The sequence below is a fragment of the Aeromonas sp. QDB54 genome, from assembly GCF_027707385.1.
GTDB lineage: Bacteria > Pseudomonadota > Gammaproteobacteria > Enterobacterales > Aeromonadaceae > Aeromonas > Aeromonas hydrophila.
The window spans coordinates 13869-70138 of the sequence record NZ_JAPCIT010000014.1 but is presented as its reverse complement, the minus strand read 5'-3'; the positions used below and the strand labels follow the sequence as shown (position 1 = coordinate 70138).

Sequence of the window (56270 nt, the reverse complement as noted above, 5' to 3'; positions counted from 1 at the left end):
CAATACGAACTGCTCTGGAAGCAACCGAGCGTCGATGGTTACCTGCAGCTGGTCGGTATCATGCAGAAGTTTGTGGATCAGGCGATCTCCGCCAACACCAACTACGATCCCGCCCGTTTCGAAGGCAACAAGGTACCGATGAAGCAGCTGCTGAAGGACTTGCTGACCGCCTACAAATACGGCCTCAAGACCCTCTACTATCACAACACCCGTGATGGTGCGGACGATGCCCAGACCGATCTGCAAGATGACGGTTGTGCCGGCGGCGCCTGCAAGATCTGATGAACCGGGCGGGAGCATGAAGCTCCCGCCCTCCTGTTTCCCCTTATTCAAGACATTCAAATCACCATGGCCTATTCAACGTTCTGCCAGACCCAAAACGACCAGCTCAAGGAGCCGATGTTTTTCGGCCAATCGGTCAACGTGGCCCGTTATGACCAGCAAAAACACGAAGTGTTCGAACGGCTGATCGAAAAGCAGCTCTCCTTCTTCTGGCGCCCGGAAGAGGTGGACGTCTCCCACGACCGCATCGACTTCCAGGCCCTGCCGCCCCACGAGCAGCACATCTTCATCTCCAACCTGAAGTACCAGACCCTGCTGGACTCCATCCAGGGTCGCAGCCCCAACGTGGCGCTGCTGCCGCTGGTCTCCATCCCGGAGCTGGAAACCTGGATCGAGACCTGGGCCTTCTCGGAGACCATCCACTCTCGCTCCTACACCCACATCATCCGCAACATCGTCAACACCCCCGCCCAGGTGTTCGACGACATCGTCACCAACGAGCAGATCCTGAAGCGCGCCGGCTCCATCAGCCACTTCTACGATGATCTGATCGAGGCGACCGCGCTCTACAACCTGCACGGTGAAGGCACCCACCGGGTGGCCGGTCGTGACGTGACCATCACCCTGCGCGAGCTGAAAAAGAAACTCTACCTGTGCCTGATGAGCGTCAACGCGCTGGAAGCGATCCGCTTCTACGTCAGCTTCGCCTGCTCCTTCGCCTTCGCCGAGCGCGAGCTGATGGAGGGCAACGCCAAGATCATCAAGATGATCGCCCGCGACGAAGCGCTGCACCTGACCGGGACCCAGCACATGCTGAACCTGATGCGCAGCGGTCAGGACGACCCCGAAATGGCCGAGATTGCCGCCGAGTGCGAGCAGGCCTGCTTCGAGCTGTTCAAGGAAGCCGCCATCCAGGAGAAAGAGTGGGCCGAGTACCTGTTCCAGGACGGCTCCATGATCGGCCTGAACAAGGACATCCTCTGCCAGTACGTGGAGTACATCACCAACCTGCGCATGAATGCGGTGGGTCTGCAGCCAGCCTTTGCCGGTGCCAAGCAAAACCCGATCCCCTGGATCAACACCTGGCTGTCGTCCGACAACGTGCAGGTCGCCCCACAGGAAGTGGAAGTGAGCTCCTATCTGGTGGGTCAGATCGACAGCGAAGTGAATGCCGAAGACCTGGGTGATTTCGAGCTGTGAGTGACGCCACCGGCACGCTGACTCCTGCCCCGCACGCGGCTCCCGCCCAGAGCGACGCAGGCTCGCCACGGGTGCATACCCAGGATGGCGTGCTGCACGCCCATCCCGGCGAGAGCGTACTGGAAACCCTGGAGCGCCACGGTCATCACGTGGAGTTCCAGTGCCGCAGCGGCTATTGCGGCGCCTGCCGCACCCCGCTGCTGGCAGGCAAGGTGCACTATGCCGCCGTGCCGCTCGCCTTTGTATCGCAGGGAGAGTGCCTGCCCTGCTGCTGCAAACCGGTGGGCGCCATCCGGCTGGACATCAAGAAGCGCTGAGACCCCCTCAGGTTCGCGTCAGCAAACAAAAAGCCGCCGGATTACTCCGGCGGCTTTTTTACATCCCTCTCTATGCCTGGTGGGCGGGCGATGCCTGGTGGGCGGGCGGCTGATACACCACCCGCCCCTACAGGGCCTTACAGCCAGGGCGCGGCGGTCGGCCCATGGTGCAGACCCAGCTTCCAGACCCGGCCGAAGTGCTTGTAGTGACCGGCCGCGACACCGGCCTTCTCGCCCATGCCGTGGTAGAGGTCGAGGTGGCCCTTCTTCACCGCACCGCCCACATCCAGCGAGATCAACAGCCGCAGCTGGTGCTTGCCGGTCCAGTTGCCCTCTTTGTCCAGCAGCGGCACTTCCGCCAGGATTGGCGTGCCCATCGGCAGCAGAGTCTTGTCGGCGGCCACCGCCGCCATCGGCAGCAGCGGAATGCCGGCGGCCCCGATCACGTCGTTGGTGGGGCGACGCTCGAAGAAGACATAGGAGGGGTTCTGCTCCACCAGCTCCTTGACGCTCTCCTCCGGCTGACGGTTGGCCCACTCCTTGATGGCCTTCATGGACATCTGCTCCTTGGGCACTTCGCCACGATCGATCAGCACCCGGCCGATGCTGACATAACCGTGACCGTTCTTGCCGCTGTAACCCAGATATTGCAGCCGATCGTCGTCACCATAGTGAACGAAGCCCGAGCCCTGCACGTCCATCAGGAAATTGTCGATGAGGGATTTGCTGTAGCCCAGCTCCAGCCCACGGTTGGCCAGGGCCCCCTGGTGGATCTGGGCCCGGCTCGGGCAGCGCCCGCCGCATTTGGGCATGGCATAGATGGGGTACTTGTACTTGGCATCCGGGCGGTGACGCACCTCCAACACCGGCGAGTAGTAACCGGTGAACAGCACGTTGCCCATCCGATCCGAGCCACCCAGCTGGGCCAGGCTGATGCCGTAACGGGTGATCTGAGCGGGATCGCCGCCATTGGCCACCCAGCGGGAGAGTTGATGGTAAAGCTCGCCATAGCGGCGGGTCATCTTGCCGGAGCGCTCCAGCACCAGCCGGCTCTGGGGGCCGAACTTGCTGTAGTCGGCGCGCTGTCGGCTGTTGACCCGCTCCACTCGCACCAGATCATCAGGCAGGGGACCGTCCAGATACTGCTTGCCCAGATTTTCCGGCACCTCGCAGTTGAGAAAACATCTGGCATCGGGTTTGTTTTTGGGCACCTGGGCTTGCTCAGAGTTGCCTGCACAACCGGCCAACCCCAGCACTGCGGCGGTCAGCCAGTAAGCGTGTTTATTCATATGTCCTCATATAACACCAAGGGTTATGTTCGGCGGGGAAGATGCCAAATTTGCAGAGGGAAAGCAAACGCCTTCAGGCCTGGGACGGCGGATTTCTCCAAAGGGGATCTTCTGGGTTATAACAAGGTAACAGGGTGTGAGAGGCCATGGATGGAACAGCTCGAAATCTTCCCGCTGCAGAGCCCCTGCATCGGGGTCTGCGAAGTGAACAACAAGGGCTACTGCAAAGGGTGCCTGCGCAGCCGCGAGGAGCGTTTCAACTGGCTCACCATGAGCCATGCCCAGCAGCAAGAGGTGATGCGCCTGTGCCGTGGCCGCAAGGCGCGGGTGGAAGCCGCTCGCCGCAAGGCGCAGGAGGGGGCCCAACCCGAGCAGCCGGAGCAAGCTGGCTGGGATTTTTAAACCCAGCCCCTCTCTTATCCCTCTTTACCCCTCCCTTTGCGCCACCCGCACCAGCTCACTGAACGCCACGAACAGGTGATAGAAGGTGCTGGCCGGTGCATGGCCGGCCAACGGCGCCCCCGTCACATCCACCTGATCTAGCCACTGGCCCGGCAGCGCCGGCATCAGGTAATAGTCAAAGATCCGCCTCACCACTTCACCAATCCGGCGGACAATCTCAGCCTCCCCTCGCCGCTCGTAGGCTGCCAGCAGCGCCTTGAGCTGCTCGGTCTGACACCAGAGCCGGCTGGTCGCCCGATGGGGCCGCCCGTCATCGGTGAGTTCATCCAGCACCAGTCCGGTCGGCCCGTGGCCGTGAGTGGTGGCAAAGCGGGTCAGGATGGCGATCCCCTCGTCTATCTCGCGCTCACTCGGCCCACACTCCCACCCTTGCGCCAATGTCCGGTAACGGGCCAACAGCCAGCACCACTCGTAGTGATGGCCCGGGTCGATCAGGTGCGAATCGGGATGGGTCGGAAGCAGCCGCTCATCAAAGAACTCCCGCAGCAAGGCGGGCTCCAGCAAGCGCTGGCGAAACAGCTGATAGAGCCGATGGGCGCGCCCCTGCCAGTGCGGCTCATCAAAGCACTCCGCCGCCACCAGCAGCGCTTCGAACAGATGCATATGGGGATTTTGACTGCGCAGCGCGCTTGGCGGAAAGCGGGAGTGAAACCCACCGTACAGGGGATCGGCAAAGAGCAGTTCGATGGCCTGATAGCGCGACTCGGCCTGCTGCTGCCAGCGCGGCTCGCCGCTCAAGCGGTAGAGCCAGCACTCGGCGAGCAGGGCAAAGGCGTATTCGTAGCAGCACATCGAAGTGTCAGCAGGTGAGCCATCGGCATTGAGGGAAAACAGCTGGTTGCCGGCACCATCAGCAAAGTGCCTCATGCCGAACGTGGCGTAGCGCTCTGCCAGCTCGCCCCCTTCATACCAGCCGAGCAGGGCGGCGTGGCTGAACACATAGATCTGGCGACTCTGCACCCGAAAGCGAATGGGCTGCCAGAGCGGCGCGCCTGCGCCATCCAGCCCTTCGGCAAACAGCCCCCGCTCCCAATCAAAGCCGTTTGCCCCCCAGTGAGGCAGCGCCTCCTCCACCAGCCAGCGTCGACAGCGCTGCTCGGCCTCTCTTATCTCGTCATGCATCTCATCACCTCTCCAGCCAACCCATCATCCAGCCCATAAAAAGGGAGAGCCCTGCTCTCCCCTGTCTGTGCTCACCTCAACCCTTGAGCGGCCTAGAACAGTCCGACGGCGACCCCGACAAAGGCCACGACCAGCAACCCCAGCATGGCCTTGACCGGCGAGACGTTGCGTCTGGCCATCAGATACCAGGTGCCCAGCACCACCAGCAGCGGCATCAGTTTGGGAAAAATGCCGTCCAGCATGGCCTGCAGCTGGATGTTGACCCCGTCGGAGGTGACGAAATCGAGCCCGGTGGAGAGATTGACGTAACTGGCCGCCACCCCGCCCATCACGAAGACCCCGAGCAGGGAGAGCGCCTCGCGCAGCTTGACCGACTCCGAGCTCACCAGCGCCTCCACCGAGCCGGTCCCCATCCGGTAGCCCTTCATGAACAGCATGTAGGAGCCGGTGATGACGATGGCATTGAAGCTGATGATGTAAAAGAGCGGCCCCAGCACGCTGCCGCCGGCGGCCAGCGCCATGCCGATGCTGAGCAGAATGGGCACCAGCATGCCCGGGATCATGGAATCCCCGATCCCGGCGATGGGCCCCATCAACCCCACTTTCAGGGTGTTGATGGTCTCACCATCGATCCGCTCGCCGTTGGCCCGCTTCTCCTCCAGCCCCACCGCCAACCCGTTGATGATGGAGCCAAGCTGAGGCTCGGTGTTGTAGAAGGAGGCGTGACGCTTCATCGCCTCCGTCCGCTCCGCCTTGCCGGGATAGAGTTTTTTCAGCGCCGGCATCATGCCAAGGCAGAAGCCGAACGACTCGAGCCGCTCGAAGCTCATGGAGGAGAGGTTGTACATCATCCAGGCGCGCCAGCAGGCACGCAGATCCTTGGGAGTGAGGGCCACCGGCACCTTGTTCACCGGCTGGCCCGCTTGCAGCTTTGCGTCCATCAGAATTCATCCTCATCGTCGGTTTGGGTGGCAGCACGGGCAGCCGGTGCAGGGCGCGGCTCCGGCTTGTAGTTGTAGTGGATGAGCGCAAGCAAGGCGCCGATCATCACCAGCCCCACCATGTTGAGCTTGAGAAAGACGATGCCGACAAAGCCCACCAGGAAGTAGATCAGCATGCTGCTCTGCTTGATGATCTGCTTGAGCAGGATGGCGATGCCGACCGCCGGCAGGATACCGCCCACCACCGTCATGGTGCGGATCACCAGCTCCGGCAGGCTGTTCATGAAGCCTTCGATGTACTGGTTGCCAAAATAGACGGCGATGAAGGTGGGCACGAAGCGCAGCACGAAGTTGCTGGCCTGCGGGAAGATGGCGCTGTTGAGGTAGACCCCCTGCTCGTCCCCCTGCTCCAGCGCCACGTCGGCCCTGTGGTTCCAGTAGGAGTTGAGCACCATCATGAAGTTGAAGAGGATGGTGCCGGCGATGCCGATGGTGGCGGCAATAGCCACCGCCACTGACGGCTCCTTGCCCGACAGGATACCCAGCGCAATGGCCGGAAAGGCGACGAAGTTGAGATCCGCCGGCATGGAGCCACCCGGCGTCACCATGGCGATATAGACCGCCTGCACCGCCACCCCGATGAGGATCCCGGTCTGGATATCACCGAGGATGGCCCCCACCAGCATACCCGAGACCAGCGGACGGGTGATGGTGTACCAGCCCCCGGTCAATCCCAGCAACCAGGGGGTGCTGAGGGCGCCGAGATAACAGAGTATCCCGATGAGTGTTGCTTCCAGAAACATGATGTCTGCTCCCTATTTCAGCTTTTTCTGGGCATCCGCCCAGCTGTAGTGGCTGGCATCCGGCACCAGCCGAAAGTCAATGTCGTGGCCAAGGCCGGCCAGGTAGTCAAAGGCGGCGATCTCCTGCGCCGTGACCGACTGGTTGGGGCCTATGGTGGTGGTCTGTTCGCGGGCACTCATGGGCCCGACGTTGATCTTGCCGTTGTGGTTCTCAAGGGAGATGCCGCCGGCGCAGAGCCGCTGCAGGGTGACCGGCGACTTGCCGATCACGAAGTAGCGCTTGTCGCTGGCGATCACCTTGGGCAGCTTGGCAATCGCCGTCGCCACGTCGAACAGCCATACCCGGGTGTCCGGTACGGCACCGATCATCACCTGGGAGAGCAGCGGATCGGCCGCCACCTCGTCATCGATCGCGACGATGCCGTCGCAAGGCAGCTCCCTGGCCCAGCGCGTCACCAGCTGACCGTGGATCACCCGATCGTCAATGCGTACAAATGAAATGGCCATCTCGCTCTCCTAGAAGTTGTCGTCTTGCTGGTGCGCAGCCGCCGGGGCCGCGATCACCATGGATTCCAGCGCCTGAACCAGCAACTGGCGGGCCGCCTCGTGCACATCCACGGCATCCAGCAGCTCGGCGCTCATCAGCAGCATGGGGAAGTTGACCCCGGTCACCACCGCCAGTGGCTGTGGCCATTCGGGGTCAAACGCGAAGCGGCACGCCACGTTGTAGGGGGTGCCGCACTCCATGTCGCACAGCACCAGCACCCCGTCAGCCCCCGCGCCATGGCGGCGCAGGGTCTGTTCAAACTCGGTGCGAAAGGCCTCGATCCCCCCCTCTTCGGTGAGGGAGACGGTCGCCACAGCGGGCAGTTCGCCGTAAACCATGCTGGCGCTGGCCAGCAGGGCCGGCGCCAGTGAACCATGGGTTGCGATAAGGATCCTCAGCATCTTGGTTACCCCCTCACATAGGCCTTGATGGTGGCGATGGTCGCCCCTTCACTCTCGCCGCTCGGGCGGATGCGATAACGCCCTACCGAGGCCGGTACGATGAAGGTCTCGGCGTAGTGCACCACAAACGGTGCGAACGCATGGTCGGGACTCTCCACCGTCGCCTCCCGCCCCTCGATCAGATTGAGTACCTGCACGGTACCGCCGGTGTCGTGCTCCACCGGCACGCTGAACCAGTGGCGACGAGTCTCGATGAATTCCCGCTCGTGCAGCCCGGTGCGCTCCTCGCGCCAGCCCGGCCCCTCGGCAATGGGTTCGATGCGATTGACCAGGTGCTCACGGGTCCAGTCGCTGTCGCGCTCCCACTGGATCACCTTGCTGCCATGCTCCAGATGGATGGGGCGCGGGATGCCGTCGAGCCCGACCCGACCCCAGTCCCATAGCTTGAAGGTGAAGATGTAGGGGGTGGCGCTGATCTCGAGCACCATGGCTCCCTCCCCCGAGCAGTGGACAGTTCCGGCCGGGATCAGAAAGTGATCGTGTTTACGGGCCGGAAAACGGTTGATGAAGCGCTCGTCGTCGAAGGGCTTCTCGCCGCGCTGGGCGGCGGCCAGCTCCGCCAGCATCGCCTGCGGGTCGATACCGGTGCGGGTGCCGAGATAGACGCAGGCGTCCGGCTTGGTATCGAGCAGGTAGTAGCTCTCGTCCTGGGTGTAGTGCATGCCGAACTCCTGCTGGATGTATTCGGTCAGCGGATGCACCTGCAGGCTGAGCGGCTGCCCCCCCACCGTATCGAGAAAATCGAACCGGATCGGGAACTCGGCACCAAAGCGGGCATGTACCCGCTCCCCAAGCAGGGCGCTGGGCTCGCACAGCACCAGGTTTTGCGACGGGATCTCCACCCGCACCTCGCCAATGCGCAGGTAGAGGCTGTTCTCTTCCGGTACGCAATCAAAGCACCAGGCATAGTTGGGCTGAGCCGGGTCCAGATCGCACACCTGCTTCATCCACTGCCCGCCCCAGACCCCGGGGTCGAAGAAGGGCACCACCCGAAACGGCTGGCGCGCCGCCTGATGCAACCCCGCCAGTAGAGCCTGCCCCGTCACCAGGGTCGGCTTGCCTCGGGTGTTGGTGTCGAGCAGGAAATCGATGGTGGGCAGCTGGGCCAGTTTATGGCGGTCAAACACCCGCCACTCGATGAAGAAGGCGCGCTTGTAGCGGCGCAGTATGTCCTCCTCCTCGTTGCCGGCCCCCCAGTTGCCCAGCTCCCTGCGCCGCAGTCGCTGCTGGATCTCCCAGCGGGCGAGATCGGCATAGACCCGCACATCTCCTCTCGCCACCAGCGAAGCGCCACTGCCCATCACCACCACCAGGCCACCGGTTATCTCTGCGACCTGCTGCTGCAGGCGCGCCAGCGCGGCCGGGTCAAAAAACTCCACCATCTTGTGGGGGGCCAACACACCAAACACCCGGTCCTCGGTGATGAAGCGCTCCAGCATCGCCAGCACTTTTGATTCGGGCAGACGGGCCTGCTCCACATCTATAAGCGTGTGGGGCCCAAGCCTCGCCAGCAGCTGGCTACGCAGCTCGTCCTGATCCACGCCGTGATAGCAGTCGATCACCAGCACCACCCTTGCCCCACCTTGCCCGTCTGCCGCAGCCTGCAGTCGCCGGGCTATCTCATGCCAGCCGGCGCAGGCGGCGCCCTCATGGCCGGCGACCACCACTTCCGGGAATTTGTCGTAGTTGGAGACGTAACTCGAATGAATCATTGGCTTGCTCTCTCGTTGACACCTGGGAGAGAGATAAATCGATTAACCTGTTAACCACAACCTGATAAACAAGATTAACCTCATAAAATGGTGTATTTGATCGCCAACATGGGTGAAATATGTGATCGTGACAGCAATTTCATCATGGTACGTTAACAACGAAAGGTTAATCGATATACCTTTGAGGCCTACTCCCTGACAGGATCCATCCCATGAGCAATGTGACCATTGCCGACATCGCCCGCCATCTGGGGGTGTCGACTGCCACCGTCTCCATGACCCTGCGCAACAAGGGGCGCATCTCCGAGCACACCCGCCAGCGGGTACTCAGGGCCATCGACGAGCTCGGCTATGTCTACAACCAGACCGCCGCCAACCTGCGCAACAAGAGCAGCAACCAGGTCGGTCTGTTGCTGCACGACATCACCAACCCCTTCTATGCGGAGATGACGGCGGGCCTGAGCCGGGAGATGGAGCATCACGATCTGATGCTGTTTCTGGCCAACAGCGAGGAGTCGGCCACCCGGCAGCAGCAGTTCACCGACTCGCTGCAGCGCAACAACGCCGCCGGCATGGTGATCTGCGCCACCCAGACCACTCCCCGCAGCTTCTTCGAGAGCCTGCAGCGCCGCCGCATGCCCACCATTCTGATCGTGCGACCGGTGCCAGACGTGGCGATCGACTTCGTCGGCACCGACAACTTCCTGGGCTGCCAGCTGGCGACCGAACACCTGCTGAAGCTGGGTCACCGCCACATCGCCTTTGTCGGGGGCAATCCTGCCTCCATCAGTCGCTCCCAGCGCCTCGGCGGCTACATGAGCAAGTTGCTCGAACACGGCATCTCCCCAAGACCGGAGTGGATCATCGGCTGCGGCGCCAGCCGGGTGGAAGGCACTCGCGCCATCACGGCGCTGCTGGAACAGCATCCCGAGGTGACGGCGGCGGTCTGCTATCAGGACGTGGTGGCGCTCGGCGCCATTCTGGCGCTGCGCAAGCTGGGGAGGGTCATCGGTCAGGACGTTGCACTGGTGGGCTTTGACGATCTGCCGGAGACGGCGCTGGTGGACCCGCCCCTCACCACCGTCTCGGTGGCGTCGCGGGAGATCGGCCGAAAAGCTGGCGAGCTGCTGCTCGAGCGGATGGCCGGCAACGACGAACCGGCCAAGAGCATCATTCTGCCCCCCACCCTGGTGGTGCGCCAATCCTGCGGCAGCCCCTAGCAGGCCGCCGTAAGCCCTGCTTCAAGTGGCTTGCCCGGCAGAAGTGACAATGCGGGGCGTGCCATCCTCCCCGGCCAGCACCCGCAGGCCAAAGCCGCGCGCTCCCAGCGCTTCGTAATCGTGACCGGCGACGGCGGGCCACACCGCCAGCGCCGAGAGCTGCGTCGCGCCGGTGTTGATGAGTCGATGGGCCACATGGCCAGGGATATGGTGAACGCTGCCGGCAAAGACCCGCTCCAGCCGGCAGACACCGGCCATATCCTGCAGCAGCAACCCCCCCTGCCCGCACAACCCGAAGTAATATTCCGCCTGCTCGGCCCGCGCATGGAGATGACCGCGGGTCATGAAGAACTCCTGGCCAACCCGGCCCGCCTCCAGATAGGTGACCCCCATGTTGAGATCCCCCTCGCCGCCATGACCTGGCAACATGGCAACCCGGTAGAGCAGTGTCTCGGACGGGAGCGCCGCCGCGGCATGCGGGTCGGCAAACAGCCCCTGCAGGTCGGCCAGGGTGGTGCTCTTTTCCACCAGCTCGGCGCCAGCGAGTCTACCGGTCGCAAAGTCGAGAATCGGGGGGATCATGGGGGTCATTATCAGCTCCTGGGGATCGGGTTATCGGCAGGCGCAGCGGCGCCCTTCGGGGTTCCACGCTAGAGGGTTAATCCATTAACCACAAGCCAGGTTGCCCTACCCTCGTCACTTTTTTGGACAATAAATTTGGGCAATAAAAAAGCGGCCCAAAGGCCGCTCTCTTGTATGGCGTGTTGCTGACTAGCGGATTATGCCGTGGCCAGCTTGGCCTGCTCTTCACCGCGCTTGAGCATGGCGTAGGAGACACCGGTCAGCAGCGAGCCTGCCGCAATCGCCACGATATACATCATGACGTTGCTGATGGCGTGCGGGATGAACAGCACAAACAGACCGCCGTGGGGCGCCATCAGCTCGCAACCAAACAGCATGGAGAGCGCACCGGTCAGGGCGCCACCCACCATGCAGGCCGGGATGACCCGCATCGGATCCTTGGCGGCAAACGGAATGGCCCCCTCGGAGATGAAGCACAGACCCAGCACGAAGGAGGCCTTGCCCGCTTCCTGCTCCGCCTTGATGAACTTGGTGCGGGCCAGGAAGGTGGCGATCCCCATCCCCAGCGCTGGCACCATACCGGCGGCCATCACGGCAGCCATCGGGGCGTAAGTTTTGGAGGCCAACAGGCCGACCCCGAAGGCGTAAGCCGCCTTGTTGACCGGGCCACCCATGTCGAAGCACATCATGGCGCCGATGATGACACCCAGCAGCACGGCGTTGGCAGAGCCCATGTTGTTGAGGAAGGTGGTCATGGCATTCATGATGCCGGCCACCGGGCCACCCACCACATAGATCATCACCAGGCCGGTAAACAGGCTGGCAAACAGCGGAATGATCAGGATCGGCTTGAGCGCTTCCAGGGTCACCGGCAGGCGCACCTTGTCGCTCAGGTACTTGGCACTGTAACCGGCCAGGAAACCGGCCACGATGCCGCCAAGGAAACCGGCGCCCAGCGAGCTTGCCAGCATGCCGCCGATCATGCCGGGAGCGAGGCCCGGGCGATCAGCGATGGAGTAGGCAATGTAACCCGCCAGCACCGGGATCATCAGGGCGAAGGCGGAGCCGCCACCGATCTTCATCAGAGCCGCGGCCAGAGTGCCTTCCACCTTGAACGCCTCGATACCGAACACAAACGAGAGCGCGATGATGAGGCCGCCCGCCACCACCATCGGCAGCATGAAGGAGACACCGGTCAACAGGTGCTTGTAGGGGCCTGCTTTTTCCTCTTTCTTGGGCTGGCTGGCACCGCTGTGGCGATAGGTTTTCGCCTCACTCCACGCCTTGTCCAGCTCGGCGCGGGTTTTCTTGAGCGCCGCCCCCGTGCTGGTGCGATAGACCGGCTTGCCGTCGAAACGGGCCATGTCCACCTCGATATCGGTGGCGAGGAACACCAGATCGGCGGCTGCAATCTCCTCGGCAGTCAGGGCATTCTGGGCACCGACCGAGCCTTGAGTCTCGACGCGGATCTGATAACCCAGCTGTTTGGCCATGGTCTCCAGCGCTTCTGCCGACATAAAGGTGTGGGCCACCCCGGTCGGGCACGCTGTCACCGCCACGATGCGCTTGCCAGCGGCGGCCGGTTTGGCGGCAGCAACGGCGGAGGCGGCTTGGTGGCGATAGAGGCTGGCGCCGCTGGCGGCTGCCTCCAGCAAGGCGGCCGGATCCTGCAGGGCGAGATCCATGCTGCCCTGATAGACCCGCTTGCCGTCATAGGCGGCGAGATCCACCGGGGCGCTGGCGACAACCAGCACCAGGTCGGCCGCGGCAATCTGCTCCTTGCCCGGCACCTGGCGAGGCTGCACGCTGGAGCCGACGTCGAGGGTGAGCTCCCAGCCAGCCAGTTTGGCCTGCTGTTCTATCCGTTTTGCAGCGAGAAAGCTGGTGGCAATGCCCGCCGGGCAAGCCGTAACCAAGATTGCTTTCATTGGGCATCTCCTGAGTTTTCCATTGAGGGGGTATGGCATTGAACCGGAGCCAGCGCATCCAGACGCTGTACGCGCACCTGTTCAAGCAAGGGGTTGAGCACACTGATATCGCTAAAGCCGACCGCCACCTGGCTGACCGCCAGCGCCGAGACGGCGGTGGCCAGCCGCAGGGTCTGCTCCGGTGTCCAGCCAAGGCTGAGACCATGGGCGAGACCAGCCACCAGGGAATCGCCGGCACCGACCGTGCTGACCACCTGCATGCGCGGCGGAATCGCCTGCCAGACGGCATCCGGTGCAAACCAGATGAGGCCATCGGCGCCGTTGGAGATCACCACGTTGGGGATCCCGCTTGCCTGCAGCGCGCGGGCACACTCGGCCTGCTCGCTCAGGGTCTTGATGGGGCGGCCCGCCCACTGGCTCAGCTCTTCCAGATTGGGTTTGACCAGGGTCGGCGCCGCCTTGATCCCTTCGCTTAACGCCGCGCCGCTGCAATCGAAGATCACCTGCTTGCCTTTGGCCTTGAGCAGGCGGATCAGATGGGCGCAGTAATCGGGGGCCACCCCTTTGGGCAGGCTGCCCGCCAGCACGAACCAGTCGGCGCGCGCTGCCAGTTCGTCGATGGCCTGCTCCAGCGCGCCCACCTCCCCTTGCTGGATGGTGAGCCCCGGCAGATTGAGATCGGTGACCCGACCGGATTGCTCGGAGATCTTGACGTTGATGCGGGTGCTGCCCGCGACACGGACAAAGTGATCATCCAGCGCTCGCTCGGCAAACAGGGAGACAAAGCTCTGCTCATTGTCTGCGCCAAGCCAGCCAGTGACGCCCACTTCACGGCCCAAGTCCTTGAGCACCATGGCGACGTTGATCCCCTTGCCCGCCGCACGCAGGTTGGCCTCGCTCACCAGATTCACCTCGCCCAGACTCATCGCCTCGAGGCGGGTGGTGAGATCGAGCGCAGGGTTGAGGGTGATGGTCACTATGTCCATCAGTGCGCCCCCTCGCCCAGCCCGGCCGCAATGGCGGCGCCGATGCCCTTGAGCGCCGCTTCGGCATCCGGGCCTTCGACGCGAAACGCCAGACGGTGCCCGCACTTGACGCCCAGGCCGATGACCTTCATCAGGCTCTTGGCGGAGACCGCCTCGCCGCTGCCATCCAGATTCGCTACCCGGATATCGGATTCATACTCCTTGGCCACCTTGACCAGCATGGCGCCCGGACGAGCGTGCAACCCATGGGGGTTGATGATGGTGAAGGTGTCACTGAGACCGCTGGCCGGCCCCGCTTGCAGCATGGCCAACCCCTCGCCACCTGCCAGCGTAGCCAGCTGACCGGCAGCGGCCAGTTTGGCCAGGTTGTCGAGTTGCGCCAGATGGCCGCTGTCGGCGGCGCACAGCAGCAGCAGGGCGCTGACCGGCAGCTCCCCTGCGCTCAGTGCAGTGCTCGGCGTCGCCAGCACCCAGCCAGTCTGAGCCGCTTGTGCCCGCGCCAGCCAGATGCCCTCGCCCAGGTAGGCGGGTTCACTTGCCAGCAGGGCGCTCACCATGGCGGCATCGCCCCAGCCGGCGGATTTGGCGCGGGCGGCTGCGCCCAGCAGCAGCTGGTCGCGATCGTCCGCCGGGAAGTCGGCCAAAGCCAGGAACTGCACCTCTTTGGGCGCCGTCGCACCGGTCAGGATATTGATGATGGTGTCGGCATCGGTGGCCTCTTTCAATTGCGCCGCCGCCTGCTCATCACCCAGCACGTGGGTGAGCTGGCGCAAAATGCCCAGATGCTCGTCGGACTTGGCGGCGATGCCGATGGCGACGTAGGCGATCTGCCCCTCATCCCACTCGATCCCCTGCGGGAACTGGGCCACCATGACGCCGGTGTTCTTCACCAGATGCCGGGTGTCGGTGGTGCCGTGGGGAATGGCGATGCCGCTGCCAAGATAGGTGGCGTGCTGCGCTTCACGCGCCAGCATGCCATCTACATACCCCGCTTCCACCAGACCGGCTTCGGTCAGTTTGCCTGCCAACAGGGCAATGGCTTCGGCCTTGGTCGCCACCGACTGCCCCAGCAGGATCTGCTGTCGCGCCAACTTCAACATAGAGATTCTCCATCAGGTGCCGGGCGGCCTGACCGTACCGGCTCATCAAACATAACCATTCGTGCCACTCGCCTGCTGACAATAGACCGGATTGCATCCCTTCGCGGGTCATACCCGATTTTTATGCCCGGCCATCGATTGTCTACTGACAAGCTGAATCGTTTCACTTACACTCAGACTGAATCGTTTCAGCGAATTGATCAAGTACCCACAAAGAGTGCTTTTCAATGATATGATCCCGCGCACACTTTTCGGTGCCCTCACCAGGCAGTGCCCGTGGGCCTTGCAACTCAAACAGAGCCAACATGATGAAACTGGATGAAATCGCCGCCCTCGCCGGTGTCTCGCGCACCACGGCCAGCTATGTGATCAATGGCAAGGCCGACCAATACCGCATCAGCCAGGCCACCCGCGACAAGGTGATGGCGGTGGTCACCGCCCACAACTACCAGCCGGACAGCCGCGCCGCCTCCCTGCGCGGTGGCCAGACCAAGACCCTGGGCTTCATCCTGCCCGACCTGGAGAACGCCAGTTACGCCAAGCTCGCCAAACGGCTGGAGCAAGGGGCGCGGGTACAGGGCTATCAGCTGCTGATCGTCTGCTCGGAAGATGACCCCGCCACCGAGAAGGAGCTGGCCGAGATGCTGGCCAGCCGCCACGTGGATGCGCTGCTGGTGGCCAGTTGCCTGCCACCCGAAGATCCCTTCTACCTCGGCCTGCAGACGCGCGGCATCCAGGTGCTCGCCATCGACCGGGCCATGGCGGCCGACAAGTTCGTCACCGTGGCCAGCGAAAACCAGAAGGCGAGCTGCGATCTCACCGCCTCCCTGCTCTCGCCGGCAATCAAGCACATCGCCCTGATCACCGCGCTGCCGGCGCTCACGATCAGCCGTGAACGCAAGGCAGGCTTCGAGCAGGCCGTCGCCAGCCACAGTACGGCTTGCCATCTGTGTGAAGGGGCCCACTTCTCCCGCGCCGAAGGCTACCGCCTGATCAAGACGCTGCATCAGCAGCTCGGCCAGCTGCCCCAGGCACTGGTGGCCACCTCCTACATCCTGATGGAGGGGGTGCTCGACTATCTGCTGGAACAAGAGACCGACATGAGCCGACTGGCCATGGCCACCTTCGGCGACGATCGCCTGCTCGATTTTCTCCCCTTCGGCATCAACTCCCTGCCCCAGCAACACGATGCCCTCGCCAGCCAAGCGCTGGAGCTGGCCCTCAAGGCGATTGGCGGTGAATATCAGTGCGGGCTGCACTATGTGAGCCGGACCCTCAAGCGCCGCCGTTAATCCTCTCTGCATCGCGCGCTGCTGCGACCCGGTTCGCAGCGGCGCGTTTTTTCACCAGTCGAAGCGCACTCCTGTCATCTTTTATTTCCACTTATTCTGTCCACCCAGTACAAAATCCGCCTTTACACGCTTGTATCCAACATTTTAATTCGCTAAGTTGGCAACCATCTTTTACAACCAGCGGATTTTTCGTAACGATGGGTTCACTCCGATATTGCTAGCCTCCGGTCTCGACCCCGGAGGCGCCTTGCCAACACCTCATATGCCTGCTGCGCACGGCGCAGTTTCTCGATTCGGATGGACACCATGAATACCAAAACCCTGGGATGTACCCTGTTGATTGCCGGCACCACCATAGGCGCCGGCATGCTGGCCCTGCCGCTGGCTTCCTCCTCCCTTGGCGGACCCGCCACCCTGCTGCTGATGATCGGCCTGTGGGGCCTGATGGCCTTTACCGCCATGCTGCAGGTGGAAGCCAGCCTCAACACCGGCAAGTGGTACCTGCACCAGCTGGCGGATCACCTGCTCGGCCCCTGGGGCAAGCGCATTGCCTCCTTCTGCATCCTGATGTTGTTCTACTCACTGGCCTCCGCCTACATCAGCGGCGGCAGCAGCCTGCTGGCCCAGGCGCTGGCCGATGCCGGCCTGCCCCTCAGCCAGGAGCAGGCGGCCTGGGCCTTTACCCTGCTGTTTGGCGGCATGGTCTGCGTCGGCACCAAGCAAGTGGATTACCTCAACCGACTGATGTTCACCGTCAAGCTGGTGATCATGGTGGCCGTCCTAGGTCTGCTGCTGCCGCGCGCCGAGGGGCAGCACCTGCTCTCCATGCCGCTCGGTCAGGGCTTGTTGCTGGCAGGCCTGCCGGTCATCTTCACCTCGTTCGGTTTTCACGGCTCCATCCCGAGCGTGATGCTCTACCTGGGGGACTGCCCCAAGCAGCTGCGCCGGGTCTTCGTGTGGGGCTCCGCCCTGCCGCTCATCCTCTATGTGCTGTGGCAAGTGGCCATCCTGGGGCTGCTCGGTCAACAATCCCTGATCCAGACCGGCGGGGCGCTGGACAGCCTGTTGGCCAACGTCGGCAATCTGGTAAGCTGGCCCGCCTTCAACCAGGCGATGCACCTGTTCGCCGATCTGGCGCTGGCCACCTCCTTCCTCGGGGTGACGCTGGGACTGTTCGACTTCATGGCCAAGGTGACCCGTCGCAAGGACAACTGGCAGGGCCGCACCCAAACCGGCCTCATCACCTTTGTGCCGCCCCTGCTGTTTGCCCTCTACTTCCCGCAGGGCTTCATCATGGCGCTCGGCTACGCCGCCATCGCGCTGGCGGTGCTGGCGGTACTGCTGCCGGTGGCCCTGGTGTGGCAGAGCCGCAAGCAGGCCGAGGCGCATCACTACCGCGCCCCGGGCGGCGTGCTGGCCCTGGGCCTTGCCGGCGCCATGGGTGTGCTGATCGTCGGGGTGCAGATAAGCGTCAGCATGGGATTGCTGCCCGCGCTCTAAGCCAGAGCCGGTGCATGCCCTAAACAAAAGCGCAAAAGCCCCACCAACCCAGTTGGCGGGGCTTTTTCTATGCCATCGGTATATGCCATCGATATAAAGGGGTCCGCCTGCGCGGTGCTCATCTCCTTGATGCATCAAACGTTCATATATGCACCATGTATCGACGCCCTGTATATATGTGAATAGTTCTTGTACACTGATAACAGATCGCCTTTTTGGCAACAGAATACACGCTCAATCCCGCAAGGAGCCTGACATGGTCGCAACCGCACACGTTCAACGGCAAGATGGCGCCGTTGATCCCAGCAAGGCGCTGCCGGTGGTGTTTCGCATCCTCGACAAATGGCAGTGCAACACAGATGAACAGTTGCGACTACTCGGTATCTCTTCGCGTTCAACTTTGAACAAGTACAAGGAGTCCCACGGCGGGATCAGACTGAGTGCGGATCTGCAGGAGCGAATGAGCTACCTGCTCAACATTCACAAGAGCCTGCGGATACTGTTCAGCGCGGACGAGAGCATCTATGGCTGGGTGCGCAAGTCCAACAGCCACCCCTTCTTTGCCGGCCGCAGCGCCATGGAGGTGATGCAGGGTGGCCGCGTGGCCGATCTCTATGAGGTCGCTACCCGCCTGCACGCCTGGCGCGGAGGCATGGCCTGATGCAGACTCCCCCGCAGCGCGCTTTCAAGGACGAGTCAGCCTACCGGATCATCCCGAGCCGCTACCCCACCATCTGCCTCTATGAGGATGTGGCCAACGCCGACGAACTGGAGGCGGTCTGGGCCATCGAGGCGCTGACCAACGACAGGCTGAGGGAAGAGGCCGGCGAGCTGACGCGGGTGCCGAAAGCAGACTGGCTGGTGGGCTTGGCTGGCGGCAGCCATGTGATGGCCGCCTTCACCCACCTCAATCCGGAGGGGGCCCGCTTCACCACCGGTGATTTTGGCGGTTATTACTGCGCCCCCAGCCTCGACACCGCCATCAAGGAGACGGTCTACCACCAGGAGCGCGTCTTCGGCTATACCCGTGAACCCGCCCAGAAAGTGCAGATGCGGGTGATCCATGCCGAGTTCAGCGCCAGCCTGATCGACATTACCGGCGAAGCATTTCTCGCCACACCGCTCTACCATGCTACCGACTACGGGTATTCCCAGGCCTTCGCCCGCGAGCAGAAAGACCTGGATGTCGACGGCATCTGTTATCGCTCGGTGCGCCACAGCGGCCACGACTGCTACCTGCTCTATCGCCCGCGCCTGGTCAATCGCGTCCATCAGCCCCGCCATCTGGAGTACCACTGGAACGGCAGCGCCATCGCCAACGTGCTGCAGATCACCCTCTATGGCGAGTGATGGGCACTGCCGCCTCACTCGACCGACTCCCGGATATAGAAAAGCCCCGCCAGAGTGGCGGGGCTTTTTGCATCAACCGAGCGGGGAGCAGGCTCCCTGGCCGCTTACTGGTTGTGGGTAGCGCGACGGGGACGACGAGCCTGAGCCGGTTTGCCGGCGCCGCCTTCCGGGCGCTGGCCACCCTGGGGCTTGGGCTTGCCACCGTTGCCGGAGCGGTTACCGCCGCCATTGCCACCGTTGGCAGAGCGACCGGCGCCCTGACGCTGGCCTTGACCTTGCGGGCGCGGTGCACGGCGCTGCTCGCTCGGATCGCGCGGCTCTTTGCGCAGCGGCGCGCCGATGCCACGGGCGATGTTGTCCAAGGTCTCGCGGGAGGCTTCAAAACCGGCCACCTGCTCGCACGGAATGTTCTGCTTGGTCAGCCGCTCGATGGCCTTGATGAGCTTGCCCTCATCGGCCGCGACCAGGGAGATGGCGTGACCGGCGGCGCCGGCACGGCCGGTACGGCCGATACGGTGCACGTAATCTTCCGCCACGTTCGGCAGCTCGAAGTTCACTACCTGCGGCAGTTTGTCGATGTCCAGGCCACGGGCGGCGATGTCGGTCGCCACCAGCACCTTGACGCTGCCATCCTTGAAACCGGCCAGGGCGCGGGTACGGGCACCCTGGCTCTTGTTGCCGTGGATGGCGGCGGCGCTGACGCCGTTCTTGTCGAGGGTCTCGGCAACACGGTTGGCCATGTGCTTGGTACGGGTGAACACCAGTACCTGCTGCCAGTTGTTGCTGGTGACCAGGTGGCTCAGCAGGGCAATCTTGTTGGCCTTGTCACAGGGGTGCACCAGCTGCTCGATACGCTCGGCGGTGCTGTTGCGTGGGGCGACTTCGATCACCGCCGGGTTGTCCAGCAAACCGGTGGCCAGCTCGCGGATCTCGTCGGCGAAGGTGGCGGAGAACAGCAGGTTCTGGCGCTTCTTCGGCAGCAGGGCCAGGATGCGGCGGATGTCGCGGATAAAGCCCATGTCGAGCATGCGATCCGCTTCGTCCAGCACCAGGATTTCCACTTCGTCGAACTTGACGGCGTTCTGGTTGTACAGATCCATCAGGCGGCCCGGGCAGGCCACCAGCACGTCCAGACCACGGCGGGTCGCCATCATCTGCGGGTTGATGCTCACGCCGCCAAATACCACGTGGCTGCGGATCGGCAGGTGTTTGCCGTAGTTGCGCACGCTCTCGCCCACCTGGGCGGCCAGCTCGCGGGTCGGGGTCAGCACCAGGGCACGGATGCGATTCGGGGAGACCTTGCGCTTGCTTTCAGTCAGACGCTGCAGCATCGGCAGGGTAAAACCTGCGGTCTTGCCGGTCCCGGTCTGAGCGGCGGCCATCAGATCACGGCCAGCCAGTACCGCCGGGATCGCTTGTTGCTGAATGGGAGACGGGGTGTCGTAGCCTTGCTCGGCAACGGCACGCAACAAGGGTTCGGCCAGACCGAGGGAAGTAAAACTCATAGTTACCTGCTAGGGATAGGGGCGCCGACAATCCGGGATGGGGCTCCTCTGCTGAGCCGATGCCATCTCGCCAGACTCGGGCCTGTTGAGAACACAACGATTTCCCCGGGGAGCAGAGCAAAGGGGAAAGAATAGGGGCGCAGTCTAACGGAGTTATTGAGGAGAAACGAGAAAAATGTGACGTTCCTCCCAGCATGTTTGCCAAAAGCAGGTCACCGTCCCGCCCGGAAAAGCCGCTCAAGAACTCATTCGAATCAGGCTATGCTTGATGCCAGATAACGGCGATACCGCCGCATCCATCATGTACAAGGAGGTTCAGGTTCATGCGTGTTCATCTTCTGTCGGCCGCCCCTGGCTGGCTCTTGCTCTCCCTGCTGGCAGTTGGGCTCTCTCTGCCGCTGCAGGCCAAGCCCAGGCTGTCGGTGGCCTGGAGCCACTGGCCTCCGTTCAGTTACATCAATCCCCAGGGAACGCTGGATGGGCTGGACGTCACCCTGACCCGCCAGATCCTGAGCCAGGCGGGCCTGGAATCCCACTTTCGCAACCTGCCCTGGGCCAGGGCCATCCATCTGCTCGAGCAGCAGCAGCTGGACGTGGCCATGGGGGCGCTCGATACGCCGGAGCGGCGCGCCTTTGCCCGCTTCTCGGTACCCTATCGGCGCAGTACCTTCGTGCTGCTGAGCAACAACCCCATCCCGGGCCAGCGAGATCCCTGGCTGGCGGTGTCAGACCTGTCGCAGCTTTGCCAGCAAAGCCAGCTGCGCCTTGGCAAGCTGCGCGGCACCCGCCCCATCCAGCTGATGGAAGCGTGTCCCGCCCTCAAGCAGGCGAGCGAATACAACGCGGATGACCGGCTGGTCGATCTGCTGCTGGCGCGTCGCCTCGACGGCGTCATCATGGAGTGGCAATACGCCCGCTACCGGCTGCAACAGCTGGGGGCCGACGGCTTTATCCGCTGCCAGCTGCTGCTCCATCACCAACCGGTCAGCCTGATGTTTGCCAGCTCAGCCGTCACCGATGCGCAGCTCACCCGGGTCAATGAGGTGATTGCCGGCCTGCCTCCACCCGGCCGTGATGTAGCGCCGCCCCCCTGCCGGCTCGACAACCCGGCGGCTGAGCAGGTGGCGCCCGGCCAGTAATCAAGCGCGATGAAGGTCCATGAAAAAGGCGACCCTGAGGTCGCCTTTTGACTGTGACTGTGTCTGCACCACTCGATCAACCGAGCGGTGGGCAGGCCGATCAGCGCAGTTGCGGGGTATGCGTCTGCACGCCCTGGTTCTGGGCACGGTGGCGCAGCAGGTGATCCATCAGCACCAGTGCCAGCATCGCCTCGGCAATGGGCACGGCGCGGATACCGACGCAAGGATCGTGGCGACCCTTGGTAATCATCTCGATCGCTTCGCCTTCGGTATTGATCGTTTTGCCCGGCACCGTGATGCTGGAGGTGGGCTTTAAGCCTAAGCTCACCACGATATCCTGACCCGACGAGATACCGCCCAGAATACCGCCCGCATGGTTGCTGGCAAAGCCGGCCGGGGTCATCTCGTCGCGGTGCTCGGAGCCTTTTTGCTCCACCACCGCGAACCCGTCACCGATCTCCACCCCTTTCACCGCATTGATGCCCATCATGGCGTGGGCGATGTCGGCGTCGAGCCGGTCGAACACCGGCTCACCGAGGCCCACCGGCACATTGCTGGCGATGACCTGCACCTTGGCACCGATGCTGTTGCCCTCTTTTTTCAGGTCGCGCATGTATTGATCGAGCGCTTCCAGCTTGCCCGTATCGGGGAAGAAGAAGGGATTCTGCTCAATCTGCGCCGCGTCGAAGGCTTCTGCCTTGATGGGGCCGAGCTGGGAGAGGAAACCGGTGATCTCGATGCCGTGCACCTGTTTCAGGTACTTCTTGGCAATGGCCCCCGCCGCCACCCGCATCGCGGTTTCACGGGCGGAGGAACGACCGCCGCCGCGATAGTCGCGCTGGCCGTACTTCTGGTGATAGGTGTAATCGGCGTGGCCCGGACGGAACAAGTCCTTGATGTCGGAGTAGTCCTTGGAGCGCTGATCGGTGTTCTCGATCAAGAGCCCGATGGAGGTGCCGGTGGTCTTGCCCTCGAACACCCCGGAGAGGATCTTCACCTCGTCCGGCTCGCGGCGCGGCGTGGTGTAGCGGGAGGTGCCGGGCTTGCGCCGGTCCAGATCCCCCTGCAGATCCGCTTCGCTGATCTCCAGTCCCGGCGGGCAGCCGTCGACCACGGCGCCCAGCGCCAGGCCGTGGCTCTCGCCGAAGGTCGTCACACGAAAGAGTTGGCCGAAACTGTTCCCTGCCATGAGTGCTCCTGCTTAGCTCTTGTAAATCGCGAAATAGTCCTGGTACTGCACCAGATCGGCACGGCTCATCACGAACACGCCGTGACCGCCATTCTCGAACTCGACCCAGGTAAAGGGCACGTCCGGGAACTGGGCTTCCAGATGGATCATGCTGTTGCCCACCTCGACCACCAGCACGCCGTCCTCTTTGAGGAAGTCGGCGGCATTGGCCAGCAGGCGCTTGGTGAGCTTGAGGCCGTCAGAGCCGGAGGCCAGCGCCAGCTCGGGTTCGTGACGAAACTCGTCCGGCAGATCCGACATGTCTTCGGAATCCACGTAGGGCGGGTTGGAGACGATGAGATCGTACTTGTCGCCGACCGGCAGATCGCGGAACAGATCGGAGCGGATCGGAATGACCTGCTGCTCCAACCCGTGATCGTTGATGTTGCGCTCGGCCACGTTGAGGGCATCGACGCTGATGTCGATGGCATCCACTTCGGCTTCCGGGAACTCGTGGGCCATGATGATGGCAATGCAGCCGGAGCCGGTGCACAAGTCCATGATCCGGGTCGGTTCATGCTTGAGGAAGGGAGCGAAGCGGTTGACCACCATCTCGGCGATGGGGGAACGGGGGATGAGCACCCGCTCGTCCACGTAGAACTCCCAACCGGCATACCAGGCCTTGTTGGTCAGGTAGGCGGCCGGTACCCGCTCCTGCACGCGGCGGATGATGAGCTCGGCGATGCGGTGCCGTTCGCTGGTGGTCAGACGGGAGTGGCGCATGCCCGGATCCACGTCCGGCGGCAGATGTAGCGCGGGCAGTACCAGCTGCACGGCTTCATCCCAGGCGTTGTCGGTACCATGTCCGTAGAAGATCCCGGCGTCGTTGAAACGACTCATGGCCCAGCGCAACATGTCCTGGATGGTGTGCATCTCGGCAACCACCTCATCGATAAATATCTTGTCCAAATCCACCTCCAAGTCGAGTAATATCCGGCCCGAGAATTCTATACAGCGAGCAAGACGAGTACCTGATGAAAAAAACGCCCTCACCGACAGACGAGGAAACCCAGCTGTTCCGCGATGCGATAAAAGGTACCCGGAAAATCAAGCAAGATACCATAAGGGCCGACCTGCGCCCGGTCAAGCAGAAACGCGAACTGCGTGAGAGCCGCGAAAAGCTTGGGGTTGACCACTATTTCAGCGATGAGTACCAGCCCCATCTCGAGGCCGATGGACCGACCCGTTACGTGCGTGAAGATGTGTCAAAATTCGAGCTGAAAAAGCTCAAGCGCGGCAGCTATCCGCCGGAGATCTACCTGGACCTGCACGGCATGAACCAGCAGCAGGCCAAACAGGAGCTGGCAGCCCTGCTGACCCTCTGCCAAAAAGAGAACATCCACGTTGCCTCCGTGATGCACGGCATCGGCAAACACATCCTCAAGCAGCGCATTCCAAGCTGGCTGGCCCAGCACCCCAATGTACAGGCGTTCCATCAGGCCCCCCGCGAGTGGGGCGGCGACAGCGCCATCCTGGTGCTGCTGGATATCGAGGAGTAGCCTTCGTCCTCTGGCATGCTCTGGCGTACGTGCAAAGCAGCATAAAAAACCACCGCGACCTAGCGGTGGTTTTTTATGGGCACAGGCGCCTCCCCTAGCCTGCAGCTTCCACATAACGCTTGAAGTTGTCGAGGATCCCCTGCCAGCCCGCCTGCTGCTGGGCCGGGGTGTGGCTCGTCTCGGCATCGAAGGTTTCCTGCACCCAGGTGCCGCCCGGCTCGCTCGCAAACTGCACATCCACCTCGCGCCCGTCATCCATCACGAACGAGAGACGGGTCGGCGCCTCCACCCGGGTAAAGGTGCCGGTGAAATCAAAACCGGCGCTGCCATCCTTGGCGGCCATGTGATGGCAGAAACGCCCGCCCACCACCAAGTCGACCCGACTGCCGGTGGTGTGCCAGTCGCTGGAGGCCGCATTCCATCAGGCGATGCAGTCCGGATCGTTCCAGGCCCACCAGATGGCCTCTATCTCCTGCTCAATATGTGCCTCGATGCTGATCTTCATGACGCGCTCCGTGCCAGTTTGCTGTGATATGACTGGCCATGCCGGCCAGCTCGCTTGCGGATGCCAGCAAGTAAAGTCCAGCCGATGGCGCCGAGCCAGTCCATCTGACGGGGCTCATCACCGCCAACCCAGTGGCAAGGCGTTCCTTCTGCCTGCGGGACAAGGATCAAAAACGGCCGCACTATACTGAATATCAATACGTTATCCGCCATGGAGGTTGCATGTTCACACAGGGTTCCCATGCCGACATCAAGTCGTCTCTCGATGCCATCGGCGCCGCCGTTGCGGTGTTTTCCCTCGACGACGATGATCGCTTTACCCTGGTATCCGCCAACGACACCTTTGCCCAGGCCTTCGAGCTGGACGTGCTCGGCAGCATCGGCAAGCGCCTGAACGAAATGTTTCCCCGCTACATCACCGGCAGCATAGAGCAGCCGATGCACGAGTGCGTGAGCCAGCAGACGGGGCTCGAGAGCGAGCTGCCCATCGACACCCTGTCGCGCACCAGCTGGTGGCGCTTTGTCATCTCCCCCATCATTCCCGAGCAATCCCGCATCACCCGCATCATGGTCACCGCCATCGACATCACCGCCAAAAAGCAGCTGGAGGAGGCAGCCGCAAGCGCTTCGAGGCGGTGGTCAACTCCGCCTACGACGGCATCATCAGCGTCAACAGCGAGCCGCGCATCGAACTTATCAACACCGCTGCCTGCGAGATGTTCGGGGTGGACGAAAGCTACCTCGGCAAACGGCTGGAGACCCTGCTGCCCCAGCGCTTTCGGGCCAACCACGACGGCTACTTCAAGGCCTTCAGCAACTCCCCCATCAACTCGCGCCCCATGCATGCCCGCGCCTCCGTGATGGGGCTGCGTCGCGACGGCAGCGAGTTTCCGCTGGAGGTGACCATCGCCAAGATCAACCTGGGGCAGACCACCGAGATGACCGCCATCCTGCGGGATATCTCGGAGCGGGCCCGGCTGGTGGAGGAGCTCAAGGTGGCGGCCACCACGGATCCCCTCACCGGGATCGCCAACCGGCGCCGCTTCGACGAGTTGGTCAAGCTGGAGATGCAGCGCTGTCAGCGCTTCGGTCACACTATGAGCCTGCTGCTGATCGACATCGATCACTTCAAGCAGATCAACGACACCTATGGCCACCAGCAAGGGGATCAGGCCATTCTCAGCCTGGTAAGACGGGTCGCCAAACAACTGCGGGAGGTGGACATGCTGGGCCGCTGGGGCGGCGAGGAGTTCATCTTGCTGCTGCCGGAAACCTCGCTGGAGCTGGCCTGGGCCAGTGCGGAGCGGATCCGCCTCGCCGTCGAGTCGCAGCTGCATCAGCTGGGCGCAGGCACCGAGGTGCCGCTCACCATCAGCATCGGCATCAGTGCCAGCCTGGGCCCGCAGGATACGGTGGAACGCATGGTGCGCCGGGCCGATACCGCCCTCTATCTGGCCAAGAAACAGGGGCGCAACTGCTCAAGGAAGGCACTGCCAGACTCCCCCTGAGAGGCAATACGCGTCAGGCCTGAGAAACACTTATCAGGCCTGGCGCCTTAGGCTCAATTCATGGCCGCGACGCCATGTTCACTGCCCGGCCGGGCAAAGAAACCCAGCGGCCCGCCAGCGTCGCCACATGCCAGCGACACCTCCAGCACGGCCCCGTTGGCCAGCTGCCACTCGAAGAAGTCGTCAAATCCCGCCACGGTCAGCGCCCGGATCACCTTGGCCACCACGCCGTGCGCCACCAGCAACACCCGTTCCTGACGGCCGCTCTGCGCCAGTTCCGCCAGTCCCTGCCCGACCCGGGCAGTGACTTCGTCCAGCGATTCTCCGCCAGGTGGCGCCTCGGCCCAGCGCCGGGTGATGTTGCGTGCCCACAGCGCAGGGTAACGCTCCCTCGCCTCTTGCTTAGTCAGCCCCTCGAACACCCCCGACATGGCGCTCGCGAAAAGCGGGGGCTAGCGTCACCGGCAGCGCCAGCTCGTCCGCTACCAAGGCCGCGCTTTGCCGCGCCCGCAGCAAGGGGGAACTCAGCAGCCGCTGAAACGGGGCCTGCGCCAAGGCCAGTGCCCTTGCCTGGGCGCTGATCTGGGCCACCCCGGTGTCGCTCAGACCAATATCCAGCGCCCCCTGATAGCGCCCCTCGGCATTGGCCGGGGTTTGCCCGTGGCGCATCACCACCAGTTGCATTGTCTGTTCCTTTGATTGCGGCCGATGATCGCGCTGCCCGTTCTCACGGCTTGGGCGCAAACTGCTCGAAAACCTGCTGACCGGTCAGGGTCGGTGTCTCGTTTTTCAGCTCGTAGAAATCCGGCTTTTCGTCGATGAAGATCTGGCTCGCCAGCTGGAAGGATTCACTCTGAAACAGGCCAGCCGGCACTATGTACTCATCCGTCGGCAACAGGTGATAGAAAAGGTGGGTACCGCAGGTGGGGCAAAACCCCCGCTCCGCCCACTCCGAGGAGCGATAGGCCACCGGGGTGAGCCCGCGAAAGCGCACCTCCTTGCCACAGTGCACCGCAAACAGGGGGCCGCCGGACCAGCGCCGACAGGTGCTGCAGTGGCACAACCCCACCTCCTTATGATCGCCGGCCGAGACCTCAATCCCGCCGCACAAACAATGTCCCTTCATCACGCCCCCTTGCCTCTTGTTGTCGCTTGCCGTCGCTGACGTGACCGCGCCATCGCAGCCACTACCGGATCAGATGAGTACCATGTTGCGCCCTCGTCGGCCACCCCCCATCACAAAACCAGCTGCGGGATGGCTCATGAGGCCAACAGCCTGCGCTCCTGCAATGCAATCCGGTTGCCTTCCAGGTCCTGAAACTCGGCCACCTTGATGCCCTTCCCAACCTGTGTCACCGGGTAGAGCAGCCGGGCCCCGGCCGCCTGGGCCGTCGCCATCACCCGCTCAATCTCGCTGACCGCGAGATAGATCCGCGTGCCGTCGATACTGGGCACATAGCTCTCCCCTTTGGACAAGGCGCCGGAGCAACCCTCCACACCGTCCATCAGCGGGAACAGCGCCATCTCGTTGCCATCAATCTGGGTCAATTCGAACTCGATGCCAAACACACGGTGGTAAAACGCCGTGGCACGCGCCATATCCGTCACCGGGATTTCAAAATGCATGGCAATATTAAACATGAAGTCTCCTCTGATTTTCACTCATCGGCACAGTGATACCCCATTACGGGGTGACGGCCAATGTTTTTTAACTGCTGGGTATGCCTGCTTCGATAAAGATGAATATCTGGGTGATAGGTGACTGAGGAAAAAAAGGAGGCCGCGAAATAACTCCTGGCAGTCACCAATGTCGGCTCTCACAAATACTGTCTGATGGCACACAACCCAGATTTAAAAAGGGCCAGCGCGATATTTCCGACTGACCATACCCACCCTCACTCATTGTTTTCTGATATTTTTATCACCGAACACGCTTATACGCTGATAGAGATCCAGCACCGCACTCTATCCTTCAAAATTAGACACTGGTTTTATTTCACAAGGCAGGATATCGAAAAGGGGGACAATATGTCCCCCGACTTGGCAAGAGAGGTGTTATCCATTGCCGAGTTGATTGATTAAGCCGCTTCACGCTATTTCGCCGGCACCAGTACCCAGGGATCACCCTTGCCCGGTTCATTGCCCTGGGTCCACCACTTGGCCTGATAGATGGCTCCCTTGTAGCTCACCTTGTTGCCCGCCGTATAGACCTTGCTGGCGCTCCAGGCGGCCACATCCCCCACGGGGGGATCGGTCGGATCAACCGGCGCAGGATCCAGCTTGGCCACTACCCGCACCTTGGGCCAGTTGGCGTGGGAGCCGTAGAAGTTGGTCACACACTTCTCGTAATCCCCCGGCACCAGTGCCGAGTAGGCGGTCTGGAACCCCACCAGTTCACATTCGAACGAGTAGCCGCCCGGCCGATCCGGATAGTATTTCCAGTTGCCGTCCCAGTTGGTGTAGAGCACGTCGGTGGCGCCGTTGAGGTTAAGGCTGCCATAGGGGGTCTGCTGCCAGCAGGTGTTCTTCTCGTCGGCCTTGATGGGGATCTGATAGTGCTCGGCGAGCCCTTCCCAGTAGCGGATGCGGTTGACCGGCTGGCCCTTGTTCTTGTTCTGCTCGCCGCACTCGATGCCGCCATTGATGACGTTGATGGTGGTGCCAAAGCCATAACCGATGCCGGCGGCGATCTCGCGCTGGGAGGGCACCCAGGTGCGATCAATCACGTGCAGCATGGCGGGTTTGGGTGCCTGCGGGGTCAGGAAGAACCAGATGGCGGAGGCGAGGTTGAGCCAGGAGTCGGCCACCAGCCCGGGGTTGTTCAGCAACACGGACGCATCACCGTCAAACATCGCCTCGGAGAAGGCACCGTAGTTGAAGTGATAGGAGAGCTGCTTGGCGCCGCGGCCGAAATAACCCTGGCCTGTGCTGCAAGGCCACTTCTTGTTCTGCCAGTCGTTCTGGCCGCAGCCGGTGGTGTAGCCGGTCTGCCCCTCCGACCAGCCCATCTCGCGCACGTGCACCAGCGCCTGCTGCCACTCCTCCAGCGCCAGCGGGTTGTCGGAGATATTCTCCTTGGCGATGTGGCCGCCAGTTTCCTGGGCGAAATGGGCAAAGGCGGTGATGATGGATTTTTTGCAGATGGCATCGGCATCGCGGCCATCGGTATATTCGCCGCAAAAAGCCGGGAATTTCCCGACCGCCCGCAAGAAGCGCTCATAGGTATATTCCGGCGCCGCCATCTGGGTTAAATAATCCCAATCCGATTCGGTGAATACCCGCTCGACCCGTTTGACGTTATCCGGATTGCTGGCTGCCCTTGGCTTGATGGCATCGACAATGGTATTGGAACGTGTCGCCAACGCCTTTGCCCAAATCCCGTACATGGGATTGGCCGTCTTGGTTTTTTCAACCGCCGCCAGTTCTGGGGCGGAAATTACATATCCACCGGCATTTTGCGGGTCGGGTTGAATATTCATGGCATAACTTGGCAATGCGCAGGCAGCCGCAACCAGCCAGGCACAATGTGTAGGCTTGAACATAACAGACAGTCCTTATATCAGAATAACGTCGGGATAAGAGTCGCCTCGAGAGTAATCCTACAGACCACTAAATTCACGATGAAAATTAAGAATATTGCCGGAACTGTGAGCCAATTCACTCTGCCGGTTGGCGAGCATAAAATGCATTGTGGATAGATGTGATAACGAGCCTTTCGGCTATATGAAAATAAACCGAAGAAAAATGAGAAAAGAGCGGTCACACCGCTCTTTCAACGACACGATCCCATCAACGAGAAGCACCAAAGGGCGAACTGTACAGTGCTGCAACAGGCCTCGCCGAGGCCAGCCGCTTATCCGTGCCGTGCTCGCACCGCGCGGATCAGGATATTGCGGGGGGTCATGGGCTTGTTGCAAAACTCTCCCACCTCCACCCGGTAGCCCTGCTCTTGCAGGAAGAGGGCGCGATCCAGCACCAGCCAGAGTTCCAGCGGGCGACGAAACAGGTGACGCACCAGCTCCATGCGGGCGACATCGCCATAGCGCGCCTCCCCTTTTGCCAGAAACCCGGCGTAGTCTAGGCCGGCCGGCAATACCAGCCCCTTTCGCTCGGCGGCCCAGCAACAGAAATCCTCGAAGGTACCGGTCAGCAGGCTCTTTTGCATGTTGGGCACCGGCAGATACTCGTCCACCCCGCGCACCTGGCGCTGCAGGCAGTCAAAGGCCAGCCGCCAGGCCACCTCCTGCTCACGCAGGCGGGCGATGCGGGCGCCGCCGGTGACCGTCTCCTGCAGCGGCAACTTCAGATCGCTCTTGGCAAGCTGCAGCACACTGGCTTTGGCCGGGCCGGAGAGCGGGCGGTAGTGGCTGGTGCGGATCAGGTGATAACAGCAGGGGGAGAGGGTCACCCCCTCGGCACCGCGTGCCGCCACCTGTTCAATCAGATGGGTGTGCAGCTCGCCACAGGCGTGCAGCGCCATGGCGTGATGGGCCGGGGCGATCAGCTGGGCGGTATCATCGGCGAAGGCGTCGGCACAGACAAATGCCATGCGGGCACCGTCGCGAGCGGCCAGCTGGCGCCCCTCTTCGCACAATGGCGCCTGCAGCTCCAGGCTCAGCACCTCGGCTTGACGGTGCAGGGAGACCAGCCGCCCCAGGTGACCCTTGCCCGCACACCATTCCAGATAGGGGCCGCGGTGCACGGGCAGACAGGCAGTGAAGGCTTCAATCTGGGCCTGCTTGCGCCCCGGCATGTACATCGCCATGGTCCGCTCGCACGGGATGGGCTCGGCCGTCAGGGTCGGCAACGCACTCAGGGCATGCAGCGCTGACCCCTGCGGGATCCAGGGGGCCAGCAGCTCGGACAGGGCGGGCATGTCGCCATCGAGCCGCTCAATCTCGGCCAGCGACAGGGCATTGAGCCGTTCAGCCAGCGCCGGAGCCGCCTTGGCAAAGGCAAGGTCCAGGTGGTGGTAGGGTTGGTATTGCCACCAGTGCCGGGCTTCGCTCAGCAGTCGATCCAGTTGTTGAAAACGTTGAGCCAGCACGCGCGCCCCTGTTCTACCGTCAAAATGGAGGCTCATTCTAGCGATCCCGCGTCAAAAAGCACTCTCATCTATGCTGCTCCATCACAGCTGTCCCGCAGTCCTCCTGCGCCAACAGGTCCCGGTGATGCCCCCGCTGGCCGGCTGCGGGCCTGCCACCGGGCTTAGCCTGACAAAGAACGGGGTTTTGTGGTATATTCCGCCCCTTCATTATCTTGGCCTGCCCATCGCGGGCCATTTTACCAACGTGAATGGAACCAAAACATGACCATCAATGCCATCCTGCAAGCGCGCGCGGGCGCCAAGTGTGAACTGTGCGGTGCCGAACAGGCGCTGACTGCCTTCGCGGTCCCCCACTCTCCGGCCAGCGATGATGATCACAGCGTTGCCCTGTGCGACACCTGCCGTGGCCAGCTGGAGCAGCCGGCGACCACAGTGGTCAACCACTGGCGTTGCCTGGGCGACAGCATGTGGAGCCAGGTGCCTGCGGTACAGGTCATGGCGTGGCGCCAGTTGAAGAACCTCTCCGCTCAAGGCGAGGTCTGGGCCCAGGACATGCTGGACATGATGTACATGGAAGAAGAGACCAAAGCCTGGGCCGAAGCGGGCATGGCCAGCGACGATGACGACAGCGTGCCCACCGTCGACTCCAACGGCGCCGTATTGGTCGAAGGTGACTCGGTTACCCTGATCAAGGATCTGGACGTCAAGGGCGCAGGCTTCACCGCCAAGCGCGGCACCCTGGTGAAGGGCATCCGCCTCACCAACAACCCGCTGCACATCGAAGGCAAGGTCAACGGCGTGCAGATCGTACTGGTCGCCGCCTACCTGAAAAAGGCCTGATCGCCCTCAGCCCTGCTAGCAAGAGCGCCCCTCGGGGCGCTTTTTTGTGCCTGCCGATAACACTACCTCCCCCTTGTTCTCGCTTAGGACCGTCGCGACACAAGGCCCTACGCCGGCATGCTGTCTGCCGTTATTTTGAGCGAAAAGTTGGTGTCATCAGCAACCCTGTGGCACTCTGGCGTTTCATGGACTGACCTACCCCCGACACCGCGAGTGTCATCACTGCAAAAGGAGCACGCCAGATGGCCAAAGTCAGCAAGAAAGAGATCAAGCAGAAGATTGCCGCCCGCCTTGAGAAAATTGCCAAGCACGAGAGCAAGATCAAGAAGCTGAAGAAAGCCCTGAAATAAGGGCCGGCAGCATAAAAAAACCGCCTGATGGCGGTTTTTTTGTGGCGATATCAGTCGCAAGCTACGTTCAATGGCCATGCTTGCCATCCCCTGGCCAGTACCAATACCTCCTGCTCCAGCCACCAACCCTGTCCGACTAGATGCATGAGCGTCTCTGCCAGCGGATTGCCCTGCCCGCCGGGCACCGAGGCTACCCACTAGCCTTCTCGCCAAGAACCGCCGATGCGTTACTGGCAAACTCGGGACAAACGGCGCAAGCTGGTTGTCATGCATGCCGCCCGCTGTCGGGCGGGAGCCGGCCGGCGATACCTTCACAGGGGCTTTCATGACGCAACCAACAGCACCGCAACCCGCCTCCTCCTGGCAGCTTGCGGACATTCGCGAGCTGACCCGGCTGTTCATTCAGGCTCTGCCTGCGACGATACAGCTCACCGAGGCCGTCCATCAGGCGGTATTGAGCGGCATGGGCTTCAAGGGGCGGGAAGAAGGAAAGACGACGGGGATCACCGGGCTGGTCTACAAGGGGGTATATGGCGCTGCCAGCGCGCTGGGCAGCGGCATCCATGCCCTGCTTGCCCGTCTGCCGCCAGCCCCGCCTTTGCAGCAAATTCCCGACACACCCAGTCGCGCCGCCCTGCTCGCCACCCTCAATGGCGTGATGGGGGACAAGCTGGTCGAGAGTCACAATGCTCTGGCCACCCCCATGACCCTGCGTTATCTCGGCAAGCCCCTTAGCTGGCCGGCCCTGCCGGCGCCACTGCCCCCTCGCGCACGGGTACTGCTGATGGTGCACGGGCTGTGCATGAACGATCTGCAGTGGCAGACCCGGCATCAGGATGCACCGGTCAATCACGGGGAGATGCTGGCCAAGGCGCTGGGTTACCTGCCCATCTATGTGCGCTACAATTCGGGCCTCTCCATCGTGCAGAACGGTCACGCACTGGCCCGTCAGCTGGAAAAACTGGCGACCCACTGGCCCGGCGGCCTTGGCGAGATCAGCGTGCTGGCCTACAGCATGGGCGGGCTGGTGATCCGCAGCGCCTGTCACAGCTCCGACCTGGCCGCCCAGGCCTGGCCGGCTCACCTTAAAAATTTGCTGTTTCTTGGCACGCCCCATCATGGCGCACCGCTCGAATCCGCCGGCCACTGGCTGGAGCAACTGCTGCCGGCGACGGCCTACAGCGAGCCGTTCGTCAGGCTGGCACAGCTGCGCAGCATCGGCATCAAGGATCTGCGCCACGGCAAGGTGATGGACTCATCCCCAACCCGGAATCCCCCTTCTTCCCCCTTGGCCGATCCTCGCACCCCCTTGCCCCTGCCCGGCGGAGTCCGCTGTTTTGCCATTGCGGCCACCACGGCAGCCAAGCGCAGCGTGCTGGCAGATCGGTTGATTGGTGATGGTCTGGTGCCCTTGCGCAGTGCCCTTGGCCTGCATGACGAGGCACGCCACCAGCTGGCCTTTCTCCCCGCCCATACCATGATTGCCTATCGCACCAGCCACATGGCGCTGCTCGGCAGCCCGCAGGTGGCTCGCCAGCTGCTGCTCTGGCTACAGAGCGATCACCAAGAGCAGAGCCCGGCTGGGGAGCACGACTCGCAATAGGCCAACACAGCCATTCCGGTTATCTTCGACATAAAGTAAAAAACCGCCAGCTGGCGGTTTTTTCATTGTCTGACGATCACATCAGGCGAGCGCGGCCAAATACCCGGATTGAGCTGCCGGGCTCGGGGGGGATCTCGGCATGCAGGTGCGACGCCATCCCCATATCCTCCCCTTGAAAGAGGTCGATGATGCCGCCGTGGGGCCAGTGCAGATCCCGCAGGTAACCGGCAAAGGCCGCGGTGGCGGCGCCGGTAGCGGGATCCTCATACACGCCGCCATAGGCAAAGGGGTTGCGGGTATGAAACAGCTGCTCGCGGGCGGCATACGCCAGCAAGATGGTCACCAGCCCCTCTTGCTGCATCAGGGTCCGTCCCTCGGCCATCTGGTAGTGCATGGCTGCCAGGGCGGCGCGACTGTTGAGCACCAGCACCAGATGATCGGCGCCGCCATGAATGAGGGCCGGTGGAATGCGGGGATCCAGGTCTGTCTGGGTATAACCAAACAGTGCCAGCGCGGCGCTCACCAGTTCGGCAGGGGCTGGTTTACTGCGAGTGGGGGGCGATTGCAGCGCCGCCTGCCACTCCCCTTCCCCATCCAGCCAGCTCGAGACCGAGATGGTGGCCTGATTGAGTTGCAGTTGATACTCGCCGGCGCCAACCCGGCGGGCCAGCGCCACCCCAAGGGCAATGGTGGCGTGCCCACAAAACGGCACCTCGGCGGCAGGAGAGAAATAGCGAACCCGCCACTGCCGCGGACCAGCCTGCTCATCCACCGGCGTTGCGGGCGTGGGCAAGGGCGCGGCGAACGCCGTCTCCGAAAAGCCCACCTCGGCGGCGATGCGCTGCATCTCCTCGACACCGGGCAGCTGCGACCCCAGCCAAACCCCGGCCGGATTGCCGCCCTTGGCACCGGTGGAGAAGGCGGCAATGCGCACCAACTCGGGTTCCCATTCACGCTCTGTCATCGCTCGCTCCTGACTGTCGCCGACATGATTGGCCTGCACTTGCCGCGGGCCGCTTTCCATAAGATAGCGAGCCCGCCGCGGCCGGTAAATTAAATGGTACGCGGGTGCCGCTTGGGCGCCGCAGATCCGGGCCACAGCAGCTACGTTTGATGCGTGTCTGTATAAGGTCCTGTTGTGGAGCACCCTATGTATTCTTACACCCTCACCTTCAAGGAGGAGGTCGACAAGTTGACCGCCCCCGAACAGGAGATCAGCCTGCAGAGCCCCGCTCAGGCAGGCGACTTTATTATCCTCTCCGACGGCAGCCGCCATCAGGTGATGTTTGTCACCCACCGCGCCCACTACAGCAGCCTCTACCTCGACAAGGGGGTTCGAGTGCCGCAGGGCTAGCGAAGCCATCAGCCGTTGCAGACAACAAAAGCGCGGCTCTGGCCGCGCGTTGAACGTTCCGGGCAGATCAAGGGATATCAGAGCACCTTGATCACCGGCTGGTGCATGATGGCAACCTCGTTCTGATAGACCACCAACTCGCCCGGCGGCATGCCCCGTTCACCCAAAACGGTCACAACGCACTCGTAGCGGTAAGGGCCGCTGGTGAATAGATAGGTGTGGTTGCCTCCCGTGCCCTCCACCCTGACGGTGCCATTGCTGAGCACCAGGTCCGGCTTGTCGCTGAGCGCCTTGCCCTTGGCCCAGGAGGCATAGCGATAACGGCCGTCACCCAGCTCGTCGATGCGAATGGTAAATTTCTCGGTCTGCCACATCAGCTCGGGGCGCTGGTACTCCCGCAGACCGGGATAAAGATCGCTTTTCTGTTTGGCGACAAGCTCGGCCTTGCGTTTTGCAGCCTGCGCAGTCTGATGATTGATGCCGATCACCTTGCCATCAAAATCCAGCCACACCTCGCCACTGCCCAGCATGATGCCGCGCCAGCCCATGGCCTGCCAATCCTGCCCGACCCGGGAGCTGGCAATGCTGTTTAAAATGGCGTCATCAAACACCTCGTCGAAGCGGGCCACCATCTCGGACGTGCTCTTGATGACCGGGATGGGATACTCCTGCTTGAAGGGATACTTGATCTGACGGGCAAGGACCTGTGGATCCCGCCCCTTGGCGGCATCGATCACCCTCTGTACCAGAGGACGATACTCGGCGCCGAGCTGCGGCTCCTCGGCATCAACTGGCGCCATGGCCAGCAGCCAGCCCAGCAGCGACACCAGAACAAGCGACACCCAACTGCGCGCACGCCTTGACGACCGAGCGACGTTCAAGGAAACCAGCCACTGCATCTTGCTCATGCCCCCTCCTCAATCAGCTTGGCCATCACATATTCATCGACATATGCACCATCGACCCTCATCGTATTGCGTTTGACCCCTTCCACCTCGAATCCGCAGGCGCGGTATAGCGCACAAGCCCGGGCATTGTGATACATGACGCTCAACTCCATACGGGTAAAGCCATGCGCCCTGGCCCACGCCTCCAGCGCAGACATCATTTTTTTGCCAAAGCCCTGTCCAGTTGCTGAATGTTGAATGCCGATAAAGCAATACAGTACATGTTTGTTGCGATTTGCCGGTTGACCGATGCCCACAATAAAACCTGCAATCTCGTCATGCTCCGACAGTACCAGCATGACTTTGTTGTCTGCACTGACAAACGAGGCCAATATTTGAGCTTGCTCGATCTCAGTCGTGGTGCGCTCACCCGGCTCATAGAGCATAAAAGTTGTTTCATTGTCGAGTCTGTTCATCAAGGCCAGTAGGTTATCTGCATCCGATACCCGAACCTGTCTCACTTCCATCTATTTTCCCCTCCATGGGACTTTGTTTTTCCCGTTCAAATACGACTACTGATCACGCCGGATCCTGCAACCAATATTCATAGAAATCTGTCTCGGCATGCTTGGGGTTGGGTCCCCGATATTGCCACCCGCAGCGCCGATAGAAACGCAGCGCCCGCGGGTTGAGACGGCTGACCGACAACACTATTCGCCGGCAGCCAGCCTGCCACAAAGTACGACCGATATATTGCAGCAGCAGATCGGCCATGCCTTGACCACGAGCCTGTGGCGTCAAATAGATCAGGTATATGTAGCCGGTTTCCGGTTCGGCTGAGACAGTGCAAAACTCCAGCTGCCCCACTATCTCGTCCCCCTGCCAGACATGCAGATAATGCCACTCTTTGTTGGCCAGCCTCGTCGCCATCCGCTCCCGATAACCCGCCAGAAACTCGTCAAATCCCTCGTCGCGGTGGAAGCTGCAAACATAGGCGTCCCGACGGGCTGCCACGCAAAACTCATAGTCACGCGCCAGGTTTATTTTTTTGAATTCGAGGTGCATGCGCCATCCTGTTTCATTGGGCAGACAGGCTATGGGTCCAGACAGATATAAACAGTGAGCAATGGCATCAGTCGAATGACTCTTCAGCCTCTCTGATAGTGGAGGAGATCAGCTGTTCGAAGATTTCCATTTGTCCGGCAGGAATAAGCTGAGATTGCATCAATCTACGTTTTTCCGGACCAAAACACCGTTCGGCCACCCAGCCAATCAAATAAACCAGTGAGAGGCAGCCGCCTGCCGTTGCAATATTTCCTTGCACGACCAGAGGAGCGTCCTGAACATCACCCCCCATCTCCAGCAACTGGGCTTTGGCTGCAGGGTTGGTTGTTAATTTCTTTCCCTGCAGCAAGCCCAGCTCATGCAATATGAATGAACCAGCACAAATTGAGCCAATCAGCTGGCGCTGCGGATCCAGCCGCAATGCGGACATGAACTCGTGGTCTTGCAGCGCAGCAGGGATACCACGCTGCCCGCTGGTGATCAGCACCACATCCTGATCCTGTGCTTCCGCCACATCTCCATCCGTCTTTACGTTGATACCCAGTGCAGAGCCATGCTCAGGCTTGGTTCCCAGTATTTTCACCGACCAGCTCTCTTTGCTTCTCCCAAGCAGGTCATACATCAAGAAAAAATCCACATCGGTGAAATCATCAAATAAAACAATACCAACCTTGTACATGGCTACCCCGTCCTCCTGTGCAGATAATCAAATGGATATGTAATGCGCCGCATGAAATATCACGTCATGTCGCCTTGAGATGCTTTTTCACCTTCTTCAACGCCATCTTGCGCTTTAGCGGCGAGAGATAATCGATAAACACCTTGCCCTGCAGGTGATCGATCTCATGCTGCATCACGATGGCCAGAAAATCGCTGCTCTTTACCGTGATAGGCACACCATGGCGATCCAGTGCCGACACCACCACCGAGCCGTAACGCTCAACATCGGCATAATAATCCGGCACGGACAGACACCCCTCTTGCCCAAACGCCGGTTCAGTGCCGCTTGTCACTTGCGGATTGATCAACACCAGCGGCTGATCCCGTTTTTCTGACAGGTCGATGATGACGATGGCCTCCTTGCGCCCCACTTGCGTGGCCGCCAGACCAATACCATTGTCGGTGGCATAGAGGGTCTCCAACATGTCATCAATCAGGCCTTGCACGGCCGCAATATCCTCAACCTGCTCGGCGTTGATGCTCAATCGGGGATCAGGAACCGTTAAAATCTCCAGCCTTGCCATGAGGGCTCTCCGTCAACCATTAGTAACGACGACTCTTCCCTCGTCACCGGCCAGGACAAGGAGATGAACGCCGGCTCTTCCGCTACCACCTGACAACCGAGGCGCCGATAAAATTCTATTGCCCTCTGATTGGCGCTAAAGCTCGACAGGGTCACCCGGAGTCTCCCCTCAGATGCTGCCTCGCGATGCAGCCGCGCCATGACGGCCGAACCAAGCTGCCGACCCTGATAACGGGGGAAGATAATCAACAGATGAATGTGCAGCGCATCGTCGTATGGCTTGCAGCAGAGCAGACCGACTCTCTCCCCCTCTGCCAGGATCCACGAGAACCAGTGCGGCTGATATTCGCTGGTCAACCGCTCGCGCTGAAAGTCGTCATCCCAGCCAAACACCGCCTCGACATAGGGAAAGATCCCCTCCTTGACGGCCGCAAAGCGCTGTTCAAACTCACTTGTCGCTATCTCCGCCAGTTCGATCTCCATTCCCTCTCCTCGGCTCAACCATCTTGGCGGCCTGATGACCACCTCTCGTCAGACCGTCCACCCGCCATGGCGGTCATGTCGCTCGGCCCCAACATTGATTTTCATTTGGGTATCTTACCGGACAATCTGGAGATGAAAAGACGGCAGGCATAAACAGGCGGGATAAGGGCAATAAGCCCCCGTTCAACCTCTCGGTAGAGGATGCAGAGACGCAGACCAGAGATTCCCCATGATGGGATGGGATGGGATGGGATGGGATAGCGTCCGGGGCGGCACCAGACATGGGTAGAAATCGGGCCAACCGTGGGCCCGATGGGTTTAAGGGAGGCTCACCTCCTTCATAAAAATCAGCCGCAGCGGCTCTGCCAGCAGAACCTCCGCCTCGGCGGCAAAGGCCTGGAAATAGTCCGTCTGGCAGTGGCTGTCCAGCGCGGCCTGATTGATGAACGCCTCGCGCATGTAGAAGGTGCCCGGCTCGTCCTGCAATTCAAACAGCACGTAATCCAGGTTGCCCGGCTCGCGCCGCGTCGGCGCAATGAGCTTTAGCAGCTCGCGGCGCAGTGGCTCTCTCATGCCGGCGCGGGCTTTCAACACGGCGATGGACACCCGTTTCTCTTCACTCATCTTGGTCTGCTCCATGTTCTCAAGGGTAAGCAAAGGGGCCCCAATCCGGGCGCTGCCTTTGCGTCGAGCTGCAGTGTAAGAGGAGCGGCCAGGCGGGATATAGCCGGGCAGGATGGACACTCTGTTCAAGCCACTGAACGAGTCAGCGCCTAGAGCGCCTCTATCTTCACCTTGATAAGCCCGGCGCGAGGATTGCCGATGGCGCTGAAGGCCGCTTTGGAGAGATCGATGATGCGCCCGCGCGGGAAATTTCCCCTGTCGTTGACCCTGACTACCACGCTCTTGCCGTTGGCGAGGTTGGTGACCCGTACCATGGCGCCGAAGGGCAACTCCATGTGGGCGGCGGTGTTGGCGTGGCGCTGATAAGGCTCGCCACTGGCGGTGCGCTTGTTGTGGTAGCGATCGGCGTAGTAGGAGGCAAGCCCCGTCTCGCTATAGCCGCGCCAGCTGCCGCCGTGGCTCTCGTCATAGCGGCTGCTGCAGGCCGCCAGCAGCACGGTGAGCGACAGCAGCAGCCCCTTTCGCAAAAATTGCCCCTTTTCAACCATGTGCCTTGTCCTTGCTCCCCTGCGGGGTTGTCGATGCCAATGAAGCGCTAGCGGGCATGAGCGAACCGGCGTGGTGCCGGCCAGCCATGGCCGCGCCGCTACTTTGCCACAGTTTCCAAACAAAACGGGAGGCCAAGCCTCCCGTTTTCATACCTCGTCCGTCAGCCTCTGTCAGGCGATGAGCTTGTCGTCGGCGAAGCCAAAGCCGCGCAGACCCACCACATGCACATGCTCGTGCTTGCCCTGCACCTTGCGGATGAGCTTGTAGGTGGTGCCCTTCTCGGGGCTGATGTTCTCGGGCGCCGCGATAAGCAGCTGCATATCCTGCCGCTCGCACAGCTCGAACAGGGTGGCGATGGATTTGCCATCCAGACGGGCTGCTTCGTCGAGGAAGAGCAGGCGGCAGGGGGCGATATCCTTGCCGCGCAGACGGCGAGACTCCTCCTCCCAGCTGATCAGCACCATCAGCAGGATGGCCTGACCGGTACCGATCGCCTCGCCGGTGGAGAGCGCACCGCTCTCGGCACGCAGCCAACCATCGGCGCCGCGCTGCACCTCGATCTCCAGCTCCAGGTAGTTGCGATAGTCGAGCAGCACATCGCCCATCACCTGATAGCTGCGATCTCCCTGCTCTACTTGCGGATTGAGGCGCTGGAACAGCTTGGCCATCGCCTCGGAGAAGCTGAGCTCCTTGTCGGCGAACAGATCGTTGTGCATGGCAGTTTGGTCGGCCAGCGCCGTCAGCAGACGGGTGTGGGCCTCGCGGATATTGACGTTGAGGCGCACCCCGCGCACCAGACCGAAGGCGATATTCTGCAAGCCCTGGTTGAGCACCCGGATGCGGTTCTGCTCGCGGCGAATGATGTTGGTGATCTTGGCCGCCACCTCATGGGAGGAGAGCGACAGATGGGTTTCCCGCTGCTTGAGCTCGTCGGCCAGACGGGCCAGCTCGATCTCCATCTCTTCGATCGCCTCGACCGGATCATCGGAGCGGATGATGTCGTTGCGGATGCGATCCTTGAGGTAACGGTAGACCTGCACGTAGAAGGCCACCTTCTGCTCGGTGCTGCGGTTGCCCTCGGATAGACGCAGCGCATCGCGCAGGGCCTCGTCGTGGGCCACCGCCACCCGCAGGGCACCGAGGGCCTTGTCCGACATGGAGCGCAGCTCGTCGCTGTCGAGGTACGCCAGCTCGCGCTTATTTAAACGCTTCTCGACGTCGGTCTCCCGCGCCAGTCGCACCACCCGCGACCAGCTCGCCTTGTGACCCACCAGGGATTTACGGGCGCCGTAGTAATCCTTGCCTTCCAGCTTGAGACGACCGCCGAGGGATTCGATCTCGCGCTTGGTGACCTGCAACTGGGCCTCGGCACTGGTACGACGGGAACGGGTGCGGATCAGCAGCTCTTCGATCTCTTTCTTGTGAGCGCGCGCCTTCTCTTCCATGTCGTCAGAGAGGGTCAGCCCCATGGCTGCCAGCTCCTGCTCGAACTCGGTCAGGGTCTGGCGCTTGGCCTCGACGCTGGAGTTGAGGGCGGTGCGCAGCTGCAACGCCTCGGTGTGGCGCTGGGCAATCTGCTTGTGCTGCTCGCCAGCGGTGCGGGCCGCCAGCTCGGCCGCTTTCAGCTTCTCTTTGAGCCGCTCGCTCATCTCGGACGCCTTGCCCAGCAGGTCTTGCGCATCCTGATAGGCAAAGTGCGGCAGACGGGCCACCAGCTGATCGAGGGCGTAGCAACGGCGCTTCTGCTCGGCCAGCAGGTCGCTCACCTCATCGTAAGCTGCCTGCAGCGCGGCCAGATCCTGCGGATCCTGACGCAGCACCTGCACCATGGTTTCCAGTTTTTCCAGCGCCTTGCCGTGTTTGGCGATAAAGGCTTCGGCTGTTTTAAGGGCCTCCACGTCGGCGTGAGCCGCCTCGAGGCGGGCCGCCAGGTCTACCTCGGCAAACAGGTGAGCAAAGGGCAGCATCCCCTGCACCAGCTGGATATGGCGGGTCAGCTGGGCGGCGGCCGCTTTGGCATCCGCCAGCTGCTTGTCACACTCGCTGATGGTTCCTTGCAGCGCGCGCAGTTCGGCCTGTTTGGCCTGCACTTCGGCTTCGGGGTCGGGGCGGAAGGCGATATCCAGATGCTGGCCGATAAAGTCGCGAAAATGCCCGTAGAGACGGTGATACTTCTGCTGCTCGAAGGCGGCCTTGGCATAACCCTCGATGAGCCCTTCGCGCTCAAGGTCGAGCTGCTCGATCCGTTTTTCCCGGGCGGCGCGGCCAAACAGCGGCAGCTCGGGGTAGCGAGAGAAGCGCACCTGACGCTTGCTGGTGCGCACCAGCACGGCGTCCCCCAGCTCGTCCGCTTCCACCAGATCCTCGTCAAAGGAGTCGGGGTTGCCCTGAATCAGGTAAATATCTTCCGGGCAATCTTCCAGCTTTTTCAGCCGCTCGATGGCGCCTTCGAGGTCGAGCACCACCAGGGCGCTGCGAGCCGGGCCATAGAGCGCGGAGTAGTAAGGGGCATCGTCGATGGAGATGTCGTCATAGACGTCGGAGAGCAGCACGCCCCCCACCTGCTCGGCAATGCGGGCAAGACGGGGATCCGCCTCACCGGCCCCCAGCTGCAGGTTGCGAATTTGCAGCTCCAGCGCCTGTTTCTGCGCCGCGATGCGGTTGCTCTCCTGCTCGAACTCGCGCTCCTTGTCGAGCACGCTCTGCATACCGGCCGAAAGCTCTTCGGCGGTAGTCAGCGGCAAACCGCTCTGCTCGCGCAGCTGCTCGAGCTTTTCAAAGGATTTGAGCCAGCGCGGGGCCAGCTTGGTGAGTTCCGCGATATCGCGGCCGAGCTGGGTGCCCTGATGCTCGAGGCTGGCGCGGCGCTGGTTCACCTCGGCCTGCTGCTCGGATAGCTCTTCCTGGCGGGTACGCTGGGCTTCGAGGAAAATCTCCAGCTCATCGCTGCTGGCAATCAGCTGGCCGGAGGCCTGCTGCAGCTCGTCACGCAGCTTGAAGAGATTTTTCTGGCTTTCGCTCTCTTTCTCGAGGCGAGCCAGCGCGGCGCGCAGCCCCTGCCCTTGGGCGATGCGAGCCTTGTCTTCGATGTGACGCTTGAGCAGCGCCTGGGCGGTGGGCCAGGCGGCCTCGCGCACTGTCTCGGGGGCGATGCTGAGCAGCAGCGCCAGCGCCGCTTCGTGCTCGGCCACCGCCGCCTTGGCCAGCGCCAGCTGCTGCTCGGCCCCCAGCACCCGGCTGGTGAGGCTCTGCTCGGCGGCGCGGAACTGGTGCAGGGTGTCGCTCGCCTGTTCGGCGCCGAGCCCCAGCAGCTCGCACTGCTCGCGGGCAGTCTCCAGCGCCTGCACCGCCTGACGGTACTGGATGGCGCGGGTCTGCTGGATATCCAGCGCCTGCTGGTAATCGGCCAGCTGGGTCTTGAGGCTGTCGACTTCTGCCTGCGCCAGCTCCTTGCGCTCTTCCACCTCCAGCAGCTGGCCGTGGATCTCCTCCACGATCGCCTGCTGCTGCTCCAGCTTGTCGACCAGCTCAGCCAGATCGGCGCGGTACATCTCGATCTTCTTCTGCAAGGAAACCGCTGCCATCACCTTGGCCAGGTGCTCGGCGGCAGACTCCAGCTCGTCGGTCAGCAGTTTCTCGCGGTTGGTGAGCTGCTCCACCTCGTCGGCCAGATAGATGGCGCGCTGCTTCTCTTCGGCCAGCAGGCGACGCTTGCCTGCCAGCTCCTGGCGGGCCTTGAGGGCCAGCTCGGAGAGGCGATTCTTCTCGGCGGCATTGCGCACATAGTCGGCCGCCACATAGTGGGTGGTCTCGGTAATGAGGTTCTTGAACAGATCCCGCTGACCTTGCGTCTCCTTGATCGCCTCCAGGGTGCGGCGGTTCTCGTAGATGGCCGCCTCCATGTCCTGGAAGGCCTTGCGCACGCCGGAGTTCTCCGGCAGCAGGTATTCACGCAGGGAGCGGCTGATGGACGAAGAGATACCGCCGTAGAGGGAGGCTTCAATCAGGCGATAGAACTTGCCGCGATCCTTTTGATCACGCAGCTTCTTCGGGGTGATGCCGAACTCGAACATGAAGTTGTGATAGTCGGTCACCGTATTGAACTTGGCGACTTTCAGCGCCCCCAGCTCCGCGGCGGCCCCTTTCAGATCGGCGAAGGCACGTACCCGCCCCTTGCCGTCATCGAGCTTCTCCAGCAGCAGATCGGTGGGTTGCAACTGCTCCGGCACATCTACCAGCGCGAACGGGGTGATGTTGACCTTGTTGTCACGGTTGGCCACCTGCTCGAGGTGAACGCCGACCCAGATCCGTTGCTCGCGGCTGTTCATTACTTCCAAAAGGGAGTAGCAGTGGCCGCGCTGCAGCTTGCCGTAGAGCCCCTTGTCGCGAGACGCGCTGCTGGAGCCCGCTTCCGTGGTATTGCGGAAATGGAGCAGCGACTGGTCGGGAATGAGCGCCGCGATAAAGGCCGCCATGGTGGTGGACTTGCCCGCGCCGTTGCCGCCGGACAGGGTAGTGACCAGCTGGTCGAGATCGAAGGTGCGGGCGAAGAAGCCGTTCCAGTTGACCATGGTCAGGGATTTGAATTTGCCTCTCACGACTTTGCCTCCATCTGGGCCTTGGATTTAACGCTGCAGGTCATCTTCCACCTCCAGTTCAAGCTGCTCTTCATCGAGATCTGCCTCGATATCCTCAAACAGCGAGTCGCTGCTCGGCATTTCGTCGTCGTGGAAGATGGCCTCGCCCTCCTGGATCATCCGCAGCTGGACGGCGCGCGGATCCTCATCGGAGCGCACGTCGGCGGCAAAGCGGAACACCGACTCGTTGACTCGGAATTTATCGCTGTTGCCGAGGGCGGTGATCATGCCAAGGCGGCGCAGACGGCGCATGGAGGTGCGGATCTTCTCCAAGAGCTTCTTCTTGTCCAGATCGGTGCCGCCGGAGCGGCTGTTGACCATCCGCAGCAGCTGCTTCTCGTCGGCCAGGCTCAGCACCTCTTCTTGCAGTTCGCCCATGGCGAACACCCCTTCCGAGGCGAGCCGATCCGGGCTCAGGTAGAGGTAACAGAGTACCTTGCCCACCAGCATGTCGAGCTCGGAGAGGACGGTGGTGCCGATGTCGGCGCTCGGGCGCGGGCGCAGATAGAAGAAGCCTTCCGGCGCCTTGATCAGTTCAACCTGATAGCGGCCGTAGAAGATCTCCAGCTCCTGGTGGTACTCCACCAGCGCCGAGTGCTGTTCGAACTCGTCGGCACTGATGTGGCGGCCGGAGCGCAAGGCGGTGTCAATGCGCGGAAACAAGGGGTTGGCAATCGCCTCTGCGAGCCGCAGCGGCAAGGGAAACTCAGTATTGATCAATGACATAGGCCTGAACCTTGGATCCAGCTTGGTTAATGGGTTTCCATGCGGGCTGACGATGCAACTGGTGCTCGCCGCTGGCATGGCCCAGGCGCACGGCCTGGTCGATCAGAAGACGCGCCACGTCGAAGTGGGCATGGGCCGGGTAGTCCAGCAGGTATTCGCGCAGCACGTCGGCGAGATCCAGCTGCTGGCCCTGCTCCGGGTAGCGGGCCAGGTAGCGCTCGATGCGCTCGGCCAGCTCCTGGTTGATGTCCACCATCTCCATGTACTCCATCTCGAGGGGCACCTCGCCGGTCACCTCCTCGTCGTGGATGGCGATGGTCTCGTCGCGCAGCTCCAGCAGACGCGGCTCTTCGGCCACCCGCAGCAACCAGTTGTGTTGCTCGAAATTGCGGATGGAGTCGCGCAGCCGCTGGCTGAAAGCGCGGTTCTTGTCCATGTCGATGGCGTTGCGGATGAACTTGTGAACGTGCCTGTCATAGCGGGCCCACAGCTCGATACACTGCTGGCCCCAGCTGGTGATGACATCCAGCCGCCCCTGCAGGGCGTGGGTCAGCTCCTCGACGTGGAACAGATCGTCACGCCCTTGCGCCGCTTCCTGAATGTTGAGCAGCCCCGCCTGCAGGCGGTGGCCGGCGGCATCCAGGGTATCTTGTAGTTCGCGCAGGGTCTGGCCGGTCTCGTGCAGCAGTTTTTCGCAGCTGTGGATGGCATCGACCCAGTTCTGGGTCAGCAGGGCCGCGATCTCGCTCTTGACCTGATTCTGCTGCTCATCCATGGCGCGCTGGGTCAGATCGATGCGCCCCAGCGTCTCCTCCAGCGAGAAGGTGAGCCGTGGCAGCACCTCGGCGTCCCACTGCTCGCGGGTGTTGGTCTCGAGCGCCGCCTTGCGGGCGGTGTCGAGCTCGGCCGCCAAATGCTCGAGCAAAATGGAGAGCTTGATGGAGTCAACCTGACGCTGATCCATGAAGAAATCGACGATGCTCATGCCAAGGCGCGACAGGCGATAGAGGCTCTCCCCCACCACCATGTCGGTGTTGAAGCGCGACAGCAGCTGCTGGCGAATGAGATCGTTGATGGCGTTGTTGGCGCGACCGGTGAGGGTCTCGTCCATCTGGCCGAAGGCGTTGCTGACGTAGCCAAAGGCATCGTGCAGCGCCGCTTCCGACAGATCCGATTCATCTTCGGACAGCGTCTTGATTGCAATCAGAAAGGCCAGCCGATCGGTGGGCAGGCTCAGCGCCAACCCCTCCTGCCTGACCCATCCCACCATTTCGGGCAGGGTACGGGATGTACTCATCATGATGTTGTCATCTCGTTGTTGTATTGGGCGCAAAGCCTTGCGCGCGGCTACATCCGGTAGCATCAAAAAAGGGGGCCTCAACCGGTGGGTTTTTGCGCCATCACGTGGATATAGCGCCCCAGGGAGATAAACGGCTCTTGCCGGCAATATTGCAGCTCCATGGCCAGCAGATCGTCGAACTTTTCTCGCTGATCCTGCTTGTGGCGCATGTAGTCGTGGATCACCCGCACCCCGGTCTTGCCGATGATCTTGAGCCCGCCTCGGCCAATCCAGTCGTAGACCTGCTCCGGCAGCTGGGGATTGGTGGGGGTCAGCGCAGTCTGGCGCTTCTTGTTGAGCCCCTGGCGCACGTAGTCAAAATTGCCCACCACCAGGCTCTGGAACAGCAGACCGTGACGGTTGTAAAAAAGCAGCGACAGTATGCCCCCGGCATTGACGAAAGGGAACAGACCGAGCAAGGTCTGGCGCGGCTCGGCGAGCCACTCCAGCACCGCGTGACAGAGCACCAGATCGAAGGTGCCGGTCACGTGTGCTTTAAGATCCTGAATGGGGCAATGGATGAGACGAATTCTGTCTTCCAGCCCCTTCTCGGCGATCTGGCTGCGAGCCAATGCCAGCATTTCCGCCGACAGATCGCACAGCTCCACCTGATGGCCCATGGCAGCCAGCTTCTGGGCGAAATAGCCAAAGCCGCCCCCCGCATCCAGGATGCGCAACGGCCGGTTGCCAAGGCGGGCCAGGCAGGCTTCGATGTCGCTCCACACCACTGTGGTGCGGATGCGCCCCTTGGTGGAGTCATAAATGTTGCGGGCGAACTTGTCGGCGCGCCCGTCAAAACTCTGATCTTGCTTCAAGACGAACTCAACTCTGTGGCCACGGGAAACGGGCCTGACGAAAAAGAGGGTATTCTGTCACATCCCGAATTTGCTGAAAACTCAAGGCGCAGCTCCCTCCCCCAGGTGATGGAAAAAACATCGTTTGGCGCCCACTTTGCCCCCGTTTCGCGCTTTTCGGGGTTGTGCGGGCAGGCACTGCACAACCTGTGTGCCTTGATGGCGCCATGCAGCCTTGGGAAGAGGCGCCTATACAAGGGCGCCAAAATCCTTAATAATTTTTTAATGCATTGTTATATAAGGAATAACAAGTGGACGCCCTGTTTGACCTCAAAAAGTGGCTGGGCCAGCTGCTGATGCCGCTCCCCTTCTCCCTCAGCCTGCTGCTGCTGGCGCTATTGTTGCTCTGGTTCACCCGTTTCCAAAAGACCGGCAAGCTGCTGGCGACCCTCTCGCTGCTGCTGGTCACCCTGATGGGGATGCGCCCGGTGAGCTACGAGCTGGCCCGCGGGCTGGAGCAGACCTTTCCCCCCTTCGAGACAAGCCAGCATCCGGACATCGAGGCCATCGTTGTGCTCGGTAACGGCCATGTCAGCGATCCGGCGGTGCCCGAGCGATCCTGGCAAAACAATATTGCGCTGGCCCGCACCCTCGAGGGGGTACGGCTCGCTCAGGCTTATCCGCAGGCTGAGCTCATCTTTTCAGGCTATGTCTCGGGGGATCCCCTGTCGAACGCCGAGGTCAACGCCCGCATGGCGGTGAGTCTCGGCATTCCCCGCTCGCGGATGACGTTGTTTGAAAACAACAAAGACACCCATGACGAGGCGGTCAGCATCAGCCGTCACCTCAAGGGCAAGCGGGTGGCGCTGGTGAGCTCGGCAACCCATCTGCCACGGGCCATGGCGCTCTATCAGGGTCAAGGACTGAACGCCGTGCCTGCCCCCACCGACTACACCGCCAAGCAGAGTCAGGTGGCCCAGCCCCTCTACAGCTACCTGCCAAAAGGGCGCTATCTGATGTATTCCGAGGCTGCCATTCACGAATGGATTGGGGTATGGTGGGCCCGTTTGCGGGGGCAGGTTAACGATTGAGCAATCGAGCCTTTCATTCCTGATTTGGATCAGGAAAGCGAAAAAAAATTACGTCATTTGCCGCCGGGTCAGCTATCTTGGGCTCGGTTCAATTCATATAATGTCGCGCAATCAAATGCCTAGGAGATATACAAGATGAGACAGCACCTGGTAATGGGTAACTGGAAACTGAACGGCACCAAAGCTTCCGTCGAAGCTCTGATCAAAGGACTGACCCCGGCTGCTGCCGCTCATCCTTCTGTGCAAGTCGCCGTCTGCCCGCCGGTTATCTTTTTGGGTCTGGTTGAGCAACTGACCGCCGGCAGCAAGATTGCCTACGGTGCCCAGAACGCCGACGTTCACGAGTCCGGCGCCTTCACCGGCGAGAACGCTCCGTCCATGCTCAAAGCCTTCGGTTGCACCTACTCCCTGGTCGGCCACAGCGAGCGTCGTACCCTGCACGCAGAGACCGACGACGTGGTTGCTGCCAAGTATGAAGCCATCCAGAAAGGCGGCCTGATCCCCGTGCTGTGCATCGGTGAGACTCTGGCTCAGTTCGAAGCCGGCACCACCAACTCCGTGGTCGAAACCCAGCTCAAAGCCGTGATCGACCGTTGCGGTATCGCCTCCTTCAACAACGCCGTCGTGGCTTACGAGCCGGTATGGGCCATCGGTACCGGCAAGACTGCCACCCCGGAAATCGCTCAGGCCGTTCACGCTCACATCCGTCAGTATCTGGCCGGCTTCGACGCTGCCGTGGCTGCCAAGGTACAGATCCTGTACGGTGGTTCCGTCACCGGTGCCACCGCTGCCGACCTGTTCGGTCAGCCTGACATCGACGGCGGCCTGGTGGGTGGTGCGTCCCTGAAAGTGGACGACTTCTCCCAGATCATCGCTGGCGCGGCCAAGTAATCGGCTGCCATGGAGGGGGCACTTGCCCCCTCCTGCATATCGCTTTTCCTATGGCAGCCGCCGTATCCCATAGGAAAGCCGATATAGTAAAAGTGGCTTGTCTCATTCAACCATTTCGTATTCGACAACTCAGATCCAGAGGCACTCATGACCAAACAAATCAAACGTATTGGTGTTTTGACCAGTGGTGGTGACGCACCGGGTATGAACGCAGCCATCCGCGCCGTGGTGCGCGCCGGTCTGCATCATGGCCTGGAAGTCTACGGCATCTATGATGGCTACCTCGGCCTGCACCAGGACCGTATCGTCAAGCTGGAGCGTCACAGCGTCTCCGACGTGGTCAACCGTGGTGGTACCTTCCTCGGCTCCGCCCGTTTCCCCGCCTTCAAAGATCCGAAAGTGCGCGCCGAAGCGATCGAAAATCTGAAAAAGCACGGCATCGACGCCCTGGTGGTGATCGGCGGTGACGGTTCCTACATGGGTGCCAAGAAGCTGACCGAAGAGGGTTTCCCCTGCATCGGCCTGCCGGGCACTATCGACAACGACATCGCCGGTACCGACTTCACCATCGGCTTTGATACCGCGCTGAACGTGGTGGTAGACGCCATCGACCGTCTGCGCGATACCTGCAGCTCCCACCATCGCATCTCCGTGGTCGAGATCATGGGCCGCCACTGTGGTGATCTGGCCATGTCCGCCGCCGTTGCCGGCGGTGCCGAGTACGTGATCGTGCCGGAAGTGGCGTTCGACAAGGACAAGCTGCTGCAACAGATCAAGGAAGGCGAAGCCAAGGGTAAGAAGCACGCCATCATCACCATCTGTGAGCACGTCACCGACGTGAACGCCCTGGCCAAGGACATCGAAGCCCTGACCGGCCGCGAAACCCGCGCCACCATCCTGGGCCACATCCAGCGTGGCGGCACCCCCACCGCGCGTGACCGCATCATGTCCAGCCGTATGGGTGCCTACGCCGTCGAGCAGCTGCTGGCCGGTCACGGTGGTCGCTGCGTCGGCATCCAGCGCAACGAGATGGTGCACCACGACATCATCGACTGCATCGAGAACCTCAAGCGCCCCTTCGATCAGGAGCTCTACGATCTCTCCACCACCCTGTTCTAAGCCCTGCTTACTCAGGTTGCTGTGACAAAAGCCCTCCACTGGAGGGCTTTTTCATTGGGCCCTGCTCGCCACGCCCGGGGCCATGACACCACCTCGTTGCAGCCATCCCTGCGCCCCTCGCAGCGCTTCCTCTGTTTATTGTCTGCCCACCCCCTGCTTCGGGGCCCCTTGCACCGTTAACCGGTTCAACCGGCATTGCTTCTTCAGGGGGAGCAACAACGCGGTACACGACCCTCTGCAGCCCGGTTTCTGCCCAAAACAGCACGACCTCTCTGCACACTCTTCTTGCTCTGTCTTTTGCTCTGTCCCTTGGCGTTGCCGACCGCAGGCGCCCCATCGGGCCGCCAACATGCCAGGAAAAGATCCGAACAGAGACGAAAAGTGGGCCGACAGAGCATCATCAGCAGAGGGGATTTTGCAAAAAGACGGGAAGAGACATGTCAGAAGGTGGCGTCACGACAGGGAAAAACCGTTCGACTGCGACAAAAACATGTTGGAGACGGAAAATGACGCTGACAGCAGCCCAAACCATGGCAGGGTCATCACTCTCCTCTAAAAATCGTCATTTTTTGCCGACATAATTTTAAAAAAACAAAAAAGCCTCATATAAACCCCATTACCTGCATCGTAATAAAATTAACTAATGCATTGTTTTAATTGAGATAACTTAATATTCAACTTCTCTCCATCGAACAGAATGACCATCGAGATGATAAAGTGAGCTTAAAATTGCAAAAATGAAGCTTTCAATGACCAAAAGCCACATCTCAACCAATAAATGCAGTTTACTATTGTTTTACCGCACAATTGTGGTATCTTGGTTCCATCAACAGTCAGCCAAGGGAGACAAAAATATGAAAGAGTTTGTGGTTACTGCAGTTTTTACTGTGTTTTTCACTCTGGTTGCCGTCTCTCTGCCGTCACTGTCACAGCTTTGAGGCGGTTAGTTGCCCACTCAATGATCCTGATGGGCAACGACAGGCATCGCCACGCTGGTTAATTCACCGCTTAATGTCATTTTTTTGTAGTTCATCGAAAACAACGACAAATACGGCCATTAGTACGACCAAGCGAACATAATTGCAGCTGCCTGCCAGAGGTAGCCTGTAAACAGGGGGAGCCAGTGGCTCCCCCTGTTGCGTCTGTGGGATTTACTCTTGCCCCCCTGCCCGTCACAATGTCCGCTGGATTCGCCATGCAGGAATTACCATGACACAAGATGCGCTAAGCCATTGGCGTCGTGATCTTCATCGTCTGCCCGAAGCGGCCTGGTGTGAATTTCGTACCAGCTCCCTCATCGCCCACCACCTCAGTGAACTCGGTTTCTCCATCATGCTGGGCGACAAGCTGCTGGCCAGCAACCTCATCATGGGACGCAACATCGACGTGCAGGCCCAGAAGGAGCGAGCCCTGCGCCAGGGTGCCCATCCGGACTGGCTGGGCAGGATAGAAGAGATAACGGGCGTAATGGGACTGTGGGACAGCGGCCGTCCGGGTCCGACCCTGGCCTTTCGCTTCGACATCGATGCAGTGGAGGTCGAAGAGAGCCAGGATGAGCTGCATCCCCCCAGCCAGGAGGGGTGGCACTCGCGCAACGCCGGCTGGATGCACGCCTGCGCCCATGACGGCCATACCGCCATCGGGCTGGTGCTAGCCGAGCGGATCGCCGCCCTCGCCGATCGGCTGAATGGCCGCATCAAGCTGTTCTTCCAGCCCGCTGAAGAGGGCTGCCGCGGCGGCAAGGCGCTGGCCGCCGGTGGTCAACTCGACGACGTGGATGCCCTGCTGGCGCTGCATATCGGCATTCATGCCAACAGCGGCGAGCTGGTGGTCAATCCCACCGAGTTTCTCTGCTCCACCAAGTTCGACGTGGAGTTCATGGGGCGTGCCGCTCACGCCGGGCTTGAGCCCAATGCCGGCAGCAATGCGCTGGCGGCGGCCTGCATGGCCACCACCGCCATGCTCGGCATCGCCCGCCACCGCGATGGCATGACCCGCATCAACGTGGGCCAGCTCCATGGCGGCAGCGGCCGCAACGTGATCCCGGGTCATGCCCTGTTGCAGGGGGAGACCCGGGGCGCCACGCCGGCCCTCAACGACTACATGTTCAGCCAGGTGCAGCAGATGGTGGAAGGGGCTGCCATGATGCAAGGCGCCACCTACCTCATTCGCAAGCAGGGTGAAGCCATCGGTATCGACAACAGTCCGAGCCTGCTTGAAGAGATCATTCCGCTCGCCCAGGCGCTCAAGCTGGAAACCATCCATACCCGCCGTTTCGGCGCCAGCGAGGACGCAGGCTTTCTCATCGAACGGGTGCAGCGAAGCGGTGGCGAGGCGGCCTACCTGATCCTGGGAGCCAATCTGGCGGCGCCCCATCATCACCCGGAGTTCGACTTCGACGAGGCAGTGCTGGCCCCCGGCGTGGCACTGCTGGAGTCCTGGTTGCTGGCTCGCCTCGGCCGCTAGCAAACAGCCGGATACAAACAAGGCAGCCCGTGGGCTGCCTTGTTTTTTTCACCCCTTGTCTGGCAAGGGTCTGTTGCATCTACTGCCCCAGCACGATGGCCGAGAGGTGGGCGAAGTGGTGGATCTCGTGGGTCGCCTCGCACGGGCCATCCTGGCGAGCCGGGTTGTACCAGCAAGTTGCCAGCCCCTGCGCCGCGGCGCCGGCGATATCGGTCTTGGGGTTGTCCCCCACCATCAGCACCCGCGCCGGATCCGGGCGCTGCATCAGCTCGAGGGCATGCTGGAAAATGGCCGCCGCCGGCTTGGTCACCTGTACCTCGTCCGAGATCACCAACGGCTCGAACCACTCGTTCCAGCCCAGCTTGTCGAGGCGGCCGCGCTGCGGCAGGCTGAAACCGTTGGTGATGATCCCCATCTTCACCTTGCTCTTCAACGCCTGCAGCGTCTCCACCACCCCCTCCAGCGGCATGCTCAGGGCGATGATCTGCTGCAGGAAGGTATCGTTCATCGCCATCGGCGCCACGTCCACCTGTTCGGCAAACAGGGAGAAACGGGTCTGCTGCAGGTGGGCGGCATCGATCTCGCCAGAGTTGTACTGCTGCCAGAGCCGGTGGTTGAGGGCATGGTACTCCGCCATCTTGGGCGGGGTCGGCGTCACGCCGTAAATGTGCAGCGTCTGTTCCAGCGCCTGGGCGACCGGGAAATCGAGCAGTGTTTCGTCCAGATCGAACAACACCCAGTCATAACTTGGTACTTTCACGGGATCCCTTACTGTTCTGGTTGATCAAATTCATTGCGCCGCCCCAGCGGGCCGGCCAGCAGATCCAGTGTCAATCTGACCCCGAATCCGGTCACCTCGCTGCTGACCACACCATTGCCGCCCTTGTTGCGAAAACCGCTCAAGTCGAGGTGCAGCCAGGGGGTCTGGGCGGGGACGAAGCGGCTGAGGAAGCGGGCCGCATCGATGTGATCCGGCGACGAGCCCGGCGCACACTGTAACAGATCGGCCCACTCGCTATCGAGGTTGTCGTCGTAGTCCTCATCCAGCGGGAAGGGCCAGATCCGCTCGCCGCTGCGCTGGCCAAGATTGATCAGCTCCCCCAGCCACTGGGGGCGGTTGGTGAAGGCGCCGCTGTAGCGGCTGCCGAGTGCCCGCTTGCAGGCCCCGGTCAGGGTGGCGTAGTCGATCAACAGATCCGGGTTGTCCTGCACCGCCATGCAGAGGGTATCCGCCAGCACCATGCGCCCCTCGGCATCGGTGTCCACCACCTCGATGGTGGTGCCGTTGAGGGCGGTCACCACCTCCCCCGGCCGGTAGGCGAGCGGGCCTATGTGGTTCTCGGCGATGGCGAGCCAGCAGTGCACCTCATAAGGCAACCTGGCCCGACTGATGGCATGGAGCGTCCCCAGTGCCACCGCACTGCCCCCCATGTCCAGGTGCATACCATACATGCTGCCGGAGATCTTGAGGTTGTAGCCACCCGAATCGTGGCAGATCCCCTTGCCCACCAGCGCCAGCCGCCGCACCGCATTGGGCGGACAGTAGCTCAGCTTGACCATGGCGGCCTGGTTGTCTTCCGAACCGCGCGCCACCGCGATGAAGGCGCCAGCGCCCCGCTCGGCGAGCTGGGCCTGATCGTACTCATGCCACTGCCAGCCCTCGCTCTGGGCGAGCTGGCGCACCCACTCCCGGTAGCTGCGGGCGGTCAGATCGGAGGCCGGCGACACCGCCAGATGGCGCGCCAGACCGTTGCCTTCCGCCTCGGCATAGATCCGCGCCAGATCCAGCACGCAATTGGGGGACACCGCAATCTGCTGGTAGCGCCAGGAATCTTCGCTACGATGCTTGTGACTGGGCAGCGGTACGTTGGCGGCCAGCAAGGTGGCCAGCACCAGTTCGGCCAACAGCGTGGTATCTGCCTCGTCAAAGCCTTCCAGGTGCAGCCCCAACCGCTCGATCTTGAGCCCGGCCAGCGGCGCAACCCAGCCGCGCACCTGCTTGTAGAGGGCATGATCGCGCGCCGGGTGTGCCGGCAGGAAGATCAGCAGTTGCAGGGTATTGTGCAGCACCAGGCTGTAGGGCGCTTTTTGCCCCAGCGCGATCTGGGCGCCGACGGCGGCAAACTCGGGCAGAGCCAGCAGGCTTTCGCGGCGATCTTCGGCGCAGATCAGCAGGTTGGCGGCCAGGCCGTTGGTGAGAACGGCAGTGAGGCCGGCGTCGTGAATGTCGATCTGCGGCGGCAGATAGGTAAATGGTTGCATCATTGGGCAAGGCCCTCATCCATGAAGAGATACCAGAGATGATACCCAACAAAGCGGGGTCACAGCCAGATTTGCACTTGAAAATCAATATCAAGCGTGAAGGCGGCACAAAGCAGAACGACCGCGAAGGCGGCTGGATGACAAGCTGAGGATTAGCGTAATAGAGAAAGGAAGTTGGTTGCGGGGGCCGGATTTGAACCGACGACCTTCGGGTTATGAGCCCGACGAGCTACCGAGCTGCTCCACCCCGCGTCCGAATTGTACTGCCACCACAAGAGACAGAGCAGATGCCCCTTGCTGTCTTCGTCTCCACCGCAGCGCAATGCGCTTGCCATGGACACAAATAGTTGGTTGCGGGGGCCGGATTTGAACCGACGACCTTCGGGTTATGAGCCCGACGAGCTACCGAGCTGCTCCACCCCG

52 protein-coding genes, 2 tRNA genes and 3 pseudogenes (1 of these 57 only partly in view) are annotated in these 56270 nt (G+C 61.7%); 20 read left to right on the top strand and 37 right to left on the bottom strand.

The window, feature by feature from the left end; genetic code table 11:
• The 3 genes from nrdA to yfaE form a co-directional block, all read left to right on the top strand.
• A protein-coding gene (gene nrdA, locus PG881_RS14740) for a class 1a ribonucleoside-diphosphate reductase subunit alpha (protein WP_016350655.1) crosses the window boundary here: on the top strand, window positions 1–282 show its final stretch. The gene continues 1986 nt to the left of window position 1, outside the view; 282 of the gene's 2268 nt are visible here — the last part of the coding sequence; its start codon lies off the left edge, out of view; its stop codon occupies window positions 280–282.
• 66 nt (window positions 283–348) lie between these two features.
• A complete protein-coding gene (nrdB, locus tag PG881_RS14735) occupies window positions 349–1482 on the top strand; it encodes a class Ia ribonucleoside-diphosphate reductase subunit beta (protein ID WP_011706176.1) in 1134 nt (377 codons plus the stop codon).
• A complete protein-coding gene (gene yfaE / locus PG881_RS14730; protein WP_016350654.1) occupies window positions 1479–1799 on the top strand; it encodes a class I ribonucleotide reductase maintenance protein YfaE in 321 nt (106 codons plus the stop codon). Before nrdB ends, yfaE begins: the two co-directional genes overlap by 4 nt.
• A 137-nt stretch (window positions 1800–1936) precedes the next feature.
• On the opposite strand, the gene mltA is transcribed toward yfaE, so the two are convergent.
• Window positions 1937–3088 (bottom strand): murein transglycosylase A, encoded by a 1152-nt coding sequence (gene mltA / locus PG881_RS14725; RefSeq protein WP_270800924.1) that lies wholly within the window; start codon window positions 3086–3088, stop codon window positions 1937–1939.
• 150 nt (window positions 3089–3238) lie between these two features.
• Between mltA and PG881_RS14720 the strand changes: the two genes are divergently transcribed.
• Complete coding sequence (locus tag PG881_RS14720) at window positions 3239–3490, top strand: DUF1289 domain-containing protein (RefSeq protein WP_065477558.1); 252 nt, start codon at window positions 3239–3241, stop codon at window positions 3488–3490.
• A 24-nt stretch (window positions 3491–3514) separates the two neighbouring features.
• Here the strand turns inward: PG881_RS14720 and PG881_RS14715 are convergent, their stop codons facing one another.
• The 6 genes from PG881_RS14715 to PG881_RS14690 form a co-directional block, all read right to left on the bottom strand.
• A complete protein-coding gene (locus tag PG881_RS14715) occupies window positions 3515–4672 on the bottom strand; it encodes an AGE family epimerase/isomerase (RefSeq protein ID WP_270800920.1) in 1158 nt (385 codons plus the stop codon).
• Between the two features lie 92 nt (window positions 4673–4764).
• Window positions 4765–5613, bottom strand: coding sequence for a PTS system mannose/fructose/sorbose family transporter subunit IID (locus PG881_RS14710; protein ID WP_270800918.1), 849 nt, complete (start codon window positions 5611–5613; stop codon window positions 4765–4767).
• Entirely contained in the window at window positions 5613–6416 is an 804-nt protein-coding gene (locus PG881_RS14705; RefSeq protein WP_124251823.1) for a PTS mannose/fructose/sorbose/N-acetylgalactosamine transporter subunit IIC, read from the bottom strand. The genes PG881_RS14710 and PG881_RS14705 overlap by 1 nt, the downstream gene beginning before the upstream one ends.
• A gap of 12 nt (window positions 6417–6428) precedes the next feature.
• Window positions 6429–6923 carry a PTS system mannose/fructose/N-acetylgalactosamine-transporter subunit IIB gene (locus tag PG881_RS14700; protein WP_124251824.1) on the bottom strand — a complete coding sequence of 165 codons (495 nt, stop codon included), beginning with the start codon at window positions 6921–6923 and terminating at the stop codon, window positions 6429–6431.
• Between the two features lie 9 nt (window positions 6924–6932).
• Complete coding sequence (locus tag PG881_RS14695) at window positions 6933–7364, bottom strand: PTS sugar transporter subunit IIA (protein ID WP_268031019.1); 432 nt, start codon at window positions 7362–7364, stop codon at window positions 6933–6935.
• Between the two features lie 5 nt (window positions 7365–7369).
• A complete protein-coding gene (locus tag PG881_RS14690) occupies window positions 7370–9136 on the bottom strand; it encodes a class I mannose-6-phosphate isomerase (RefSeq protein WP_270800909.1) in 1767 nt (588 codons plus the stop codon).
• Window positions 9137–9348: 212 nt separating this feature from the next.
• On the opposite strand from PG881_RS14690, the gene PG881_RS14685 reads away from it, so the two are divergent.
• A complete protein-coding gene (locus PG881_RS14685; protein WP_270800907.1) occupies window positions 9349–10356 on the top strand; it encodes a LacI family DNA-binding transcriptional regulator in 1008 nt (335 codons plus the stop codon).
• Window positions 10357–10377: 21 nt separating this feature from the next.
• Here PG881_RS14685 and PG881_RS14680 read toward each other — a convergent pair whose 3' ends face one another.
• The 4 genes from PG881_RS14680 to fruB all read right to left on the bottom strand — a co-directional run bounded on the left by PG881_RS14680 (window position 10378) and on the right by fruB (window position 14952).
• Window positions 10378–10947, bottom strand: coding sequence for a glucose-6-phosphate isomerase family protein (locus PG881_RS14680; RefSeq protein ID WP_270800905.1), 570 nt, complete (start codon window positions 10945–10947; stop codon window positions 10378–10380).
• Window positions 10948–11135: 188 nt separating this feature from the next.
• Complete coding sequence (gene fruA, locus PG881_RS14675) at window positions 11136–12866, bottom strand: PTS fructose transporter subunit IIBC (RefSeq protein ID WP_270800903.1); 1731 nt, start codon at window positions 12864–12866, stop codon at window positions 11136–11138.
• The gene (gene pfkB / locus PG881_RS14670) at window positions 12863–13852 is read right to left on the bottom strand and encodes a 1-phosphofructokinase (protein ID WP_270800901.1); all 990 of its coding nucleotides are present in this window, start codon (window positions 13850–13852) and stop codon (window positions 12863–12865) included. The genes fruA and pfkB overlap by 4 nt, the downstream gene beginning before the upstream one ends.
• On the bottom strand, window positions 13852–14952 hold the full coding sequence (gene fruB / locus PG881_RS14665) for a fused PTS fructose transporter subunit IIA/HPr protein (protein ID WP_106552638.1): 1101 nt from the start codon (window positions 14950–14952) through the stop codon (window positions 13852–13854). Before fruB ends, pfkB begins: the two co-directional genes overlap by 1 nt.
• 305 nt (window positions 14953–15257) lie before the next feature.
• On the opposite strand from fruB, the gene cra reads away from it, so the two are divergent.
• From cra to PG881_RS14645, 4 genes are all read left to right on the top strand, one after another.
• Window positions 15258–16244 (top strand): catabolite repressor/activator, encoded by a 987-nt coding sequence (gene cra / locus PG881_RS14660; protein WP_017410145.1) that lies wholly within the window; start codon window positions 15258–15260, stop codon window positions 16242–16244.
• A gap of 306 nt (window positions 16245–16550) precedes the next feature.
• Window positions 16551–17744 (top strand): aromatic amino acid transport family protein, encoded by a 1194-nt coding sequence (locus PG881_RS14655; protein ID WP_049047099.1) that lies wholly within the window; start codon window positions 16551–16553, stop codon window positions 17742–17744.
• Between the two features lie 256 nt (window positions 17745–18000).
• A complete protein-coding gene (locus PG881_RS14650; RefSeq protein ID WP_207136287.1) occupies window positions 18001–18405 on the top strand; it encodes an MbcA/ParS/Xre antitoxin family protein in 405 nt (134 codons plus the stop codon).
• Window positions 18405–19094, top strand: a complete 690-nt coding sequence (locus tag PG881_RS14645; protein WP_270800892.1) for an RES family NAD+ phosphorylase — start codon at window positions 18405–18407, stop codon at window positions 19092–19094. The genes PG881_RS14650 and PG881_RS14645 overlap by 1 nt, the downstream gene beginning before the upstream one ends.
• A 104-nt stretch (window positions 19095–19198) precedes the next feature.
• Here the strand turns inward: PG881_RS14645 and PG881_RS14640 are convergent, their stop codons facing one another.
• A complete protein-coding gene (locus PG881_RS14640) occupies window positions 19199–20599 on the bottom strand; it encodes a DEAD/DEAH box helicase (RefSeq protein ID WP_011706195.1) in 1401 nt (466 codons plus the stop codon).
• Between the two features lie 323 nt (window positions 20600–20922).
• Here PG881_RS14640 and PG881_RS14635 point away from each other — a divergent pair, with 323 nt between their 5' ends.
• Window positions 20923–21738: a substrate-binding periplasmic protein gene (locus tag PG881_RS14635; RefSeq protein ID WP_270800889.1), complete on the top strand. Its 816-nt coding sequence runs from the start codon at window positions 20923–20925 to the stop codon at window positions 21736–21738.
• A gap of 100 nt (window positions 21739–21838) precedes the next feature.
• Here PG881_RS14635 and aroC read toward each other — a convergent pair whose 3' ends face one another.
• Together aroC and prmB are read right to left on the bottom strand one after the other, a co-directional pair.
• The gene (gene aroC / locus PG881_RS14630) at window positions 21839–22927 is read right to left on the bottom strand and encodes a chorismate synthase (protein WP_270800887.1); all 1089 of its coding nucleotides are present in this window, start codon (window positions 22925–22927) and stop codon (window positions 21839–21841) included.
• A gap of 12 nt (window positions 22928–22939) precedes the next feature.
• Window positions 22940–23875: a 50S ribosomal protein L3 N(5)-glutamine methyltransferase gene (prmB, locus tag PG881_RS14625; protein WP_270800885.1), complete on the bottom strand. Its 936-nt coding sequence runs from the start codon at window positions 23873–23875 to the stop codon at window positions 22940–22942.
• Between the two features lie 65 nt (window positions 23876–23940).
• Between prmB and smrB the strand changes: the two genes are divergently transcribed.
• The gene (gene smrB / locus PG881_RS14620; RefSeq protein WP_011706199.1) at window positions 23941–24465 is read left to right on the top strand and encodes an endonuclease SmrB; all 525 of its coding nucleotides are present in this window, start codon (window positions 23941–23943) and stop codon (window positions 24463–24465) included.
• A 94-nt stretch (window positions 24466–24559) separates the two neighbouring features.
• Here smrB and PG881_RS14615 read toward each other — a convergent pair.
• Window positions 24560–24970: pseudogene (locus PG881_RS14615) on the bottom strand (SRPBCC family protein).
• A gap of 221 nt (window positions 24971–25191) precedes the next feature.
• Between PG881_RS14615 and PG881_RS14610 the strand changes: the two are divergent.
• A pseudogene (locus PG881_RS14610) lies at window positions 25192–26477 on the top strand (sensor domain-containing diguanylate cyclase).
• A gap of 53 nt (window positions 26478–26530) precedes the next feature.
• Here PG881_RS14610 and PG881_RS14605 read toward each other — a convergent pair.
• From PG881_RS14605 to PG881_RS14585, 5 genes and pseudogenes are all read right to left on the bottom strand, one after another.
• Window positions 26531–27161: pseudogene (locus tag PG881_RS14605) on the bottom strand (histidine phosphatase family protein).
• A 43-nt stretch (window positions 27162–27204) separates the two neighbouring features.
• Window positions 27205–27603 carry a GFA family protein gene (locus PG881_RS14600; RefSeq protein ID WP_043163700.1) on the bottom strand — a complete coding sequence of 133 codons (399 nt, stop codon included), beginning with the start codon at window positions 27601–27603 and terminating at the stop codon, window positions 27205–27207.
• A gap of 134 nt (window positions 27604–27737) precedes the next feature.
• Window positions 27738–28118, bottom strand: a complete 381-nt coding sequence (locus PG881_RS14595) for a VOC family protein (RefSeq protein WP_270800881.1) — start codon at window positions 28116–28118, stop codon at window positions 27738–27740.
• A 452-nt stretch (window positions 28119–28570) separates the two neighbouring features.
• The gene (locus tag PG881_RS14590; RefSeq protein WP_270800879.1) at window positions 28571–30019 is read right to left on the bottom strand and encodes a chitinase; all 1449 of its coding nucleotides are present in this window, start codon (window positions 30017–30019) and stop codon (window positions 28571–28573) included.
• Window positions 30020–30330: 311 nt separating this feature from the next.
• On the bottom strand, window positions 30331–31560 hold the full coding sequence (locus PG881_RS14585) for a methyltransferase (protein WP_270800876.1): 1230 nt from the start codon (window positions 31558–31560) through the stop codon (window positions 30331–30333).
• A gap of 225 nt (window positions 31561–31785) precedes the next feature.
• Between PG881_RS14585 and PG881_RS14580 the strand changes: the two genes are divergently transcribed.
• A complete protein-coding gene (locus PG881_RS14580; protein WP_016350625.1) occupies window positions 31786–32364 on the top strand; it encodes a PhnA domain-containing protein in 579 nt (192 codons plus the stop codon).
• 675 nt (window positions 32365–33039) lie between these two features.
• Entirely contained in the window at window positions 33040–34317 is a 1278-nt protein-coding gene (locus PG881_RS14575) for a lipase family alpha/beta hydrolase (RefSeq protein ID WP_270800872.1), read from the top strand.
• A 76-nt stretch (window positions 34318–34393) separates the two neighbouring features.
• Here the strand turns inward: PG881_RS14575 and PG881_RS14570 are convergent, their stop codons facing one another.
• Window positions 34394–35281: a PhzF family phenazine biosynthesis protein gene (locus PG881_RS14570; protein WP_270800869.1), complete on the bottom strand. Its 888-nt coding sequence runs from the start codon at window positions 35279–35281 to the stop codon at window positions 34394–34396.
• 186 nt (window positions 35282–35467) lie between these two features.
• Here PG881_RS14570 and PG881_RS14565 point away from each other — a divergent pair, with 186 nt between their 5' ends.
• Window positions 35468–35671, top strand: coding sequence for a hypothetical protein (locus PG881_RS14565; protein WP_042867481.1), 204 nt, complete (start codon window positions 35468–35470; stop codon window positions 35669–35671).
• Between the two features lie 77 nt (window positions 35672–35748).
• On the opposite strand, the gene PG881_RS14560 is transcribed toward PG881_RS14565, so the two are convergent.
• The 12 genes from PG881_RS14560 to cmoM all read right to left on the bottom strand — a co-directional run bounded on the left by PG881_RS14560 (window position 35749) and on the right by cmoM (window position 48039).
• Window positions 35749–36579 carry a hypothetical protein gene (locus PG881_RS14560; RefSeq protein WP_408770415.1) on the bottom strand — a complete coding sequence of 277 codons (831 nt, stop codon included), beginning with the start codon at window positions 36577–36579 and terminating at the stop codon, window positions 35749–35751.
• On the bottom strand, window positions 36576–37085 hold the full coding sequence (locus tag PG881_RS14555; RefSeq protein WP_270800861.1) for a GNAT family N-acetyltransferase: 510 nt from the start codon (window positions 37083–37085) through the stop codon (window positions 36576–36578). The genes PG881_RS14560 and PG881_RS14555 overlap by 4 nt, the downstream gene beginning before the upstream one ends.
• Before the next feature lie 52 nt (window positions 37086–37137).
• Entirely contained in the window at window positions 37138–37623 is a 486-nt protein-coding gene (locus PG881_RS14550) for a GNAT family N-acetyltransferase (RefSeq protein WP_270800858.1), read from the bottom strand.
• A gap of 67 nt (window positions 37624–37690) precedes the next feature.
• On the bottom strand, window positions 37691–38302 hold the full coding sequence (locus PG881_RS14545) for a DJ-1/PfpI family protein (RefSeq protein WP_270800856.1): 612 nt from the start codon (window positions 38300–38302) through the stop codon (window positions 37691–37693).
• A gap of 64 nt (window positions 38303–38366) precedes the next feature.
• Window positions 38367–38867: a peptide deformylase gene (gene def / locus PG881_RS14540; RefSeq protein ID WP_270800854.1), complete on the bottom strand. Its 501-nt coding sequence runs from the start codon at window positions 38865–38867 to the stop codon at window positions 38367–38369.
• Window positions 38846–39349, bottom strand: a complete 504-nt coding sequence (locus tag PG881_RS14535; protein ID WP_270800852.1) for a GNAT family N-acetyltransferase — start codon at window positions 39347–39349, stop codon at window positions 38846–38848. The genes def and PG881_RS14535 overlap by 22 nt, the downstream gene beginning before the upstream one ends.
• A gap of 318 nt (window positions 39350–39667) precedes the next feature.
• Window positions 39668–39988 carry a putative quinol monooxygenase gene (locus PG881_RS14530; protein WP_270801031.1) on the bottom strand — a complete coding sequence of 107 codons (321 nt, stop codon included), beginning with the start codon at window positions 39986–39988 and terminating at the stop codon, window positions 39668–39670.
• Window positions 39989–40122: 134 nt separating this feature from the next.
• Window positions 40123–40521, bottom strand: a complete 399-nt coding sequence (locus PG881_RS14525; protein WP_017410169.1) for a septal ring lytic transglycosylase RlpA family protein — start codon at window positions 40519–40521, stop codon at window positions 40123–40125.
• Between the two features lie 171 nt (window positions 40522–40692).
• Window positions 40693–45120 carry a chromosome partition protein MukB gene (gene mukB / locus PG881_RS14520; protein WP_270800850.1) on the bottom strand — a complete coding sequence of 1476 codons (4428 nt, stop codon included), beginning with the start codon at window positions 45118–45120 and terminating at the stop codon, window positions 40693–40695.
• Window positions 45121–45147: 27 nt separating this feature from the next.
• Window positions 45148–45885 carry a chromosome partition protein MukE gene (gene mukE / locus PG881_RS14515; RefSeq protein WP_011706220.1) on the bottom strand — a complete coding sequence of 246 codons (738 nt, stop codon included), beginning with the start codon at window positions 45883–45885 and terminating at the stop codon, window positions 45148–45150.
• On the bottom strand, window positions 45866–47185 hold the full coding sequence (gene mukF / locus PG881_RS14510) for a chromosome partition protein MukF (protein WP_270800849.1): 1320 nt from the start codon (window positions 47183–47185) through the stop codon (window positions 45866–45868). The genes mukE and mukF overlap by 20 nt, the downstream gene beginning before the upstream one ends.
• A 77-nt stretch (window positions 47186–47262) precedes the next feature.
• On the bottom strand, window positions 47263–48039 hold the full coding sequence (gene cmoM, locus PG881_RS14505; RefSeq protein ID WP_029303111.1) for a tRNA uridine 5-oxyacetic acid(34) methyltransferase CmoM: 777 nt from the start codon (window positions 48037–48039) through the stop codon (window positions 47263–47265).
• Between the two features lie 299 nt (window positions 48040–48338).
• Here cmoM and elyC point away from each other — a divergent pair, with 299 nt between their 5' ends.
• From elyC to PG881_RS14485, 4 genes are all read left to right on the top strand, one after another.
• Entirely contained in the window at window positions 48339–49109 is a 771-nt protein-coding gene (elyC, locus tag PG881_RS14500) for an envelope biogenesis factor ElyC (protein ID WP_029303112.1), read from the top strand.
• A 135-nt stretch (window positions 49110–49244) separates the two neighbouring features.
• On the top strand, window positions 49245–50000 hold the full coding sequence (tpiA, locus tag PG881_RS14495) for a triose-phosphate isomerase (protein WP_016350610.1): 756 nt from the start codon (window positions 49245–49247) through the stop codon (window positions 49998–50000).
• Window positions 50001–50147: 147 nt separating this feature from the next.
• Window positions 50148–51119 carry a 6-phosphofructokinase gene (gene pfkA, locus PG881_RS14490; protein ID WP_011706225.1) on the top strand — a complete coding sequence of 324 codons (972 nt, stop codon included), beginning with the start codon at window positions 50148–50150 and terminating at the stop codon, window positions 51117–51119.
• Window positions 51120–52328: 1209 nt separating this feature from the next.
• Window positions 52329–53585, top strand: a complete 1257-nt coding sequence (locus PG881_RS14485; RefSeq protein WP_039215018.1) for a M20 family metallo-hydrolase — start codon at window positions 52329–52331, stop codon at window positions 53583–53585.
• 79 nt (window positions 53586–53664) lie between these two features.
• Here the strand turns inward: PG881_RS14485 and yjjG are convergent, their stop codons facing one another.
• Together yjjG and PG881_RS14475 are read right to left on the bottom strand one after the other, a co-directional pair.
• Entirely contained in the window at window positions 53665–54345 is a 681-nt protein-coding gene (yjjG, locus tag PG881_RS14480) for a pyrimidine 5'-nucleotidase (RefSeq protein WP_024946307.1), read from the bottom strand.
• Between the two features lie 8 nt (window positions 54346–54353).
• Complete coding sequence (locus PG881_RS14475) at window positions 54354–55850, bottom strand: M17 family metallopeptidase (RefSeq protein WP_270800844.1); 1497 nt, start codon at window positions 55848–55850, stop codon at window positions 54354–54356.
• On the opposite strand from PG881_RS14475, the gene PG881_RS14470 reads away from it, so the two are divergent.
• The gene (locus PG881_RS14470) at window positions 55838–55996 is read left to right on the top strand and encodes a hypothetical protein (RefSeq protein ID WP_270800842.1); all 159 of its coding nucleotides are present in this window, start codon (window positions 55838–55840) and stop codon (window positions 55994–55996) included. The genes PG881_RS14475 and PG881_RS14470 overlap by 13 nt on opposite strands.
• Window positions 55997–56022: 26 nt before the next feature.
• On the opposite strand, the gene PG881_RS14465 is transcribed toward PG881_RS14470, so the two are convergent.
• Together PG881_RS14465 and PG881_RS14460 are read right to left on the bottom strand one after the other, a co-directional pair.
• Window positions 56023–56099: transfer RNA gene (locus tag PG881_RS14465), tRNA-Met, on the bottom strand.
• Between the two features lie 96 nt (window positions 56100–56195).
• Window positions 56196–56270 (bottom strand) — tRNA-Met (locus PG881_RS14460).

What these genes read in the sequence shown, in the direction of transcription:
- tpiA (WP_016350610.1), top strand. Translation starts at nt 49,245, where the DNA reads ATGAGACAGCACCTGGTAATGGGTAACTGGAAACTGAACGGCACCAAA.
- PG881_RS14645 (WP_270800892.1), top strand. Translation starts at nt 18,405, where the DNA reads ATGCAGACTCCCCCGCAGCGCGCTTTCAAGGACGAGTCAGCCTACCGG.
- PG881_RS14715 (WP_270800920.1), bottom strand. Translation starts at nt 4,672, where the DNA reads ATGCATGACGAGATAAGAGAGGCCGAGCAGCGCTGTCGACGCTGGCTG.
- mukF (WP_270800849.1), bottom strand. Translation starts at nt 47,185, where the DNA reads ATGATGAGTACATCCCGTACCCTGCCCGAAATGGTGGGATGGGTCAGG.
- mltA (WP_270800924.1), bottom strand. Translation starts at nt 3,088, where the DNA reads ATGAATAAACACGCTTACTGGCTGACCGCCGCAGTGCTGGGGTTGGCC.
- aroC (WP_270800887.1), bottom strand. Translation starts at nt 22,927, where the DNA reads ATGGCAGGGAACAGTTTCGGCCAACTCTTTCGTGTGACGACCTTCGGC.
- PG881_RS14685 (WP_270800907.1), top strand. Translation starts at nt 9,349, where the DNA reads ATGAGCAATGTGACCATTGCCGACATCGCCCGCCATCTGGGGGTGTCG.
- PG881_RS14475 (WP_270800844.1), bottom strand. Translation starts at nt 55,850, where the DNA reads ATGATGCAACCATTTACCTATCTGCCGCCGCAGATCGACATTCACGAC.
- PG881_RS14535 (WP_270800852.1), bottom strand. Translation starts at nt 39,349, where the DNA reads ATGGAGATCGAACTGGCGGAGATAGCGACAAGTGAGTTTGAACAGCGC.
- PG881_RS14695 (WP_268031019.1), bottom strand. Translation starts at nt 7,364, where the DNA reads ATGCTGAGGATCCTTATCGCAACCCATGGTTCACTGGCGCCGGCCCTG.
- nrdB (WP_011706176.1), top strand. Translation starts at nt 349, where the DNA reads ATGGCCTATTCAACGTTCTGCCAGACCCAAAACGACCAGCTCAAGGAG.
- PG881_RS14570 (WP_270800869.1), bottom strand. Translation starts at nt 35,281, where the DNA reads ATGACAGAGCGTGAATGGGAACCCGAGTTGGTGCGCATTGCCGCCTTC.
- PG881_RS14525 (WP_017410169.1), bottom strand. Translation starts at nt 40,521, where the DNA reads ATGGTTGAAAAGGGGCAATTTTTGCGAAAGGGGCTGCTGCTGTCGCTC.
- cra (WP_017410145.1), top strand. Translation starts at nt 15,258, where the DNA reads ATGATGAAACTGGATGAAATCGCCGCCCTCGCCGGTGTCTCGCGCACC.
- fruA (WP_270800903.1), bottom strand. Translation starts at nt 12,866, where the DNA reads ATGAAAGCAATCTTGGTTACGGCTTGCCCGGCGGGCATTGCCACCAGC.
- pfkB (WP_270800901.1), bottom strand. Translation starts at nt 13,852, where the DNA reads ATGGACATAGTGACCATCACCCTCAACCCTGCGCTCGATCTCACCACC.
- PG881_RS14470 (WP_270800842.1), top strand. Translation starts at nt 55,838, where the DNA reads ATGGTTGCATCATTGGGCAAGGCCCTCATCCATGAAGAGATACCAGAG.
- smrB (WP_011706199.1), top strand. Translation starts at nt 23,941, where the DNA reads ATGAAAAAAACGCCCTCACCGACAGACGAGGAAACCCAGCTGTTCCGC.
- PG881_RS14555 (WP_270800861.1), bottom strand. Translation starts at nt 37,085, where the DNA reads ATGGAAGTGAGACAGGTTCGGGTATCGGATGCAGATAACCTACTGGCC.
- PG881_RS14545 (WP_270800856.1), bottom strand. Translation starts at nt 38,302, where the DNA reads ATGTACAAGGTTGGTATTGTTTTATTTGATGATTTCACCGATGTGGAT.
- PG881_RS14720 (WP_065477558.1), top strand. Translation starts at nt 3,239, where the DNA reads ATGGAACAGCTCGAAATCTTCCCGCTGCAGAGCCCCTGCATCGGGGTC.
- PG881_RS14710 (WP_270800918.1), bottom strand. Translation starts at nt 5,613, where the DNA reads ATGGACGCAAAGCTGCAAGCGGGCCAGCCGGTGAACAAGGTGCCGGTG.
- PG881_RS14635 (WP_270800889.1), top strand. Translation starts at nt 20,923, where the DNA reads ATGCGTGTTCATCTTCTGTCGGCCGCCCCTGGCTGGCTCTTGCTCTCC.
- PG881_RS14595 (WP_270800881.1), bottom strand. Translation starts at nt 28,118, where the DNA reads ATGTTTAATATTGCCATGCATTTTGAAATCCCGGTGACGGATATGGCG.
- pfkA (WP_011706225.1), top strand. Translation starts at nt 50,148, where the DNA reads ATGACCAAACAAATCAAACGTATTGGTGTTTTGACCAGTGGTGGTGAC.
- PG881_RS14565 (WP_042867481.1), top strand. Translation starts at nt 35,468, where the DNA reads ATGTATTCTTACACCCTCACCTTCAAGGAGGAGGTCGACAAGTTGACC.
- PG881_RS14590 (WP_270800879.1), bottom strand. Translation starts at nt 30,019, where the DNA reads ATGTTCAAGCCTACACATTGTGCCTGGCTGGTTGCGGCTGCCTGCGCA.
- PG881_RS14585 (WP_270800876.1), bottom strand. Translation starts at nt 31,560, where the DNA reads ATGAGCCTCCATTTTGACGGTAGAACAGGGGCGCGCGTGCTGGCTCAA.
- PG881_RS14705 (WP_124251823.1), bottom strand. Translation starts at nt 6,416, where the DNA reads ATGTTTCTGGAAGCAACACTCATCGGGATACTCTGTTATCTCGGCGCC.
- PG881_RS14650 (WP_207136287.1), top strand. Translation starts at nt 18,001, where the DNA reads ATGGTCGCAACCGCACACGTTCAACGGCAAGATGGCGCCGTTGATCCC.
- def (WP_270800854.1), bottom strand. Translation starts at nt 38,867, where the DNA reads ATGGCAAGGCTGGAGATTTTAACGGTTCCTGATCCCCGATTGAGCATC.
- PG881_RS14485 (WP_039215018.1), top strand. Translation starts at nt 52,329, where the DNA reads ATGACACAAGATGCGCTAAGCCATTGGCGTCGTGATCTTCATCGTCTG.
- PG881_RS14640 (WP_011706195.1), bottom strand. Translation starts at nt 20,599, where the DNA reads ATGAGTTTTACTTCCCTCGGTCTGGCCGAACCCTTGTTGCGTGCCGTT.
- mukE (WP_011706220.1), bottom strand. Translation starts at nt 45,885, where the DNA reads ATGTCATTGATCAATACTGAGTTTCCCTTGCCGCTGCGGCTCGCAGAG.
- fruB (WP_106552638.1), bottom strand. Translation starts at nt 14,952, where the DNA reads ATGTTGAAGTTGGCGCGACAGCAGATCCTGCTGGGGCAGTCGGTGGCG.
- PG881_RS14680 (WP_270800905.1), bottom strand. Translation starts at nt 10,947, where the DNA reads ATGACCCCCATGATCCCCCCGATTCTCGACTTTGCGACCGGTAGACTC.
- PG881_RS14655 (WP_049047099.1), top strand. Translation starts at nt 16,551, where the DNA reads ATGAATACCAAAACCCTGGGATGTACCCTGTTGATTGCCGGCACCACC.
- PG881_RS14690 (WP_270800909.1), bottom strand. Translation starts at nt 9,136, where the DNA reads ATGATTCATTCGAGTTACGTCTCCAACTACGACAAATTCCCGGAAGTG.
- PG881_RS14550 (WP_270800858.1), bottom strand. Translation starts at nt 37,623, where the DNA reads ATGCACCTCGAATTCAAAAAAATAAACCTGGCGCGTGACTATGAGTTT.
- PG881_RS14700 (WP_124251824.1), bottom strand. Translation starts at nt 6,923, where the DNA reads ATGGCCATTTCATTTGTACGCATTGACGATCGGGTGATCCACGGTCAG.
- PG881_RS14580 (WP_016350625.1), top strand. Translation starts at nt 31,786, where the DNA reads ATGACCATCAATGCCATCCTGCAAGCGCGCGCGGGCGCCAAGTGTGAA.
- PG881_RS14600 (WP_043163700.1), bottom strand. Translation starts at nt 27,603, where the DNA reads ATGAAGGGACATTGTTTGTGCGGCGGGATTGAGGTCTCGGCCGGCGAT.
- PG881_RS14560 (WP_408770415.1), bottom strand. Translation starts at nt 36,579, where the DNA reads ATGAGCAAGATGCAGTGGCTGGTTTCCTTGAACGTCGCTCGGTCGTCA.
- PG881_RS14575 (WP_270800872.1), top strand. Translation starts at nt 33,040, where the DNA reads ATGACGCAACCAACAGCACCGCAACCCGCCTCCTCCTGGCAGCTTGCG.
- PG881_RS14530 (WP_270801031.1), bottom strand. Translation starts at nt 39,988, where the DNA reads ATGGAGCAGACCAAGATGAGTGAAGAGAAACGGGTGTCCATCGCCGTG.